Annotated in this window: 30 protein-coding genes; 10 read left to right on the forward strand and 20 right to left on the reverse strand. The window is 62.7% G+C overall.

The genetic code is table 11. The annotated features are described in order from the left end of the window. The 4 genes from G3N97_RS10110 to G3N97_RS10125 form a co-directional block, all read right to left on the reverse strand. The coding region (locus G3N97_RS10110; RefSeq protein ID WP_205993086.1) for a molecular chaperone at positions 1 to 685 on the reverse strand (685 nt) is incomplete at its 3' end. 146 nt (positions 686 to 831) lie between these two features. Further along, on the reverse strand, positions 832 to 1,371 hold the full coding sequence (locus tag G3N97_RS10115) for a fimbrial protein (protein ID WP_205993087.1): 540 nt from the start codon (positions 1,369 to 1,371) through the stop codon (positions 832 to 834). A 201-nt stretch (positions 1,372 to 1,572) separates the two neighbouring features. After that, positions 1,573 to 3,666, reverse strand: a complete 2,094-nt coding sequence (locus G3N97_RS10120) for an ATP-binding protein (RefSeq protein WP_205993088.1) — start codon at positions 3,664 to 3,666, stop codon at positions 1,573 to 1,575. Further along, complete coding sequence (locus G3N97_RS10125; protein WP_241030505.1) at positions 3,663 to 4,367, reverse strand: response regulator; 705 nt, start codon at positions 4,365 to 4,367, stop codon at positions 3,663 to 3,665. Before G3N97_RS10125 ends, G3N97_RS10120 begins: the two co-directional genes overlap by 4 nt. A 735-nt stretch (positions 4,368 to 5,102) precedes the next feature. Between G3N97_RS10125 and G3N97_RS10130 the strand changes: the two genes are divergently transcribed. Then, positions 5,103 to 5,651, forward strand: coding sequence for a sigma-70 family RNA polymerase sigma factor (locus G3N97_RS10130; RefSeq protein ID WP_241030506.1), 549 nt, complete (start codon positions 5,103 to 5,105; stop codon positions 5,649 to 5,651). Positions 5,652 to 5,700: 49 nt separating this feature from the next. On the opposite strand, the gene tldD is transcribed toward G3N97_RS10130, so the two are convergent. The 15 genes from tldD to G3N97_RS10205 all read right to left on the reverse strand — a co-directional run bounded on the left by tldD (position 5,701) and on the right by G3N97_RS10205 (position 36,803). Then, positions 5,701 to 7,179 (reverse strand): metalloprotease TldD, encoded by a 1,479-nt coding sequence (tldD, locus tag G3N97_RS10135; RefSeq protein WP_205993090.1) that lies wholly within the window; start codon positions 7,177 to 7,179, stop codon positions 5,701 to 5,703. A gap of 76 nt (positions 7,180 to 7,255) precedes the next feature. Next, entirely contained in the window at positions 7,256 to 8,629 is a 1,374-nt protein-coding gene (locus G3N97_RS10140) for a metallopeptidase TldD-related protein (RefSeq protein WP_205993091.1), read from the reverse strand. Further along, positions 8,626 to 9,855, reverse strand: coding sequence for a thioredoxin (trxA, locus tag G3N97_RS10145; RefSeq protein ID WP_241030507.1), 1,230 nt, complete (start codon positions 9,853 to 9,855; stop codon positions 8,626 to 8,628). Before trxA ends, G3N97_RS10140 begins: the two co-directional genes overlap by 4 nt. 58 nt (positions 9,856 to 9,913) lie before the next feature. Further along, positions 9,914 to 11,689, reverse strand: coding sequence for an ABC transporter ATP-binding protein/permease (locus tag G3N97_RS10150; protein ID WP_205993093.1), 1,776 nt, complete (start codon positions 11,687 to 11,689; stop codon positions 9,914 to 9,916). Next, positions 11,686 to 12,105 carry a biopolymer transporter ExbD gene (locus tag G3N97_RS10155; protein ID WP_205993094.1) on the reverse strand — a complete coding sequence of 140 codons (420 nt, stop codon included), beginning with the start codon at positions 12,103 to 12,105 and terminating at the stop codon, positions 11,686 to 11,688. Before G3N97_RS10155 ends, G3N97_RS10150 begins: the two co-directional genes overlap by 4 nt. 10 nt (positions 12,106 to 12,115) lie before the next feature. Continuing rightward, positions 12,116 to 12,856, reverse strand: coding sequence for a MotA/TolQ/ExbB proton channel family protein (locus G3N97_RS10160; RefSeq protein ID WP_205993095.1), 741 nt, complete (start codon positions 12,854 to 12,856; stop codon positions 12,116 to 12,118). Between the two features lie 23 nt (positions 12,857 to 12,879). Further along, entirely contained in the window at positions 12,880 to 13,707 is an 828-nt protein-coding gene (locus G3N97_RS10165; RefSeq protein WP_205993096.1) for an energy transducer TonB, read from the reverse strand. After that, positions 13,697 to 16,033 carry a TonB-dependent receptor gene (locus G3N97_RS10170; RefSeq protein ID WP_241030508.1) on the reverse strand — a complete coding sequence of 779 codons (2,337 nt, stop codon included), beginning with the start codon at positions 16,031 to 16,033 and terminating at the stop codon, positions 13,697 to 13,699. The genes G3N97_RS10165 and G3N97_RS10170 overlap by 11 nt, the downstream gene beginning before the upstream one ends. Positions 16,034 to 16,387: 354 nt before the next feature. Then, positions 16,388 to 16,849 carry an Lrp/AsnC family transcriptional regulator gene (locus G3N97_RS10175; protein ID WP_205993111.1) on the reverse strand — a complete coding sequence of 154 codons (462 nt, stop codon included), beginning with the start codon at positions 16,847 to 16,849 and terminating at the stop codon, positions 16,388 to 16,390. Between the two features lie 138 nt (positions 16,850 to 16,987). Then, complete coding sequence (locus tag G3N97_RS10180) at positions 16,988 to 18,013, reverse strand: DUF4880 domain-containing protein (RefSeq protein ID WP_241030509.1); 1,026 nt, start codon at positions 18,011 to 18,013, stop codon at positions 16,988 to 16,990. 129 nt (positions 18,014 to 18,142) lie between these two features. Continuing rightward, on the reverse strand, positions 18,143 to 22,126 hold the full coding sequence (locus G3N97_RS10185) for a type I polyketide synthase (protein ID WP_205993099.1): 3,984 nt from the start codon (positions 22,124 to 22,126) through the stop codon (positions 18,143 to 18,145). Between the two features lie 5 nt (positions 22,127 to 22,131). Then, positions 22,132 to 27,768: a type I polyketide synthase gene (locus G3N97_RS10190; RefSeq protein ID WP_205993101.1), complete on the reverse strand. Its 5,637-nt coding sequence runs from the start codon at positions 27,766 to 27,768 to the stop codon at positions 22,132 to 22,134. After that, the gene (locus tag G3N97_RS10195) at positions 27,755 to 35,146 is read right to left on the reverse strand and encodes a type I polyketide synthase (RefSeq protein ID WP_205993102.1); all 7,392 of its coding nucleotides are present in this window, start codon (positions 35,144 to 35,146) and stop codon (positions 27,755 to 27,757) included. The genes G3N97_RS10190 and G3N97_RS10195 overlap by 14 nt, the downstream gene beginning before the upstream one ends. Positions 35,147 to 35,190: 44 nt before the next feature. After that, positions 35,191 to 35,619, reverse strand: coding sequence for a lipocalin-like domain-containing protein (locus G3N97_RS10200; protein ID WP_205993103.1), 429 nt, complete (start codon positions 35,617 to 35,619; stop codon positions 35,191 to 35,193). A 278-nt stretch (positions 35,620 to 35,897) separates the two neighbouring features. After that, positions 35,898 to 36,803 (reverse strand): LysR family transcriptional regulator, encoded by a 906-nt coding sequence (locus G3N97_RS10205; RefSeq protein WP_205993104.1) that lies wholly within the window; start codon positions 36,801 to 36,803, stop codon positions 35,898 to 35,900. A gap of 134 nt (positions 36,804 to 36,937) precedes the next feature. Between G3N97_RS10205 and G3N97_RS10210 the strand changes: the two genes are divergently transcribed. The 4 genes from G3N97_RS10210 (at position 36,938) to G3N97_RS10225 (ending at position 41,393) form a co-directional block, all read left to right on the forward strand. After that, positions 36,938 to 37,888 carry a hydroxymethylglutaryl-CoA lyase gene (locus G3N97_RS10210; protein ID WP_205993105.1) on the forward strand — a complete coding sequence of 317 codons (951 nt, stop codon included), beginning with the start codon at positions 36,938 to 36,940 and terminating at the stop codon, positions 37,886 to 37,888. Between the two features lie 10 nt (positions 37,889 to 37,898). Continuing rightward, positions 37,899 to 39,050, forward strand: coding sequence for a CaiB/BaiF CoA-transferase family protein (locus tag G3N97_RS10215; RefSeq protein WP_205993106.1), 1,152 nt, complete (start codon positions 37,899 to 37,901; stop codon positions 39,048 to 39,050). 123 nt (positions 39,051 to 39,173) lie between these two features. Further along, a complete protein-coding gene (locus G3N97_RS10220; protein WP_205993107.1) occupies positions 39,174 to 40,613 on the forward strand; it encodes an MFS transporter in 1,440 nt (479 codons plus the stop codon). 414 nt (positions 40,614 to 41,027) lie between these two features. Then, positions 41,028 to 41,393: a hypothetical protein gene (locus G3N97_RS10225; protein ID WP_065062465.1), complete on the forward strand. Its 366-nt coding sequence runs from the start codon at positions 41,028 to 41,030 to the stop codon at positions 41,391 to 41,393. A gap of 18 nt (positions 41,394 to 41,411) precedes the next feature. Here the strand turns inward: G3N97_RS10225 and G3N97_RS10230 are convergent, their stop codons facing one another. Beyond that, positions 41,412 to 42,332, reverse strand: a complete 921-nt coding sequence (locus tag G3N97_RS10230) for a LysR substrate-binding domain-containing protein (protein WP_065062467.1) — start codon at positions 42,330 to 42,332, stop codon at positions 41,412 to 41,414. 157 nt (positions 42,333 to 42,489) lie between these two features. Here G3N97_RS10230 and G3N97_RS10235 point away from each other — a divergent pair, with 157 nt between their 5' ends. From G3N97_RS10235 to G3N97_RS10255, 5 genes are all read left to right on the forward strand, one after another. Then, entirely contained in the window at positions 42,490 to 43,560 is a 1,071-nt protein-coding gene (locus G3N97_RS10235; protein ID WP_205993108.1) for an ABC transporter substrate-binding protein, read from the forward strand. Between the two features lie 45 nt (positions 43,561 to 43,605). Continuing rightward, positions 43,606 to 44,685, forward strand: a complete 1,080-nt coding sequence (locus tag G3N97_RS10240) for an ABC transporter ATP-binding protein (protein ID WP_110327457.1) — start codon at positions 43,606 to 43,608, stop codon at positions 44,683 to 44,685. Further along, positions 44,672 to 45,544 (forward strand): ABC transporter permease, encoded by an 873-nt coding sequence (locus G3N97_RS10245; RefSeq protein WP_065062471.1) that lies wholly within the window; start codon positions 44,672 to 44,674, stop codon positions 45,542 to 45,544. The genes G3N97_RS10240 and G3N97_RS10245 overlap by 14 nt, the downstream gene beginning before the upstream one ends. A gap of 10 nt (positions 45,545 to 45,554) precedes the next feature. Next, positions 45,555 to 46,352, forward strand: a complete 798-nt coding sequence (locus G3N97_RS10250) for an ABC transporter permease (RefSeq protein WP_074983509.1) — start codon at positions 45,555 to 45,557, stop codon at positions 46,350 to 46,352. Next, positions 46,349 to 47,413, forward strand: a 1,065-nt coding sequence (locus G3N97_RS10255) for an FAD-dependent oxidoreductase (RefSeq protein ID WP_205993109.1), incomplete at its 3' end; no start/stop codon positions are given. The genes G3N97_RS10250 and G3N97_RS10255, both read left to right, overlap by 4 nt.

The raw sequence follows: 47,413 nt of genomic DNA on the forward strand, positions 1-47,413 counted from the left end.
TGCCGCTGCGGGCCGCGCCCGCGGCGGGCAGCGCCCAGTCGACCGCCGATTTCGGCGCGATCACCGCCGCGCGCGCGAGCACCGTTTGCTGCGTGCCGTCGAGCAACACCGCCTCGCGCACGACCGCGTACCAGGGCGTGGGATTGTCGACGTGAAGCATCGGCTTGCCATTGGCCTCGCCGCGCGCGAACGTCATCTTGCCCGGCAACTCCGCCGGCGACCCGCTCAACCCTTTCGGTCGGTAAAAAAGCTTCAGACGGCTGCCGAACATCAGCACGAGCTTGTTGCTGCCCTGCGACGATGCGCGCGTGGCCGGAATCTGGCTGAAATTGAGGAAGAACATCGTTTCGCGATCCGACGGCAGATCGCTGCCCGTGAACACGATGCGCACCATCTGCCCGGTGTGGGCATTCATGCGGAAAATTTGCGGCGTGACCGCGAAGGGCGCGTCGGCGGTCTCGATCGTCGATTTATCGTTGCCCGTGTCGAGCCAGACCTGCACGAGATTCGCGTGGGCGTCGCGGTTGTTGAACTGCACCGTGACCTCGCGCGCGTCGCCGGGATAAATCACCCGCGTGCCGACCATCGTCACGCTCGCCACGGCGAGTCCGCTCGCGAGCATGCCCGCCAACATGCAGGCAACGAGGCGCAGCCAACCAGCGGATCTGACAGGTACCTTAGGCATGATGAGTCTTCCTCAAGAATGCACAGCACGTTCTGCCACAATGCGACGCAGGCAGGCCGACACCTGCGTGCCGGCCTGCCTGTCTATCCGTCGATCGTCGGGGACGATGCCCCGGCCGATCTGCCTGCTAGCTGCTCACCCGACTATCAGAGATATTCGAGCGTGTAGTTCGCGACCGCGTTCACCGCGCCCGCCCCTGCCGCGCCGTCCTCGGCCACGTAGCGCGCCCCGTAGGTTGCGCTGGTGCTGGTCGAGCCCACCGGCAGCGTGAGACCCGGCGTGCCGGTTGCGCCCGACATGTCGGCGACGGCCGTGCCCGCATCGTCCGTGGTGATCTGGACCGCGACGTTGGCGGCGTCGGACGTGTTGCCGAGGTTGCCCGCCGTCGTCAGGTTCTGCGCGTTGAACACCACGTTGATCAACTGGTCGCCCGCGGCCGAAGACGGCGCCGTACAGTCGGCCAGGTCGATCGTGAAGGGCGTCAGCCCCGCCGTCGCGCCCGCCGCGTTGAGATCGGTCGTCGCCACCGTGGGCAGCGTGATGGTGGCATCCGATGAACCGTTGATCGTCGCCGTGCAGGTTTCGGCCACCACCTTGCCGGTGAAGGTCACGCTGGTGGTCTGCGCGAACGCCGCCATGGGGATCGCCATCACCGCTACCGCAAGCACTTTCTTGATCGCATTCATCGAAATCACCTCTCCGTGTTCAGGGTTAGTTGAGTCCGCCCCGGGTTATGTTCGTTCGTCCCCTCGGCTTACGCTCTATTTAAAACCTGCCCTGCAACACGGTGATGCCGGGATTGTGTCGGTTTATGTCAGTGTGTGTCCGCGCCGACATGATCGCGCCGCGCGGTCTCGATACGTCCTCGATACCGCAGCGATACCGCTTTATCCGGCCTGCTCGCGCGCACGCCGGATCACGCGCCGCAACGCCTCGCCCAGCCGCTCCCGCCGATACGGCTTGCGTAGCAGCTCGAACGAATTCGGCGCGAGGCGCGCGGCGTCGAATTCATAGCCCGACGTCAGCAGGACCGCCAGCCCCTTGCGTCGCGCCTGCATGCGCGTCGCCAGTTCGAGGCCCGACGGCCCGACGCCGAGCACCACGTCCGTGAACAGCACATCGATGCGCGGATGCGCCTTCAGTTGCGCGAGCGCGCCGTCCGCGTCGCTGGCGCTCAACGTGCGATAACCAAGCGTATGCAGGAAAGCCAGCGCGAGCTGAAGCACCTCGGGCTCGTCTTCCACCACCAGCACGGTTTCCTTTGCGCTGCGCGACGCCGCGCCGGTTTCGTCAGCCTGAGCGCGTCCGGTTTGCGCCGATGCGGCGGTGTCAGCGGGATCGGCGGCACGCAGCCAGAGCTGCACGATGGTGCCTTCGCCAGGCTGACTTTCGATCTCGACATGACCGCCCGACTGACGCACGAAACCGTGCACCATGCTCAGGCCCATGCCGCTGCCCTTGCCTTTCGGCTTGGTGCTGAAGAACGGCTCGAAGACATGTTCGAGCACCTCGGGCGTCATGCCGGTGCCGGTGTCGGCCACCGAGAAAATCACATAGCGACCCTCGGGCATGGGCGCGCGCTGCGCGGGCCCGATCACGCGCTCGCGCGCCGAGATCGTCAGGCTGCCGCCGTTGGGCATGGCATCGCGTGCGTTGAGCGCGAGATTGACGAGCGCGGCTTCGAGTTCGCCCGGGTCGGCGAAGACCGCCGCGATGTCGCGCGGACAGTCGACGCGCAGCGAGATCTGCGCCCCGAGCGTACGACGCAGCATCGTTTCCAGATCGCCGAGCAATTGCGCGGGCCAGATCGTGCGCGGCAGCAACTGCCTGCGGCGCGAAAAGGCGAGCAGACGCTCGGTCAACGCCGCGCCGCGTTCGACCGCTCGCGCGGCGCTGGCGAGCAGCGGCGCGGAGTCGTCGTCCACCGCGCCTTCGAGCAGTTGCAGATTGCCGGAAATCACCGTGAGCAGATTGTTGAAGTCGTGCGCGATGCCGCCGGTCAGCTGGCCGAGCGCATCGAGGCGCTGCGCCTGTGCAAGTTGCGCTTCGCTGCGTCCGCGCTGCACCGCCGCCGCGAGCATATTCCCGATCGATTGCAGAACGTGGCGGCGATCGTGATCGAAATACGCGCGTTGACGCGAGAGCACGAGCATGAAGCCCAGCGATTCGTTGCGATCGCTGAGCGCGACGATCAGCGCATCGGCGTAACCGGCCTCGCCCAGCGACGGAAACGCCGCGCGCAGTCGGCCGAACACGCCGCCGGTGGCATCGGGGCGCACGTCGCTGGAAAGCGCTGCATCGCCTGACGCCGCCTCCTGCGGCTCGACGACCGCGAGCGACACGATCCGCTCCGCCTTCGCGACGATTCCGTCGAGCAGACCGCGGCTGAGATCCGCCGAGACATGCAGCTTCGCGCGCGGACGGCTCGCATCGCCGATCAGCACGACCGCAGACGGCGCATCGAGCGTACGCGCGGTCAGCGCGAGCACATCGTCGATGGCCGCCGCGTAGTCGGCGCTGTCGAGAATCGTGCGGCTCGCCTGCACCTCCAGCGCGTCGTAGCGCGCGCGCCGCAAAGCCTGGCGCTCGATGCGCGTGCCGCTGAGATCGCGAATCGACGCGTTATAGAACATGCCCGCCGACGTCCGCAGCGGCCCGAGCGCCACCTCGGCGGGAAACGACAGGCCGTCGGCACGCAAACCTTGCACCTCGAAATGCACGCCCATCGGACGCACGCTCGGCTCGTCCATATAACGGGCGCGCAGTTTGCGGTGTTCATCGCGCCATTCCAGCGGGATCAGCGACTCGATCGGCGTGCCGCGCATGTCGCCGTCATAGCCGAAGATCCGCGCCGCCTCGGCGTTCGCATAGACGATACGACCGGTGCCGTCGATCGTGATCAGCGCGTCGGGCACCGCCTCGAGCAGCAAGGAGTAGAAGTCCGCGGGCGACGGTGGCGGCAACGGCTGGGCCGCGCTCATGACGCCGTCACCTTCGGCACGAAGAGATAACCCACGCCGCGAACCGCGCGAATGATGTCCGGTTGCCCGTGCGCCAGAATCTTGCGGCGTAGACGGCCGACCTGCACGTCCACCGAGCGGTCGAAGGCGCCCACGTCGTTGCCGCGCGTATGCATCATGAGCTGGCTGCGCGAGAGCACCTGGTTCGGATGCTCGGCGAAAGCCTGCAGCAGATTGAATTCGGACGTGGTGAGCGGCACGTCCACGCCGCCGCCGCGGGTCAGCGTGCGCGAAGTCAGGTCGAGCGTGAAGTCCTCGAAAACAAGCCGTGTGCTTTGCGCGCCCTGCGCAACCTGACGATCCGAGCGACGCATCACGCTGCGCACGCGCGCGAGCAGTTCGCGCAGATCGAAGGGCTTGGTGACGTAGTCGTCGGCGCCGAGTTCCAGGCCAACGATGCGATCGACGGTATCGCTGCGGCCCGTTAGCATGATGAAAGGTCCGCTCCAGTTCTCGCGCAACCAGCCCGCCAGCACGAGCCCGTCCTCGTCGGGGAGGCCGAGATCGAGTATCACGAAATCGACCGGCTCGGCGCGCAGGATTTTGCGCATTTGCGCGCCGTTGCTGGCCGAACTCACATGAAATCCATTTGTGGAGAAATAGCGGCGCAGCAATTCAACAATGTCGACATCGTCGTCCACTACCAGCAGATGCGTGAGCATAGGCAGGCCCGGTCAACAACGTGAAGATCGAGTTTGCGTTTTCAGACAAACCGGATTAATGCATTCTGGATTGTTTCGGCGGGCGTGAACTGCGCTGCCGTCGCATGCTAACTCTCTAGCTGGTTAATCGTATCTCATCGATGGAAGACGTGAGTTATAGGTGGTGCGAGTTGGGTTGGCGAAAAATGAATTGGGGATGTTAGTGAACTTGTGGCGGGCATTGCGCAATCAGTGCCTCGACGAGGCTCATTGAGTCGTCGCAAAGCGATCACGTTCAAAACGGCTTTCGGCTGGCAACTTTTTGAGCGGTCGAATTACGCCTTAAAGATATAGCGATTCACAGCGCTGTGATCGGCGTGTTTTTGCTTTGCGCTGCAAACACCCCGGGATTGCGTCGCCGGTCAGCGGCAGACACTATCGACGGCCACTCGCCGCTGGCTGAGGCAACCGCGACCTTCCCTCCACGAGAAGAACCCGGCTTTCAATGCAGCCCGGAACGGGCATTTGCTATGCGCGAATGATCATTTAGCGTGACTGCCCGGCACTGCGATAATTCATCCTCACTCCCGGTGCCAGAAGCCGCGGCTTGTCGCGCAAGCCACGCTTTTCCCCATTACATTTGTTTTTTGGAATGGCAAACTCAAACCTGAACGTTGCGCGAAAATCGCGTTCACGCAACGCGAATCCGTGCGCGTCCCGTGCGCCTGGTCGCCACTCAAAAAATGGTGTTAGATGATGTCCCGCCCGTCGGCCACCCGGCCACCGCTCGACCTTGTTCAGGACACGCCGCGTGCCGCCTCGCACGGCACATGGCTCGCGACCGAGTTCCGCGCCAGCTACGCCTGGTTGAAATCGAAGATTCAGCGCCGGGTCGGGTCGCCTGCGGACGCTGAGGATCTGGCGTCGTCGTCGTTCGTGGAATTGGCGGGCGTCGACGATCCGCGCACGGTTCGCGAACCGCGCGCCCTGCTGACCGTCATTGCCCAACGGCTCACCTTCGAGATGTGGCGGCGCCGCGATCTCGAACGCGCGTATCTCGACCACCTGGCCGTGCGCGAAGAAAACTATGCGCCCTCCGCGGAGTCGATCGCCGAAGTAAGCCAGGCGCTGATGCTCGTCGATCAGGCGCTGGACGGCCTCTCCGCGAACGCCAAAAGCGCCTTCATCCTGAGCCAGATCGACGGGCTCACGCAGACCGAAATCGCCGAACGGCTCGGCGTCTCGCCCAGCATGGTCCGCAAATATCTCGCGAGCGCACTCGCGAAATGTTACCTGGCGGCGTGAGTTTCACCTGAGTTCCGTGAGCGCCGGGAGCGCGCCGCGGACTCGCTCGTCAGGCCGTGCCGCCCACGGTCATGCCATCCACGCGCACGGTCGGCTGACCGACGCTCACCGGCACCGACTGCCCCGCCTTCCCGCACACCGCTCGCCCCGCATCGAGCGCGAGATCGTTGCCGACCAGGCTGATCTGGCGCAGCGTCTGCGGGCCATTGCCGGTGATCGTCGCGCCTTTGACCGGCGCGGTGATGCGGCCGTTTTCGATCAGAAACGCCTCGGATGCCTCGAACACGAACTGACCGCTCGCGATGTCCACCTGTCCGCCTTCGAGACCAGCCACGTAGAGCCCATGCTTCACCGACGCGACGATTTCGTCGCGCTCCAGCGTGCCGTTGAGCATGAAGGTGTTCGTCATGCGCGGCATGGGCATCACCGCGTAACTTTCGCGGCGGCCGTTGCCCGTCGGCTTCGCGCCCATCAACCGCGCGTTCAGTGAGTCCTGCATGTAGCCGCACAACACGCCGTCTTCGATCAGCACGGTGCGTTGCGTGGCGTTGCCTTCATCGTCGATGTTGAGCGAGCCGCGCCTTCCGCGCAGCGTGCCGTCGTCGACGATCGTGACATCGCGCGCGGCCACGCGCTCGCCCAGACGGCCCGCGAATGTCGACGTGTTGCGGCGGATGCCATCCGCTTCGAGACCGTGTCCCACGGCCTCGTGCAGCAACACGCCATTCCAGCCCGGCCCCACGACCACGCTCATCTTGCCGGCCGGCGCCGCGCGCGCGTCGAGCTTGATCAGCGCCGCATCGACGCGCTCGTGCACGAGCGCCTTGAGTTCGTCGTCGGTCCAGTCGTGCAGGCCGTAGCGCCCGCCGATGCCGCCGCTCGCGCGCTCCCTGCGCGCGCCGGACTGCACCTGCACGCTGATCGCGAGATTCAGCATGGGACGCACGTCGCCGGCGTTGAGCCCGTCGCAGCGCGCGAGCCAGACGGTCTCGTGCGTCGCCGCCAGCGTGGCGTTGACCTCGACGACGCGCGGATCGCGGGCGCGCGCCCATTCGTCGACGCGTTTGAGCAACGCGAGCTTCTGCGCGGCATTGACCGCATCGAACGGCGCTTGCGGCACATAGAGCGCATGTGTGGGCGCGCGATGCATCGCCGACGGCATGGCGCGCGGCGCAGGGTCCTCGCCCGCGCGCCGGATCGCGCGCGGAATCGCGCGTAGTGCATCGGCGTCGATCTTCTGCGAACTGGCGAAGGTCGCCTCTTCGCCGCGCAGCACGCGCAGACCGAAGCCCGCGTCGTAGCGATACGCCCCGCCGCGCACCTGGCCGCCTTCGAGCGACCACGATTCCGCAGTCGTCTCCTTGAGATACAGGTCGGCGAATTCGCCACTGTGGCCCAGCGCCAGTGAGAGCGCGCCGAGCAGATGCGATTCGTCGATGCCGTTGCGTTCGAGCAGCGTGGCGCGCGCGCGTGTCCGCACGTCACCGGCAGGGAGTTGCGGCGAGGCCGCTTGGGGTCTTGTGTTCATGTCGAGCATGTCGTGTGAAGGCGGCGCACTGCTGCGAGCCAGCGCGCGCCGGAAAATGACGAGCGGACCGAGTGGCTCACGTGCCGCCGATCTGCATGGCGTCGATCAGCCAGGAGCCGGTGCGCATGCCGCCAAACGTGCGCGCATCGTTACCGACGGCCTGTAGCCCCGCGAACATCGCATCGAGATTCGATGCGACCGTGACACCCGTGACAGGGAACTGGATCTCGCCGTTTTCCACCCAGAAGCCCTTGGCCGCGCGCGAAAAGTCGCCGGTCAGACGGTTGACGCCGCCGCCCGCCATCTCGGTGACGAGCAGGCCGCGATCGAGTTTCGCGAGCATCGTGGCGAAGTCGTCGCCCGGCATCGTGCGCGTGCTGCGCACGTCGAGATTGTGCGGACCGAAACCGTTTCCTGTTGGCGTCATGCCGAGCCTGCGCGCAGCGTAAAGGCCGAGAAAGAAGCCGCGCAGCACGCCGTCTTCGACCACCAGCCGTCTCGAACCGCCCACGCCATCCGCGTCGTAATAACGACTTGCCATTCCACGCGCGACAAACGGGTCTTCGCCGATGCGGATATGGCCACCGAACAACGGCGTATCGAGCCGTTTGCCGAGAAAGGACGCCGAGCGATACAGCGCCTCGCCGGACGCAGCCGCAACGAACTCGCCGAGCAGCGACACCGCAGCCGCCGGCTCGAACAGGATCGCGCTGCGTTGAGTCGGAATCTGCCGTCCTCCGAGCCGTCCGCAGGCACGCGCGGCAGCACGCTCGCCGACCGATTCGGGCGCTTCGAGGTTGTCCGCTGCGCGCGCCACTTCGCCCCAGTAGCCGAGTTGCTTCTCGCCGTCGGTGGCCGCCACGGGCGCGCACGTGATCGAATGCGTCGACCACGGTGCCGCGCGGCAAAATCCGTTGCTGGTCGCGAGCAGCGTGACGCCCGACATCGTGGCGTAACTCGCACCGTTCGACGTTGCGACGCGTGGATCCGACGCAAACGCCGCATCTTCGGCGCGCTGCGCCCAGGCCATCATGTCGTCAGGATGCAGATCGAGCGGGTGATACAGATCGAGGTCGACGCCCGGGTCCTGCGCCCATTGCGCCTCGCTCGCGAGACCGCCGGCAGCGTCCGCCGCGGTGACGACTGCAAAATCCAATGCCGCGTCAATCGCATTTTTCAGCGCTGCCGACGACAGGTCGGTCAGGCTCGTCGCCGCCCGCCGCCCTTCGCTGTACACGGTGATCGAGATGTCCGAGCCCGCGCGCACGCTCTTTTCGCTCGGAACGCGATCGCGCACCATCGCGAGACTCGACTGCGCACGCGTGATCTCGATGCGCGCTGCGTCCGCGCCGGCGCGACGCGCGAGATCCAGCGCGCGAGCGGCGGCATCTTCAAGCGCTGCCACCGTTTCGACAAGCGACAGTCCGCGCGCGTCGGCCTCGACGCTCATGCCGCCTCCCGCGTCAGGCGAATCAGCCATGCGCCGATTGCGCTTCCCACCGCGCCCGAGTAACGCGTGCCTTCGTCGTAATGCGCGTGAAACCGCCGGATCAGTTCCGGATCGTGCCGCGCCGCCCGCGCCGCGAGTTCGCCGTTGCCGAGCGGGGTCTCGCCACGCTCTTGCGCCTGTTTCCACAACGTTTCCATGAGCGCAACGTGGCGACGGTCATCCTCAGCGGTCCAGCCAACCGTCTCGCGCAGCTCACGCCATTTCTCGCGCGTGACAGCAGCGATCAGATCGGTCGTCAATGCGACGTCGTTGAGCCGTTGCGCCAGCGTTTTCAACAGCGCGACGCGCGCCGCGTAACGCGGATCGCTTTCTTTCGCTTCGACACGCGACAACGCAGCGTCGACCTGCGCGAGTTGTGCGGTGAACGCATCCGTGCGCGCGTCGGTCTGCGCCGGGTCGTGAAGTACGGCCAGCGCATCGCGAACGGCCGACAACGCGGTATCGTCGCCGAGCAGTGCATCGAATTCCGCGCTGTGCAAGATCGCCACCAGCAAGCGGCGATGCAGCACCGAAAGATCCGCACCGGGCCGGACGCTTTCGAGCCACTGCTCGATGAACGCGGCAGCGCCCAGATGCGTGCCGTGATAACTCGACAGCGACTCCGCCACGCCCAGCACATCGGCGGAAATCCCGAGCTTGCTCGCCGCTTCATCGATATCGGTGGATTGCGCCACGAACTGGAGCGCGCCGCTTTCTTCGCCGTCCCACATCGGCTCGCCCGGCGCGGCGCGCTTGCGTTCGATATGCTCATGCAGCGCATCCAGGCGCGCCTGCTTGAATGCGGCCTCGCCGCCGAACGCGTTGGACGCGATGGACAGCGCCGCGGGCAGCGCCGTCGTCGTGCCCAGACAACCGTCGATAAAACCGGCAAGTTGCGAGGCCGAACGGTTGCCCACCACACGCCCCAGCTCCGCTTCGCCTTGCAGCAGGATCAGCGTCGGAATGCCGCGCACGCCGAAGCGATCGCGCACGGGGGCATGCTCGTCGACGTTCACCTTGACGAAGTCGACCTCACCCGCATACTGCTCGCTCAATTTACGGAGCGTCGGCGCGAGCGCCTTGCACGGGCCGCACCACGGCGCCCAGAAATCGATCAGCACGGGGCGGCCGTGCGCGATGACATCGGCCTCGAATGTCTCCTGCGTGACTTCCTTTAATTCACTCATCATTGATCCTTGCGTTATCGCCATGTTCGCCGTTCGACATTTCCGCCGAACGGGGCATTCAAATACGTTCACCCTCTGCGCGATAGGCCAGCCGGACGGACGGGCTGCCCGCAACGGGCGCGCGCTCCGGAAAATCGAGCACGTGGTCGTGAAACTCGAGCAGTTCCTTGCGATGCGCCACGCTGATGATCGTCGCGTAAGGCATGCGTTCGAGCAGCAGCCGATACAGCGCGCGTTCGCTGTTCGTATCGAGCGCGGACGTGCATTCGTCGAGCACGATCGTCGACGGCCGCGCGAGCAGCACGCGCGCGAACGCCACACGTTGTTGTTCGCCACCGGAAAGTCGCGAGCCCCAGCGATCTTCCTCGTGCAGCGACTGCGCGTAGGGTTCGAGTCCGCAATCGCGCAGCACCGCTTCACATTCGCTGTCGAGGTAGCCCGACGGGTCATTCGGGTACGTCATGGCGGCCTTTAGCGAACCTGGCGGAAGATAGCTGCGTTGCGGCACAAAAAACGCTGGCCACGCAGGCCGCGTCACACTGCCTTCGCCATACGGCCAGAGTCCCGCGAGCACGCGCAGCAAAGTGCTTTTTCCGCAGCCTGAGGGACCGCGCACGATCCAGCGCTGCCCGGCCTCGATGGTGAAATCGGGCACGCGCGCCAGTGGTTTGCCTTGTGCGTCCTGCAGGCGCAAGCCGCGCACGGCGATTTCGCCGCGCTCGTTCGCGCGCACCGTGATGCCGCTTTCGATCTGCAGTTCGTCGACGTAGAGATATTCACGAAGACGGTTGGCTTCCGCGCGCCACGATGTAAAGGTCGGATACACCTGCGGAAAGAACGCCAGTGACCCCGTCACCGAAGAAAACGCGCCGTTCGATTTCATCAAGCCGCCAAGCGTGAGCGACCCGGACATCAGTTGCGGCAGCACCAGCAGCGTCGGAATCACCGAACTCACCTGGCCGACCACATTCGTGAACATCATCAAACGCGTGTTCACCCAGAGCGTTTCATAAAGATTCGCCACCACGAATCGAAACGCGTTGCCCAGCCGGTGACGTTCCGGTTGCCGCCCGTCGAAAAACGCGATCTGCTCGGCGAACTCGCGCACGCGCACCATCATCACGCGAAAATCGCCCTCTACGCGATGCTGCTTCGCCGTCAGCGTAATCAGGCGGCGTCCCAGATAATGGGTCGCCGTGAAAATAATCGCCGTATAGGCGAAGGCAGCGAACACGAGGTAACCCTGCATCATGTAAGCCGAACCATTGAACGTGAAATGCAGTGCGCCGCCCAGACGCCACAACACGACGCTGAACGACACCACGCTCACCGGCACGGACAGAAAGCCCATGACGAGTGACAGCGTGTCGTTGACAAATAGTTTGGCATCCTCTGCAATACGCTGATCGACGTTTTCGAGCGCGCGATCACGCTCGATACGGTAATAGCAATGGCGTTCTAGCCATCGCTCGACGAGCCAGGTCGTCAGCCAACGGCGCCAGCGTATCTGCACGATCTCGTGCAGCACGACGCCTGAGATCTGGATCACGGCGCTGATCATCGCCACGACGAGAAACTGTCCCAGCAACGGCGGCAGCAACTGAAAATGAGACCCGCCGATCGCGTCGTAGAACGTGCCGGTCCAGTTGTTGCTCCAGAGCATCACGTAAGTGTGCGTCCAGCTCGACGCGATGACCACCGCAAGCATCAGCAAGGAAATCATCCCGTCGCGCGTGCGCCAATACGGCGTCAGCAGCGCCCAGACCGCCGGAAAGCGGCGGCGCGCGTGCGCGTCTTCGGCGCGATCCTTGGGAAAAGCCCGATTCGCGCTCATGGCGTGGGCCCAGGCGATTGCATGACGAAATTGATCTGGTTGAGACCGCCGCCTTGCAGGTCGGCGAGCACGACCGCTACCTTGCCGTACTCGACGTGCTGGTCCGCGTTCACGTTCACGGCGGGCGGCTCGGCTTGCGCGGCGGCGGCGGCCACGCGCGCTTTCAGCGTGGCGTCGTCCACGGGCTCCTTGTTCCAGAGCACCGTCTTGTCCGGCAGAATCGACAGATCGATGTCCTGCGTTCGCGCGGCCTCCGGTTGCGCCATTGCACGCGGCAGATCGACTTTGACCGCCTTGTTGATGACCGGCAGCGTGACGATGAAAATAATCAGCAGAACGAGCATGACGTCGATGAGCGGCGTCATGTTGATATCGCTGACCACGCCTTCTTCGCTGCCATCGGTAATGATCGACATGGCGGCTCCTTCAGGCGGCGAGATGCGCGGCGGCAGGCTTGTTCGCCGCGGCTTCGCTGACCGCGCGCGTGCCTTCGCTGCGTGCCTTCGCGCCAGTCACGAGGTACACGTGCAGTTCGTGCGCGAATCGGTTCAGGCGATGACTGACGCGCTTGTTGCCGCGATTGACGTAATTGAAACCGAGCACGGCGGGGATCGCGACGAACAGGCCAACGGCGGTCATGATGAGCGATTCGCCGACGGGCCCCGCGACGTGATCGAGACTCGCCTGCCCCGAGGCGCCGATCGCCATGAGCGCGTGATAGATGCCCCACACCGTGCCGAACAGACCGACGAAGGGCGCGGTGCTGCCGATTGAACCCAACACCGCGAGACCGTTCTGCAGGCGCGCGACTTCGTCGTCGAAGGCATTGCGCAGGCCGCGCGCGATCCACTCGCTCGCGCTCAGGCTGCCCTGCATCGATGGTTCGTTGCCGGCGTGCTGCGCGTTCGCCTCGCGTCCGGCCAGTGCGATCGCACGATACGGATTTTCCGCGCGTTCGCCGAGCACGGCGATGCCCTCGTCGATCGACGGCATCGACCAGAAACGCAGTTGTGCGCGCTTACCGAGCGCTTGGAGCCGGCGATTCGCAAACCCCTTGGTGAGAATGACGAACCAGGAAACGATCGACATTCCGAGCAGGAAAACGAAGATGAAGCGGGTGACGAAATCACCCTGATGCCAGACGTTGGCGATGCCGTACTGTTCCATGTTGGAGTCCAATCGTTACGAGTTCAGTTGTTCAGCGAGAACGCGACCGGCTGGGTCGCTTCCACCACGCGCGCAATTCCGGCGGTTTCGAACGGATGGCAACGCCCGGCACGAATTGCAGCCAGCGCCGCCGCATCGAGCAACGCCGATCCGCTGCTGTGTGCGACGCGCGCCGCCGTCACGGCGCCATCGGTGCCGATCACGAGATTCACCATCACGGTGCCTTCCTGTTCGAGCCGTTTCGCTTTCGCCGGATAGTCGGGGCGCGGCATCTGGCAACCGAGTTGCTGGAGTTCGCCCGCGCTGATCGGTTGCGGCCCGGCCAGCAGATTCGGCGCTGCCGCGTGCTGCGTCGCGCCGCTGTCCTGCGCAGACTGCGTCTGCGGTTGAGATTGCTGTTGAGACTGTTGTTCCGAATGCTCCTGCGTCTGCGCCGTTTGTGGACTGGCCGGCGCAGTGCTCGGCGTGGCACGAGGCGGCGTGTCTGCCTCGCGCACCGCCTGAACGGTGCGCGAACTGGGCGCCGTCGACGACAACACCGGATGCGCGCTCTTCCGGGCCGTGGGCGCGATCGGCATTTTCGGCAGCGGCGGCGCCGGTTGCGTATCAGCGGGTCTCGGCGCGGGCGCGGCAACCAGCCGGACATGCACCGACGGTCCCGTTGCCGCGCCACCCTGCAGCGCGAGCGTCACGCGGCTCGAGTGACAGGCCACGTACAAGCCCCCAGCGTGCGCGAGCACGACCAGCGCGGCGATGCCACGACGACGCCAGAGCGCAGAGCTCACGCCCTGCGCGGACGCATCGTCGGCCACGGCATCCGGGACGCCGTTCGCGAGCGCATCAGAAGTCATAGGTACCGGTCAGCACGATGGTGCGTCTCGGCCCCATCGGCACGAAGGTCGACGACGTGGTGCTGCCATACAGATTGCGGTTGAAGATGTTCTTCACCGAAAGATTCAGGCCATAACCTTTGCGCTGATAGAACACGCCGACGTCGGTCTCCACCTGGCTCGGCAAGCGATAGTCGCTCCCGGTGCCCACGTACTGGCTGCCGCTATAGAAGAGACCGATGCCTGCGCCCAACCCGTGCAGTGCGGGCATCTGGAAGTTGTAGGTCGCCCAGAGGCTCGCGGTGTTCTTCGGCAGGTTCACGACCGTCGTCACGCTCGACGGCTGCTTGAAGTTGTTATACGTATAGCTCGCGACGATGTTGACGCCCGGATACACCTGCCCCGTCGCCTCCAGCTCGAAACCCCGGCTCACCGCGCCGCCGGCGGACAGGTAATAGCCCGGATGCTGCGGATCGGAGATGTTGTAGTTGCTATACGAAATACGATAGGCCGCGGCGGTTACGCTCAGCTTGTCGTCGAAAAAATTGAATTTCGTTCCCACCTCGGCCTGCTGGCTGATTTGCGGTGGCAGGAGACCGCCGCCATATTTCGTAGCCGTTGCGGGCGCATAACCGCGGTTGTAATTTGCGTACGCCGCGATATCGGCGGTCAGCCGGTACAGAATGCCGATGCTCGGGCTATAAGCCGCCTGCGTGTTGCCGGGCTTGCCGGTTTCGATAAAGGTATCGCGGCGAATCGAGGCGAGAATATTCAGATTCTCGTACGCCATCTGCTCCTGCAGATAATACGAATTCTGCTTCCAGCCGAGACCGTAGGAAGGCAGCATCTTCGCATCGCTCAGATCCGGAAACGGCGACGGGTCGAATACGCTCGTCTGAATCATCTGGCCGCTATTCGAGCCATCGGCCTGGTTATAGTGCGTCGCTGTGTAATCCCAGCCGACGATCACCGTATTCTTCACCTTGCCGATGTCGAATTTCGCGCGCAGATAGTTGGACAGATTCCACGAGTAGTAATACTGCAATGCGTTCTGCGCCATGAACAGCGACGTGCCGTTGGCCGAAATCGGCGTCAGCGGGCCCCAGCCCTGCAGCACCTGGCGCGACTTGTTGAACGACTCCTTGCTCACGAAAGTCAGCTGATCGCCGAGTTTCTGTTCGAGATTGAAAAAGACGTTATCGGACTGAAGCGAAAAATGATCGCTCGCATTGCCCAAGGGATGATCGAAGTAATGCCGATAGAGATCGCCCGCGGCATACCCCATGGTGAACTGGGGAAACGGCGCGCGTGCAACCGTGCGCTCGTAACCGACCGTCACGTCCGTGCTGCGGTCTTTCCATTCGACGGTCGGCGCGACATAGAGATCGCGTTTGCCGTCGTAGCCCATCGAACTCTCGCCCGCGCGATCGCCCGAGACAATGAAGCGATAGCGCAGCTTCTTGTCGTCCGTAATTGCGCCAGTGGTATCGAACGCGAGTTGCATGTCGCCATACGAACCGTAACTCACCTGGACTTCGTGAAAGGGATCGGCCTGCGGTTTCTTCTTCACGAGGTTGACGACGCCGCCAGGCGGATTGTCGCCGTTGACGATCGCGGACGGCCCCTTGAGCACTTCGACGCTGGCGAGCGCAATCGTCGGCGTGAGACTGGCGAACGACGAGTGCGCGGCCGTGCCGTCCGTCGTGATCCCCGTGGACGTAAACCCGCTGTTCTGGAAACCACGCACGACATAGGTCGGCGTGCCGAACAAACCTTGCTGGACCACGACGCCCGAAACGTTGCGCAGGACGTCGGTGAGACTCTGCACGTTCTGGCTCTGCATCACGGCCGCATTGACGACCGACACCGACTTCGGCGTGTCCGACAAAGGCACGTCGGAGCGCGTGAGTGTGTTCGACGACTCGGCAACGAAGCCTGTGCCGCCCGAATCGCGGTCCGCCGCGACACTGATGATCGGCAATGTCGCGTCAGCCACCGGCGTGGATACCGTAGCGCCCGACGCACCGGCCGCCGCGGCAGACTCGGCTTTGGGCGCCGCGCGCTGGATCGTGAGCGCGCCGCCCGGCGTCGCGACCGGCTCGAGGCCCGTTCCCTTGAGCGCCTGCCGGATAGCGTCTTCCGCCGAATACGTGCCGTCGACCGGCGCGGACTTGAGCGATTGAACCAGCGCTGCGTCGTAGCTCAGGCGAACGTTGGCGGTCTTCGCGATTTCCACGAGTGTGCGATCGAGCGGACCGCCCGCGAGATGGTAACTATGCTGCGCCGCCGTCTGTGCGTAAGCGGCCACGCTCAGAAAAACCTGCGAAACCGATGCGGCGATCGCCATGCTGGAGAGTCTTATCGCCAACGTACGACGCGGTTGTTTTTTGATCTTCAAAGGAACCCCTTCTTCTCGTTTTCGTCTGGACTTTATTAGATTCGTTCTACTATTCATTCGAATTCGCTGTCCGCCTCTCCCGCCTGGCGTATCGATCGGCTTCGCGGCGCGGCAAATCGTGCATCTTCGAACGCCCTGCGCTCTCGCCTGCTTCGTCAAACGAGCGATGCGCAACGACGCGTTACAGATAAAAGTCTATCGCTTGCGGCTGGAAAAAATTTTTAAAAGAATTCGCTGTTTTCTTGTGCTGTAGAATTTGATTCCATCGATCCGGAACTGACCGGATTCGCGTTCCTTCACCCATCACGTCACGTAGTCGAGCGGCAGAACCGTCGTCGACTTGATGGTCTCCATCGAAAAGCTCGAACTGACGTCGAAAATATCGATTTCGCTGATCAGTCTGCGGTACACCGAGTCGTAGGCCTCGATATCGGGCACGACGACTTTGAGCATGTAGTCGATATGACCGCTCATTCTGTACACCTCGATCACTTCGGGAATGGTGGCGACCACGTCGCAGAAGCGTTTGAGCCACGCAGCCGTGTGCTGGGCAGTCTTGATTTCGACAAGCACCGTCACGCCAACATTGATCTTGTTCGCGTCGAGCAAGACCGCACGGCGCGCGATCACGCCGTCCTGTTCGAGTTTCTGGATGCGCCGCCAGCAGGGCGTATTCGAAAGATTCACGCGTTCCGCGATTTCGGAAACCGCGAGCGTGCCGTCCTGTTGCAGGACGGCCAGAATGGCCTTGTCGATGTGGTCCAGCACGCTTTCCTCCTCTCGGAAGCCCGGTCAATAGATCGCGTTTTTCAACGCTCTACCTTACCTGTGCATCTCGGGAGGAAAATCCGCACCCGTCGGCGCGAAATTATTTTGCGCGCGCCGTCTGAGGCGAAACGAAGGTCAGGCCTCTGTTGCGACGGCCAGAACTCTGCCATAGCAGCGCAGCGAAAACCCAAGGCTTTCAGCGAGTTGGCTCAGCGCGGCCTCGATGTCGCCGAGCGAAAACACACCGCTCACGCGCCGGCGGTAGGCCGATTCGGGAAACCGGATATAGCCGCTGTAATAGCGCTGGAGTGTTTCGACGACGTCGGAGAACGGCCGGTCGAGCACCACCAGGGCGCCCTGCGTCCACGAAAAGATGTCGGCGGACGTCTCGGGCAAGCGGGCGATTTTCCCGGCAGACACCGACCAGGCCGAGCCGTCGGGAATCAGCACGCGCTTGCCCGCGTGCACGGAAAGCAACGCGTCGCCGCCCTCCACGGCCACGACGGTATGCAGGCGCAGTACATCGACGCTCACGCGCGCCCCTTCGGTGCTGATAGCCGCGTCGCGCGTCGTGACCACGATCGGCTGCCAGTGCGTGCGGGACTGGTCCGTAGCGAGTTGCCCCGCAGCGAGGTAGACGTGCCCCTGCCCCTGGTCCGCCGTATAGAGACGCGTGCTCGCGCCGACGGTGAGGGGCGTCTCGTCGCTCAGCGAGATACGCTGTTGCGCCGCCCGGCCGTTGCGATAGTCGGCGTCCAGCGCGAAAGCCTTTACCATCTCGCGCGTGCCCACGGCGGCTAGCACGGCCGTGGCGACGCCAACGCCTGCCTTGAGCGCACGCCGCCGCCCGCGTGACGGGACATCCAGCGCACGACGCACCGCGTCGCTCGACGAGCCCTGCAGCGCACCGAAGCGCCCGAGACGCTCCTGCAAGCGCGCCCAGGCGTCCTCGTGCGCCTGATCGGTGCGTAGCCACGCGTCGAACGCTTCGCGTTCGGCCGCAGTGATACGATCGTCACGCAAGCGGATTTCCCAGTCGATGGCTTCCTGTGCCGCCCGGTCGAGCGCATCGGCAGCTGAACCTGATGTCAATTTTGTGGAAGGCATGATCCGGGCATCGCGGTGAGTCGACCGCCGAAAGTGGCGACGAGATGGGCGCATTGTAGGCCATCTCACGACGGTAGCATTTGTTTGCCCCGGCGGTCGATAGATAACGGCGCTGCGCGAACCCCGTATTCTAGTCGCCGTGATGCGTGCGTGGATTTTGAAAAGAAATCTTCACCCGAGGCGTCACCCGCATCCAGACGCTGACGACATAACGAGCCATGCGTGCATTGATTCCGCCACGCTCTCGACATGCTCTTTCATCATCGAAAAATGATCGCCCTGCACCTGAGCGTGTCCTTGCAGGGCATCCCAGTGCGCCAGTAAATCGACCGTGTTCGCGGTCCGGCAAAACGGATCGGCGCAATGAACCAGAAATACAGGCGTTGCCAGTTTTTCCGGAACCCAGTTTCCGAAAAGGCGCTGATACCATGCCATGGCCGTCAGTTGATTGTCGTTCGGAGGCAAGCCTCGCCAACGCTCACCCAACGCATCCAGCAGCGCCGTCTTCATATCAGGTGTCGCGAGATCGAATCGGTACGAGTCCAACATGATCAGCGCTTCAGGCTGTTTGCCCAGAGATTCCAGGCGCGCCGCCGTTGCATGTGCAATCAGGCCGCCACTGCTATGACCTGCGATTACAACCGATTCGCTCCCACAAGCGTCCAATATCGTCTGCGCGTGAAAGTCCGCCAATTCTCCGATGCTCCGCGGTAACGCAGTGTCGTGTGTGAACCCTGGGTTCGGGCAGACGATAATCTCCCGGTCATCTGAACGCTTATTCAGTGCCTCGCCCAGATGCGAATAATGGAAATCGGCCATTGGCGTCGCCGATGCGATGAAAAACAGTTTGTCTGCGCCTCCTGTCGCAATTCTGATCGTAGATTGAACACGCGGTGATGGAATGGATCCGACTCCGGCTTTCACTTCGACTGCGCGGCGAGCATCGCATGCACTATCGAGCAATTGCTGCGCCTTTACATAGTCTTTCTCGACCAGCGATTGAATGACTGCGCTCGACAAGTTCCGCGCCGACTCGACAAATTTTTCACGCGCTTCATTCTCGTCGGATTGACTCGTCGCTTCATCGCGATCGATCGCGCTTTCCAGCCATGCCGTCAATTCATGCACGCTCGGAGCGTCGAATAGCAATGTGGCGGGCAATGGCAGTTCCAGCGCATCGGTCAGCCGGTCCCGGATCGTAATTGCTGTCAATGAATCGAGTCCCCACTCCTGAAGCGGATCGCTTGGGTCAATCTCTCCAGAGATGCCCATAACGGCAGTAATCGTCGAATGAACGAGCTTCGCGAGTACGCGTTTCCGCTCCGGTTGCTGGAGAGACTTCAGATGCGCGCTTGGATGCAGCGAAGACTGGGCTGCGTCAGCTGTTTCAATCGTGCTTTCAAAGGCCGCAACCTTATCGTTGGGTCCTTGAAGCCAATACGACTGGCGCTGAAACGGGTACGTTGGCAAGTCGATATAGCTCACTCCATGAGGCTCGAAGAAAGCTTTCCAGTCGAGCGTATGCCCCTGCACATGCAGGGCCGCCAGCGCCTTCTGCAAGACTTCCACACCCGGACGATCACGTCCCGACGTCGACAGGAACGTACACGCGCGTCTTCGCTCTTCGTCCACGCAGGTCTGCGCTAGAGCGCTTAACGTCGCCTGCGGACCGATCTCCAGATACACCTTCGCGCCTTGCTCCGATAAAGTGCGCACGCCATCCGCGAAACGCACTCCGGCACGCACCTGCCTGACCCAGTAATCCGGATTGCACATTTCCGACTCAACGGCAATCCTGCCGCCGATGTTCGTGACCACCGCGATTTGCGGCGCATTGAAAGTCAGTGTGGATAGTTCCGCGCGGAACGCGTCGAGCATTCCGTCCATGTGGTGCGAGTGAAACGCGTGGCTGACACTCAGACGCGTATGCCGTCGTCCTTGCGCAGCAAAATGCGCCGCTATTTCCAGCACCGGTGCCTCGTCGCCGGAGATCACTGTCGAATGCGGGCCGTTGATTCCTGCAATCGATACTCGCTGACCAAGCTCTTGCAGTTGCGCGTCGACCTCTTCTTCACTCGCCTGTAGCGACACCATCGCGCCGCCCTGCCTTTGCGCCTGCATCAATCTCGCTCGCGTCGCGACCAGCGTGCAGGCGTCAGCCAACGGCAGTACGCCCGCGACATGTGCTGCCGATATCTCGCCGAGTGAATGGCCGAGTAGCAGATCCGGTTTCAGCCCCCACGACTCCAGCAGCCGAAAGAGCGCGACTTCCATGGCGAATAGCGCGGGCTGCGTATAAGCCGTCTGATCCAGCAGCGCTGCGTCGGCGCTTCCGGCATCGGCGAATATCACTTCGCGCAGAGGCCGCGACAGCACGGGGGCGAACTGCTCGCACAGCGCATCGAAGCTCTTTTGGTAAGTCGAAAACGCGTCATACAAATCGCGGCCCATGCCGCAGAACTGGCTGCCCTGTCCAGTGAACAGCACCGCGACCCGTCCACCTTTTGCGTTGTCACACGTCTGCATCACGGTTGCGGACTCGCCTCGCGCCAGTCTTTCCAGCGCATCCATTAGCGTCAGCCGATCACCCGTCACGATAGCCGCTCGACACGCGAAATGACTACGACTTGTCGCCAGCGAATACGCAAAATCGAGCAGATCGATTTCAGTCTGATCGGCAAGCATTGCATGCAATTGCCTTGCTTGCGCCCGAAGCGCGGCCATCGACTTGCCCGACAGCACGAACGGCACAAACGAAGCGGCAGGCAGCGCTGCACGTTCGCTTCGCGGCCGCGTAGCAGACGGCGCTTCTTCAAGAACAACGTGGGCATTCGTGCCGCTCAATCCAAACGCAGAGACCGCCCCCCGGCGTATGCGTTGCCCCACAGGCCAGCGCACTGGCTCGTTCAGGAGCTGCACCGAACCGCTCGACCAATCGACATGTCGACTAGGTCTACGTGCATGTAATGTCTTAGGCAGCAATTCGCGTTGGAACGCCAGCGCAATCTTGATCACGCCCGCCATACCCGCGGCAGCCTGCGTGTGTCCGAGATTCGATTTGATCGACCCAAGATAAAGCGGCAAATCCGCCGAATGTGCCTTGCCATAGGTATCGAAAAGCGCTTCCGCCTCAATCGGATCGCCGAGTTTTGTGCCTGTACCATGGGCCTCGACGACATCGATATCTTTCGCTCCCAGGCGCGCATTGCTCAATGTCTGGCGAATCACGCGCCGTTGGGCCGCACCACTTGGCGCAGTCAAACCCTGGCTGCGCCCATCCTGATTGGCTGCCGATCCACGGATCACCGCCCATATCCGTCGCCCGTTTCTTTGCGCGTCACTCAGACGTTCGAGCATGAGCATGCCCACACCTTCAGCCCAGCCGACGCCATTGGCATCCTCGGAAAAAGGCTTGCAGCGACCGTCTGGCGCGAGTCCACGCAAACGACTGAACTCGATGAACGGCCAGGGCGTCGCCATCACACTGACACCGCCGGCCAGGGCCAGCGTGCTCTCGCCAAGACGCAGCGATTGACACGCCAGATGCAGTGCGACGAGCGAGGAACTGCACGCAGTGTCGACCGTCAATGCCGGCCCTTCGAGACCCAGTGCGTAGGCGATTCGCCCCGACGCGATGCTCGGCGCGCTGCCCACCTGCATGTAGCCCTCCAGATCGCTCGGCACACCGATCATGCGCGCGCCGTAATCGCTATACATGCAGCCGATGAAAACGCCCATCTGACTGCCGTGCAACGAATTCGGCGCGATGCGGGCGCGCTCGACTGTTTCCACCGACGTCTCGAGCAGCAAACGTTGCTGCGGATCCATACTCAACGCTTCGCGCGCCGCGATACCGAAATAGTCCGCATCGAACTGGTCGGCATCCTGCAGAAATCCGCCCGAGCGCGTGTAGCACTTGCCGATCGCGCCGGGATTCGAGTCATATAGTTCGTCGACTTTCCACCCACGCCACTGCGGAAAGGGCGAAATGGTATCGCCCTCGTTAATCAACAGATTCCAGAGTTGATCCGGTGTGGAAATTCCACCTGGAAAACGACATCCCATTCCGATAATCGCAATGGGCTCCTCCGTGACTTTGCGCGCCTCCTGCAATTCGACGAAGGCTTGTTCCAGATATTGGCGAAGTTTCGCTTCGGTGCCGGACATGGCGCTCATCCGATTCGATGGGGGTTTCCAAAGTGCTGATCCAGCAAACCAAATAGCTCCTCATTCGAGACCTTTTGCAACTCCGTCGTAGCCGTAGTTGATTCGCTTCGCGCTGCCACCATGGCCTGAAGCCGCCGGGCAATCGCCGACAATTCAGCACTATCGATAGCGTGTTCGATCGACGCCGATTCCAGTCTGGCGACCTCCGCCGCGAGCGCATCGAGCGACACCGTTGTCTCGAAGCGCTGCGGCGCGCTCACTGACTCCACAGGTGTCGACGCAATACGGATGCGGTCGCGCAAAGCTACGCAGGTTGGACATTCGAACAGCAGGGTCGCGGGCAACGACAGTTCACAAGCGCGGTTCAGGCGATTCCTGATCTCAAGCGCCATCAGCGAGTCGAGTCCCAACTCGCGTAGCGCCCGTTCCGGATCGACTGCTTCCGGTCCTTCCAGACCCAGCACGTCCGCAATCACCGAGCGAATGAAATCGAGTTGCGCATGCTCGCGTTGAGCGGCTGGCAAATTCGCGAGTTGAACACGCAGTGGCGCGGGTGTATTCATTCGGGCCGCTGAAGACGGACCGTTCGCGTCATGCACAGAATCGAGCGACGAATTTGCAGCATCCGAGTGACGCACGCCGGATGCACGCATTCGGGCAGCGACCAGCAAAGCATCGTCACGTCCAAGCGCCGCATCGAATGCCGCGAGGCCCTCGGCAGGCGTAAGAAGCGCGATGCCGCGACGGCGCAACCGCGCCTGATCGGCCACGTTGAGTTTCGCGGCCATGCCACTCTGCGCCCACGGCCCCCACGCGAGTGAGAGTGCCCGCATGCCCTGAACGCGTCGATGCTGTGACAGCGCATCCAGAAAACTATTCGCTGCCGCGTAATTCGCCTGCCCCGCCGTCCCGATGACGCCCGCCAGCGACGAATACATCACGAAAAATGCGAGATCGAGATGACGAGTCAATTCATGCAGATGCCACGCGCCGTCGAGTTTAGGCTTGAGAACGCGATCGAGACGCGCGGCATTCAATGCATCCACGGGACAGTCATCCACCACGCCGGCGAGATGAATCACGCCGATCAACGGATGATCGTCGGCGATAAGCGAAAGCGCCTCGACCAGACTCTCCCGGCGTTCGACTTCGCAAGCGGCGATAGTGATCGTTGCGCCTGCTCGCTCGAGCTCACGTCGCCAATACTCCGCGCCCTCTGCACGCTGCCCCTGACGCGACAGCAACAGCAGGTGCCGGCATTGATGCTTTCGCACCAGATGCTCCGCGAGCAACATGCCTAATGCACCCGTGCCGCCGGTTAGCACCACGGTGCCGTTTGGGTCCAGAGAAGGTCGACTGGAAAGCTGTGCGGCGGGCGCACTCATTAGCGACGGTTCAAACAACGTGCCGCGACGCAATGCGATCTGCGCTTTTCCGCAATCGAGCACATCGACGAAACGGGAATGCGAACTCGCATCCTTATCCACGTCCAGGAGCGAAATGCGTCGATCAGGATGCTCGGCCTGCACCGAGCGCAGCATCCCCCAGAGCGGCGCGTGTTCGAGGTCGGCGACGTCTTCTGCTGTATCGGTGGATATCGCGTGGCGGGTCATCACAACGAGGCGACTTGCGCTTGCGTCTACGTCTGCGCTGGCGAGCCAGCCCTGCACGATCGACAGCATGTGTCCGCAGGCGTTATGTGCGCGGGTCACGAGATTGGCGTCGTTCACTTCGTCGTCGGTTGCTGCGGTTTGCGTCGCCACGCAACAGGCCAGAACGATGTCGGGAAACTCGCTATTCAGCGCCGAGCGCGTATTCAACTCCGCCCAGTTTTCGTAATGGTCCATGTTTGCCGACGCGGCGATCTTTTCCCGCATACTTGCAGGCAGTTCGCCAATCACCGCAACCGATGGACGAACGCTGCGCTTCGTCGTCCCGATTGCGACGTCACTCCACTTCATCGCATATAAATCGCGGCAGGCCTGGTCGGGCAAGAACCGCGCGACCGGCGCGCGTCGCGTCGTCACGCCTTCGATGCTCGCCACCCAGCCGTTTTCCGCGTCGTGCAACGTGAGGTCCGCCACCGTGTATTCCCGACGTGCATCGGGCTCGTCGCGCATGCTGTGGCGCACCCACGCGGGCGGCACCTTGCGTCCGGACCAGATGACCCGCTCGATCGTGAACGGCAATTGCGGTGTGTCGTCGGAAGGCCTATCGATCAGCGCGAATGCGAACGTGTTGTCGATCAGACCGCCCGGCAGCGGAGCATCGTCATCCGGCACATCCGGCGGCGCGCCCAAGCGACCAATATGGCGTCGCTCGTCGATACGAGCACTGCCACGCAGCCACCACCAGCGCGCGCCCCAATCGACCTCGACCGCTCGCAGTTTGTCGACAATGTGCGTGCTTTCTCGCAGCGCCTCTTGTGGCGGCGCGAACGGCTCGTGCAACGCCAACGTAGCGCTGACGTGCGGCTGTATAACGGCCGTCGCGTGCACGATCCAGTCCTCGCCTTGCCGCGTGGAAAGCGTGACGGCGTATCCCGCTTGTGCATTTCCGATTTCGCGCAACTGCACGAATAAGGTCGCTTCGTCGTGGCTGTCGTCGAATGACAAGACGCGCAGGAATTGCACATCGTGTATATCGATCGCTTGCCCTGGCCAATGCGATTCCGAAATGGCAAGCAGAATGGCCAGATAAAAAGCGCCCGGAACCACAATCCGCCCATACACTCGATGGTCAGCGAGATAAGCCTGACGTGCCGGGCCAATTGCCAATTGATGCACTATGACCTTGTCGGGAAGATCGAGGCGCTCTCCGGCGAGCGCATATTGCCCGGCTGGCGCGTTTTTCTGCGTCGCCTCATGATTAACCGCGTCGATCCAGTAACGTTGCCGCTGGAAGGGATAATGCGGCAAGTCGATCCGTTGCACGGCGTAAGGCGCGAAAAACGCTTTCCAATCCACCGGATAATCGCGAAGATGCAAACCCGCCAGCGCTGTCATCAGCGTCGCGTCGGCCGGGCGATCTTTTTTCAGCGTCGCGATGAACGTGCTGTTCGGCAACCGACTGTCGCCGAGCGATTGCTGCGCCAATGCGCATAGCACCGCTTGTGGACCGACTTCCAAAAACGTAGTGACTCCGCTCTTTGCGAGCGCGGTCACGCCATCGGAAAATCGCACGGTGCCGCGCACATGTTTCACCCAATAATCCGGCGTACTCAGTTCGCGTTTCGTGGCGAGTTTCCCACTCACGTTGGAAATGATGTCTATCTGCGGCTCTTCGAAATGCAATGTCGACAAGACATCGCGAAACGCCGCGAGCATGTCGTCCATATGCGCCGAATGAAAAGCATGGCTGACGGCAAGCCGCGTCGTTCGACGACCAATTGACGTAAAGTGTCCGGCAACTGCAAGCACGGCGGCTTCATCACCGGAAATCACGGTCGAACGCGGGCCATTGAGTGCAGCAATCGCAACCTCTCGATGAACATTTTCCAGTTGCGCCAGCACTTCATGCTCACTCGCCTCCAGCGACACCATTGCGCCCCGAACCGGCAGCGCCTGCATCAGCCGCGCACGCGCAGCCACCAGCTTGCAGGCGTCGTCGATCGACAAAATCCCCGCAACGTGCGCGGCGGAGATTTCCCCCAGTGAGTGCCCCATTAAAAAGTCGGGTTTGAGTCCCCACGATTCCAGTAAACGAAAAAGCGCAACTTCGAGCGCAAATAGCGCGGGCTGCGTATAGCCGGTCTGGTCGAGAAGCACGGCATCGCTATCGCCGGCTTCGGCCATCACCACCGCGCCTAACGGACGGTTCAAAGTGTCGTCGAAGCGCGAGCATAGCGAATCGAATACCGCGCGATAGAGCGGAAACTCCCGATACAACGCCTTGCCCATTCCCGCAAACTGACTCCCTTGCCCCGAGAAGAGCACGACGAGCGCGCCACGATGTGCGTTCGAATCGGCAATCTGCAAACACTGCGACGTCGAACCCTGTGACAGTTTCGTCAGCGCGCTCTGCAATTCGATCCGCTCACTGGCGATAATGGCCGCGCGCTGTTCAAAGGCGCTACGGCTCGTTGCCAGCGAAAAGGCGAGATCGGCGATCGAAATATCGGGTTGCGAGTCGAGCCTGCCCAGTAATTGCCGCGCGTGGTCCTGCAAAGCAGGCAATGTTCTCGCCGACAGCACAAACGGCCAGTGTTTCGCTGACGCTTCCGTTGCGGTCGTCTCGCGCGCATTTTGTCCGCGCGGCGGCTCTTCAAGAATTGCGTGCGCATTCGTGCCGCTCAGTCCAAATGCCGAAACACCCGCACGTCGAGGATGCGCGTTGCCTTCCCACCGCATCAACCGGTCAACGACGCGAACGGGCAACGTGTCCCAGTCGATCTGCGGGTTGCGCGGCGCGCAATGCAAACTCGGGGGCAACGCGCCATAACGCATTGCTGCGATGATCTTCGCGACACCCGCGAGACCTGACGCCGACTCGAGATGACCGACATTGCTTTTCAATGCGCCGAGCAAGAGCGGATCGTCCGCACGCCGCCCCTGCCCGTAGACGGCAGCAAGCGCCTGCACCTCAATCGGATCTCCCAGCGAAGTACCCGTGCCGTGGCATTCGACCATGTCGACGTCCGCCGGCGTCAGTTGCGCATCGTCCAGCGCCGCACGCAGGACCGCCTGTTGCGAAATGCCGTTGGGCGCAGTGATGCTGCTGCTCGCGCCATCGTGATTAACCGCACTCCCGCGAACGACGGCCAGAATGTTGCGTCCTCGCGCGCGCGCATCGCTCAGGCGTTCGAGCACCAGCACCACGACGCCCTCGCCGCGACCGTAGCCGCTGGCGTTTGCCGAAAATGTTCGCGATCGCCCATCCGCTGCAAGCGCTCGCGTCCGAGAAAGCAACACGAACAACTGCGGCGCGGCTATCACCTGCACGCCGGCCGCGAGCGCCAGCGCGCACTCGCCTCGCCGCAATGACTGGCAAGCCAGATGCAGCGCGACGAGCGAAGAAGAACACGCTGTATCGACCGATAGCGCCGGTCCTTGCAAGCCGAACGTGAAAGCCAGGCGCCCGGCCGCAAACGCGCTGTGCGTGCCGAGGACTTTATAAGCGTCGGCATCGATGTTCGACTGCTGCATCGCTTCATAATCGCTAGGGCCGATGCCAACAAATATGCCCGTTTTCGATTGCTTCAACGCATGAGGAACGATGCCCGCATCTTCGAACGCCTCCCACGCAGCCTCCAGCAACAGGCGATGTTGAGGATCGATATGCCGCGCCTCGCGCGGACTGATGCCAAAGAACGCCGGATCGAAAAGATCGATATCGCTGACGAATCCGCCTTCACGAACATAACTTTTACCGCGCGCATCCGGATCGGGGTCGTACGTGCGATCGGCGTTCCAACGGCTGGCCGGGATCGGTCCCACAACATCGAGCCCATTTTCCAGCACGTGCCACAGACTCGCGAGATCGACGATGCCGCCAGGCAAGCGCAACCCCATGCCGACGATCGCAATGGGCTCGCGATCCGTGCCTTGCCCTTGCGCCAACCGTTCACGCAAACGTTCGATTTCCCGCAACGAAAGCGCGAGCGTTTCCCTGAGTTTTATCGCGCTCGAATCAGTTCCGGCCATCAGCGATCTCCCCAAGCAGCGTATGCGCGACGCTCAGCAATGCTTCGTCGTCGAGCAAGGCCATATCGTTGATTGACGACTCGACGACCTTGGGCCGCTCCGATGAAACGTCGCCGGCAAGCGCAAGCAACGTCGGCAACAATCCGCGCTCGCGCAATGCCCGAATGGGAATGCGCGCGATCATCTCGCGCAGTTCGACGTCGCTCATATCGCCCGTGCTGACGAGATCGGAATTTTCGCTGGGCGTGTCGGTTGCATCGTTGAAGCGCTTTGCGAGCAGATCGGCGACGTCCTGAATCGACGGATAGTCGAACACCAGCGTTGCAGGCAACGACTGCCCGCTGAGCGTCTGCAAGCGTCGCCGGAATTCGAGCGCCATCAGCGAATCCATGCCGAGATCGAAGAAGCCTTGATTCGCGGCCAGACTCGCGGCGTCCGCGACGCCGAGCACAGCAGCGGCTTCCACTTTGACCCGCGATATCCATAGACGCAGACGCTGCTGAGGCTGCAATGCGTTCAACTCGCGAACGAAGGCATTGTCTCGATCCGGGCTTCCGGATTCCGCCTCCGGCTTGTCGATATCCGATCTTGCTTCCGGCAATTCGTCGAGTACGGCACGCAACCGCGCCATCGAGAAAAACTGCACGAAATCGGTCCAGTTGACGTCCGCGATAATCGACTGCGTGTCGCCATGATCCAGTGCCTGCTGCAAGCCTTCCAGAGCGAGTTCACACTCAAGCGGCATCAGGCCGTAGCGGCGCAAGCGTTCGCGCACCGCATCGTCCTGCGCCATACCGCCCGCTGCCCAAGGTCCCCAGGCGATCGCGGTCGCAGGCAGACCTTGCGCTCGCCGATACGCTGCGAGCGCATCGAGGAACGCATTGGCGGCGCAATATGCACTTTGATGTCCGCTTCCCCATACACCCGATATCGATGAAAACAGCACGAATGCATCGAGCTTCCGGTCGAGCAAAAGTTCGTGCAGGTGGAGCGCGCCGGCAACCTTGCCAGCGATGACATTGGCTTGCTCTTCAAGCGTGCTGTCGAGCATCGCGCTGTAGTGCATCGAACCCGCCGCGTGAAAGACCGCGCGTAGCGGTGGACCTTCGGCATCGATTTTTTGTATCAACGCCGCGAGCGATTCCCGGCTGGCGACATCGCAGGCGGCGAGCGTCACTTTCACACCAGGTATCGCCGATAGATCCGATATCCAGCGTTCGTCTGATGTTGACGCGCCACGTCGGCTGACGAGCACGATGTGCTCTGCGCCTGACTTGGCGAGCCATGTCGCGATTCTTTGGCCGAGCGCGCCCGTTCCGCCAGTAACGAGTACGGTGCCAGCAGGTTTCCATGAACGCGGCGCGTGCGATGTTGACAGCAGTTCGCGAACGAGGCGCGCAACGAATAGACCCGCGCGGCGGACCGCGAATTGATCCTCGCGCACGGTGGTATCCGTTGTGCGATTGACAAGCAGACGGGCTAATTCGCCGAGTATCGCGGGCCGTGCATCGGCGGCCAGATCGATCAAGCCGCCCCACGAAGTGGGCCGCTCCAAACTGATGCCACGCCCGAGTCCCCAATTAAGCGCCTGCACGGGATGCAGCAACGCGTCCAGTGAACTCGTCGATATTGCACCCGACGTCAGCAACCAGATCGAAGCTTCGGGCGCGAGTTCAGCCAATGTCTTCATCAGCCAGAGATTGAGCGCGTAGCCATTGGGCAATCCGTTTTGCGCCGTGTGTGGCGTTTCATCGAGCGACAGCAGCGAGAGCACACCGACAACAGGTGTTTCTTCGACACTGGCGTCGAGAAGCGCTGTAGCGAGCGCGGAGTGATCACGTTCATCGCCGCTCAATTCAATCATTACGACTTTCGCGCCTGCGGTGCTCCACGCTTCACCGAGTTCTTCTAACGACTTTTCGTCCGCGTACTTTGAGCTGCGTATTACGAGCCACGTTTTCGCGCGACGAGAGTCGTCCACCGACTTTGTATTAGGAATGAAGGGACGCCACATCATGCGGTAACGCAGCGAATCCAGCCGTGTCTGAATCTGTCGCTTGTGATGCCAGCGAGACAGGCTCGGGAGCAAACTTTCCAGCGCCGCGTGCTGCTCCATGCCAATCAGTTCAAGAGTCTCGCCGAGCTGCTTCATTGCACCGTGTTCGACATCGCGCCAAAACGTGACTTCTGCGTCGGTTTTAGCGGCTTCGGAACGTTGTGCGTTCTTGCCTTCAGTAAGCGGCAGCCAATAGTGCTGACGTTGAAACGGATAAAGTGGAAGATCGATTCGGCTCACGCCATAGGGCGCAAAAAAAGCCTTCCAGTCGAGCGTATGACCCTGCACGTGCAGGCCCGCCAGCGCCTTCTGCAAGACTTCCACGCCCGGACGATCGCGTCCCGATGTCGACAGGAATGTACACGCGTGTCTTCGCTCTTCGTCCACGCAGGTCTGCGCCAGCGCACTCAAGGTCGCCTGCGGACCGATCTCCAGATACGTCGTTGCGCCTTGCTCTAACAACGTACGCACGCCATCCGCGAAACGCACCGCAGCACGCACCTGTTTGACCCAGTAATCCGGATTGCACAGATCCAACTCACTGGCAATCCTTCCACTGATGTTCGTGACCACCGCAATTTGCGGGGAGTTGAAAGTCAGCGTGGAGAGTTCCGCGCGGAACGCGTCGAGCATTCCGTCCATGTGTTGCGAGTGAAACGCATGGCTGACACTCAGACGCGTATGTCGCCGTCCTTGCGCCGCGAAATGCGCCGCTATTTCCAGCGCCGGTGCCTCGTCGCCAGAGATCACTGTCGAATGCGGGCCGTTGATTCCTGCAATCGATACTCGCTGACCAAACTCTTGCAGTTGTGCGTCGACCTCATCTTCGCTTGCCTGCAACGACACCATCGCGCCGCCCTGCCTTTGCGCCTGCATCAATCTCGCTCGCGTCGCGACAAGCGTGCAGGCGTCGGCCAGCGACAGCACGCCCGCAACATGTGCTGCCGATATCTCGCCGAGTGAATGACCCAGCAGCAGATCTGGTTTCAGCCCCCACGACTCCAGCAACCGAAAGAGCGCGACTTCCATGGCGAATAGCGCGGGTTGCGTATAAGCCGTCTGATTCAGCAACGCGGCGTCGGCGCTTCCGGCATCGGCGAACACCACTTCGCGCAAAGGCCGCTGAAGCACTCGATCGAACTGCTCGCACAAGGAATCGAAGCTCTTTTGGTAAGTCGGAAACGCGTCGTACAGATCTCGGCCCATCCCACTAAACTGACTTCCCTGGCCAGTGAACAGCACCGCGAGCCGTCCACCTCTTGCGTTATCACACGTCAGCATTGTCGGTGCGGAATCGCCTCGCGCCAGTCGCTCCAACGCATCCATTAGCGTCGCGTGATCGCCCGTCACGATAGCCGCTCGACACGCAAAATGACTGCGACTGGTCGCCAGCGAATACGCGAAATCGAGCAAATCGATTTCAGGCTGAGCGGCAAGCATCGCGTGTAATTGCCCTGCTTGCGCCTGAAGCGCGGCCATCGTCTTGCCGGACAACACGAACGGCGCGACCGATGGCGCCGCGCATTCGCTTCGCGGCTGCGTAATCGGCGGCGCCTCTTCGAGAATGATGTGAGCATTCGTGCCGCTATAACCGAACGAACTGACGCCCGCCCGGCAAACCGGTATCGCTTTCGCGAGATCAAGACCCGTCGTCGCAATTGCGGCCGGTATTCTAGCCAGATGCGGCTCGACCAACGGGTTAATCGATTCACAATGAGGATGCGGCGGCACATGTCTGTGCTGCAGAACCAGCATGGCCTTGATGACCCCCGCCAGTCCCGCCACGGCCTCCGTGTGGCCAAGATTCGCCTTCACCGATCCTACGATTAGCGGCTGCTCGCGCGCCGCATCGGCATCGCCATAAACATTCGCCAGCGCCTCGATCTCGACCGGGTCGCCCAACGGCGTGCCGGTCCCATGCGCCTCGACGTAATGCACGGCGTTACCGTTCAGTCCCGCAGACGAGAGCGCCGCGCGCACGACCGCTTCCTGCGCGAGCCCATTCGGCGCCGTGATGCCATTGCTCGCGCCGTCCTGATTCATGGCGCCACCTTTGATAATCGCGAGTATGCGGTCGCCATCCTTAACCGCGTCCGCATAGCGCTTGAGCACGGTCACCGCACATCCCTCACCCCTGACGTAGCCATTCGCGGCGGCATCGAAAGTCTTGCAGTGCCCGTCCGGCGAGAGCATCTGCGCCCGGCCAAAAATCAAACTCAATTCCGGCGACAACAATAGATTGACGGCACCGGCAATCGCCAGATCGCATTCGCCTCGCTGCAAACTATGGACGGCGAGAAGCATGCCGACCAGTGCCGAAGAACATGCCGTATTGACCGTCAATGCCGGGCCGTGGAAATCGTGCACATAGGCGAGACGTCCCGCCAGAATCGACATCGAACTTCCCGTCGATGAATACAACTGGTAGTCGTCGTAGTCGTTCGATTTGGTGCCTATCGTTTCGTAATCGTGTCCGAAGCTGCCGACAAACACGCCGGTACAACTCCCCCTCAAGGCAAGCGGGTCCAGTCCGGCGTCCTCGAACGCGTGCCATGTCGTCTCGAGCAAAATGCGCTGCTGCGGATCCATATGCGCGGCTTCGCGCGGGGAGATCCCGAAGAACGCGGTATCGAACTGCGCAACATCCGCGAGAAAACCTCCCCACGAGGCGCCCGGCACACGCGCGGTAATGCTTTCCGGCCAGCGATCGGGCGGGACAGCGCCGATAAGTTCCACACCGTCGAGCAGGCACTGCCATAGCGATTCTCTGCTATCGATCCCGCCCGGGAAACGGCAACCCGTGCCGATAATGGCGATATCGTCCGCGGACGGTGTTCGATGAACATCGCGAGACGGGGTCACGCGCGCCGACGGCCTTCGGAGCGGCGCACTCGCACGATCCGTATCGTCCGATCGCGCGGACTTCTGCGCGAGAATATGCCCGGCAAGACTGCGAGAATCACCATGCCTGAAAAAGATCGCCGAATCGAGCGAAAGCTGAAACGTCCTGTTAATCAGCACGCGCAATTCAGTTAAATCCAGCGAGTCCAGTCCTCGATCCCTGAAAGAGCGATCTATCGCATCTTCGCCGGGTTTCTCATCGAGTTTCAGCCTGCGAACGAGCCGCTCCAGAACAGCGAGCACATCCGAAACCGATTGAATCGGCGCCGCAAGTTCATCGGCGGTATCAACGGCCACCGGTTCCTCCTGCGATTCACGCAGCGCGTATTCAACCAGCACACCGTGACCGAGATTCTCGGCATCCAACGGTCGATAGCCTGGAATCACATCGCGGATAGACGCGCCATGCGACAAATGAAAACGCAAGATCGGATCGATCTGGCGTGAATCCGCATCCGTCTGCAGTGCATAGGCCGCGTAATTGGAAGCGCCACTCTCAAGATAATTCCGGCACCGGCTCACGCCCACCACTTTCTCAATCCCGTCCTGCAAGGACGCGAGACGCAGCAGATACGACAGCATGGCATCGCCCAGACCAAACTGCTGAGTGGCCGGGTGAACGTTGATGGCCAGCAGTTGCTGGATCGGGCCATCGGGTTCGTGCAACGCGTCGACGGTGTCACTGGTCGTTCGATAGAGATCCCGCTCGTCGGCGATACGCTGCGTATAGCCGACGCCCGCAATCGCTCCTTCGAATTCGAGAACGAAATTCCCCTCAGGACGGCTGGCGATGCGGCGCGCGATCTCATCTGCGTCGATTCGCAGCGGTTGCGGCCAACACGCCTCCTCCAGTTCGAGCAAACGCGAAACATCGCTCGCCACGGCATGCCGAATTGAATAAGGCTTCTTTTTCAGCCAATTCAGCGTAACACGCGTATAAGGCAGCGAACGTGGGAAACGGCTGAACGTATCCGCATCGGGAAATAAGCCAGCTTCAGCGAGAACACGGAAAAATGTGGCGGCGTCGAGAAGATTCTGGCGCGAGAAAGCATGGATCGCGTCGAAGTGAAAACTTTCGGTCTGGGCGAGCGCCCGTTTGACCAGTCTGGCCGGCAAGGTATGCACTTCCAGAATGAGAATCCCGAAGCGGGAAATCACGTTGGCCCAACGTGAAAAGTGCTCGACGTAACGCTGAACGATATGCGCAGGCGAGATTAGCTTGCCCTCGTTCGACACCGACACAATCAGCGCATTTTCCGTGACGCGCGCAGCCGCGCTTTGCTCATCTTCGACGCCGCAATACGGTACTTCGTGGTCGAGAAACGAACGGACATGCAGAATATTTTCGTGGTCGACGATGCCCTCTCGCGCAAGACTCTGCAAGAGTTCGACTGGCTGACTGACATTACCATTAATCGTCAGATGCGGCAGGTCGCGTAGCGTAAGTTCGGCTTTTTCTAGCGCCTTGTCGTTCAGATCGATCCCGATCAGCAGCAACGGATGTTCTGCGAAATGCTTTCCTCGCAAGGTCGACGTGGAAATGAATCGATAGATTCTCAGCAGAAATGCACCGTCACCGCAGCCCATATCGGCGATATATTTCGGCTGACTCGCAAAGTCATCGTGATCGAATAGCTGGCGCAGACAACGGTCCACACTCGAAAAGAATTTCTCGTGCTGAAAGCCGCTGGCGATCACGTTCAAAGTGCGATCGATGTGCGTTTCGTGTCCTTGCGCATCGCTGGCAAAGACCGTATTGGCCTGTCCGAATAGCAACGCTGGCATCTTGCGCAGCATGGGCCAATAAGATGCCGCCATGCCCAGATTCAGCGCCCGCTCGAGCAGAAAGCGCCCCTCTTCGTTCAGCTCTGCGCCAACCATCCAGCCCTTTGCCGAAAAAATCCGGATCACCTGATCCGCGCAAGCGCGAGGCAAACACCGCCAGATGCTGGCCGCGGTCGCAGGTTGACTGCCGAGCGCCGTTCGCAAACCCACGAGCAAGGTCGTGACAATCGGGCCGTCGAGCAATCCGCAATCGATATGCGTTCCAAAGCACGCCTGATGGCGCTCAAGAATGCCGACCCAGTTCGCCAGCAACGCAGGCGGCAGTTCATTGAACGCACCCCGCACTACGTTCGAACCATAGGCGTCGATCAGTTCATCATCGACCGCCTCGACAAATGCGTGACCCGCAGTGCGCCGAATTTGTCCGCCTGGCTCGATTTCAATCCAGCCCATCGATTCCAGCATCCGGATTGCCGCACGGAGATTTCCGGAATTCGCGGAAAAACGTTGCTCAATTTCACAAATATCGGTGACAGGCTCGCGATCTAGATAATCGAACACGCCTGCATTTTTTAACGCATGCACCACGGGAACAAAAACGTACCCGTGCCCATAAACATTGATGAGTTCGAGCATATCGCGACCCTCAGGGCAATTCCTGCAACGCGTCACGCAATCAGTTATTCAATTTTTGTCCAGACCAGCGAGCCGGTCGCCGTTTTTCCCGAACCGCGCGGGTCCAGTGTCGGAACAGTGCGCAATGTCAGCGTGGCGCCGTCCAGCGTCCAGAAACGGACCTGATCGGTACCTATCCACGCCTCATCCCATCCGGCATCCACCCTGGTGGTGAGGGTGGTCGCGTCGAGCGTGTACGCGCCCGAATAGGCGATCATGGTGTCCCACAAGGCCGCCTTGGCTTCCTGCGTTTTCCCGGCCGATCGTCGCTCGGCGCTCAGGACGGCCATCATCCTTTGCGGGGTGATGATCAGAAAACCACGGGGCGCATCGCCATAAACAGATTGAAATTCTCCACCATCGAGGGAAAGTTCAAATGAACGCAGACGATATGTCCCGATTAGCTTTGAAGCATTGACGACCGGATTCGACATCGATTTTCCATCCCCATATTCGATCAATGAACCCCGATAACTATTTCATCGCTTTCGAACATTCCATCGCGCGCTCTCAAAAGACTAGGTTTAACAACACGACCCAGTCAATATTAAAATCCAATATCGTCTGATAATTTCGATATAAAGAACGCGCGACGCGATAGTTTTAAATTGGAGATCGCAATTTCCGGGAAATCGATGCGAATTTGCTTACGACACGCTTGATGCGAGCCGAATAGCGCAGCCGCGACACGTGCGCCGCCCATCGTGAACAATCACGCTTCATCCGCACGCCGCGCGAGATGATCGACGACTCGCTGCGCAGCGGGCTGCAACTGGTCGAAACTTCTGAAGCACACCACGAAGCGACGTTCCGCCCACGCATCGACGAGCGGAATCGTCTTTACGTTGAACACTCTGGTGTACGTCGTCGCCACTTCTTCCGGCACCACGCTGATGCCGAGTCCCGCCGCCACAACCCGGAATCCCGCATCGAAACTCGACACGATCACGCGATACGACAGCGCCGCGCCTTCGCTCGCCGCCGCGCGTTGAAGCATGGAATGCACGGCGGTGGTCGGCGGCAGCCCCACGTGTTCATACGCGAAGGTTTCCCGAAACGCGATCGAGCGTTTGGCCGCCAGCGGATGATCGGGATGCACGGCCAGCGCGAGACGATCGCGGCGGTAAGCGCGATGCTGCAATCCCTGCAGGTCGACGTTGTCCCAGCACACGCCGATGCTGGCGACGCCTTCGCGCAACTGGCGCACGAGTTCGTGCGACTGGCGCTCCTCCACGTCCACGCGGATATTCGCATTGGCCGGCTCGCGCATGAACGACGCGACATCGTCGAGCAGCGTTTCGGCGATTGCAGACGCCGACGCGCAAATGCTCACGCGGCCGCGCAAACCGCCGCCGAACGCCGCGATGTCGCTGCCAATCCGCTCGACGGTGAACAACACCGTGCGCGCGTGTTCGAGCAGTGCGAGGCCCGCGCCGGTCGGCGACACGCCGCGCCGCGAACGTTCGAGCAGCGGCACGCCGAGATCCGCTTCGAGTTGCGCGATCCGCTTGCTGATCGCCGATGGCTCGATATGCGCCTCTTCTGCGGCCCGCGCGATGTTGTGGTGATCGCAGACGGCCACGAAGAGCCGCAGGGTTTTCAGGTCGAGATCGCGCAAGGTTTTTGCCTCCTGAGACATTCCGGATCGGAAGCCTGGTGCTTCCGGAATGCCGCTTTACTAGTTTTCGGGAATGTCTAAAGTTAGCACGACGCTGGCGATCCGACGACCGGCGAGTTCCCGGAGACAGCTTCATGCCCCCACTTCCCACGCACGCCGTGATCCGCGAAGTCGGCCTTCGCGACGGCCTGCAAAGCCTGCCGCGCATCGTGGCGACCGAACAGAAGATCGAGTGGATCCGCGCCGCGTACGCAGCCGGTCAGCGCGAGATCGAAGTCGGTTCGTTCGTGCCCGCCCGGCTGTTGCCACAGCTTGCCGATACCGCCGCGCTCGTCGCCTTCGCGAAGACCTTGCCGGAGCTGTCGGTGTCGGTGCTCGTGCCGAATCTGAAAGGCGCCGAAAAAGCGTTCGAAACGCAGGCCGATCTGTTGCTCGTGCCGCTTTCGGCGAGCCTCGAACACAGCCTCGCGAATCTGCGCAAAACGCCCGATGAAGTGATCGCCGAAGTCGCCCGCATTCGCGCGGCGCGCGACGCCTCGGGCGCGAAAACGCTGATCGAAGGCGGCATCGGCACGGCGTTCGGCTGCACGCTTCAGGGCCACGTCGCGCCCGACGAAGTGCTGCGCTGCATGCAGGCGCTGCTCGATGCCGGCGCGGATCGCGTGAGCATCGCGGACACGGTCGGCTACGCCGGACCGCGCGCCGTGCACGACCTGTTCGCGAAGGCGCGCCGGATCGCAGGCGATCGTCTGTGGTGCGGCCACTTTCACGACACGCGCGGCCTCGCGCTCGCCAACGTCTACGCGGCGCTCGAAACCGGCGTGAACCGCTTCGACGCGACGCTCGCCGGCATCGGCGGCTGTCCGCATGCGCCCGGCGCGAGCGGCAACGCATCGACCGAAGACCTCGCGTTCATGCTCGCCGAAATGGGCATCGAAACGGGCCTCGATCTGCCCGCGTTGCTCGATCTGCGCGCGCAGGTCGCCCGCTGGCTCGACGGCGAAACCCTGCACGGCGCGCTGTGGCGCGCCGGTCTGCCCAACACTTTCGCGCGCGCGTCGAAGCGTGACGCGCTGACCGCCTGAGGAAACCGACATGGCCAACACGACACGATTGCCGCTCGACGGCGTCCGGGTGATCGAATTCACGCACATGGTGATGGGGCCGACGTGCGGCATGATCCTCGCCGATCTCGGCGCCGAAGTCATCAAGATCGAGCCGCCCGACGGCGATAAAACGCGCTCGCTGCCGGGCCTCGGCATCGGCTTTTTCCGCTCGTTCAACCGCAACAAGAAGAGCGTCGTGCTCGATCTCGCCACGCCGGAGGGTCGCGAAACGGCCGCCGAACTCGCCGATACTTGCGACGTGATGATCGAGAACTTCCGCCCCGGTCTGATGCAGAAAATGGGCCTCGACTACGCCACGCTCTCGGCGCGCAATCCGCGCCTGATCTACGTCTCGCACAAGGGTTTTCTGCCGGGGCCGTACGAGAAACGGCTCGCGCTCGACGAAGTCGTGCAGATGATGGGCGGCCTCTCGTACATGACCGGGCCCGCGGGCCGCCCGCTGCGCGCGGGCACGTCGGTCAACGACATCATGGGCGGCATGTTCGGCGCGATCGGCGTGCTCGCCGCGTTGCGCGAACGCGAGTCGACCGGGCTCGGGCAGGAGGTGCAAAGCGCGCTGTTCGAGAACTGCGTGTTTCTCTCGTCGCAACACATGCAGCAGTTCGCGATGACGAACGAAGCGCCGCCGCCCATGCCGTCGCGCGTCTCGGCGTGGAGCGTCTACGACGTGTTCACGCTCGCCGACGACGAGCAGCTTTTCATCGGCGCGGTGAGCGACAAACAGTTCGTCACGCTCTGCGATGTACTGCATTGCCCGCAACTCGCCGAAACGCCGCGCTTCGCCACCAACGCGCTGCGCGTCGCCGTGCGTGCGGAACTGCTGAGCTGTCTCGGCGAAATTCTCAAACATCGCCGCGTAGACGAACTCGCGCCGAAGCTCGAAGCGGCCGGCATCCCCTACGCGCCGATCGTGCGACCCGATCAGTTGATGAACGATCCGCATCTGAAAGCAAGCGGCGGCCTCGTGCCGATGCAGACCGACGACGGCGGCACCACCGACGTCGTGCTGCTGCCGATCACGATGGGCGGCCGCCGTCCGGGCGTGCGCCAGGCGCTCGCGCGCGTCGGCGAACACACGCAGGAGATTCTGTCGCGACTCAAGGCGCGGGTGAGCGCATGAACGCGTTAACGCATGAACGATCACGCGCGCAACGACAGGCGGCCGCCATGACGGACTAACGCCGCACGCCATCCATGAGCATTCGTCAGAAATGCCATTTCTTCGAAAAATCAGGAGACATTCATGCAGCAGACCGTCCCCGCGGGCGCCGTCCCGCTCGTCCCGCATGCCGTGCGCGTCGGCCTTCAACCCGGCGCGGAAATCGCCGCACGCATCGATCGCCTGCCCATGACGCGGCATCTCTGGATGCTCGTCCTGCTGATTTCGCTCGGCGGCTTCTTCGAAATCTACGATCTGATCTTCACGGGTTACATCGCACCCGGCATGGCGAAAAGCGGCGTGCTCGCCACGACGACGCACACGTTCTTCGGCTGGAACGGCATAGCGGGTTTCATCGCGGCAACGTTTGCGGGACTCTTCGTCGGGACCTTCTGCTTCGGCTGGCTGCCGGACCGCTTCGGACGGCGCAGCGTGTTCACAATTTCGCTGCTCTGGTATTCGATCGGCTCGGCGATCATGGCGTTCCAGACCTCGCCGGAAGCGCTGCTGTTCTGGCGCTTCGTCACCGGCATCGGCGTGGGCATCGAGATCATCACGATCGACAGTTACGTGACCGAACTCGTGCCGCAACACATGCGTGGACGCGCGATGGCTTTCAACCAGATGGTGATGTTCGCCGCCGCGCCGGTCTCCGCGATCCTCTCGTACTGGCTCGTGCCGACCGCGATGTTCGGCATCGACGGATGGCGCATCGTGGTGCTGGCCGGATCGGCGGGCGCGCTGCTCGTCTGGTTCGTGCGGCGCTCGGTGCCGGAGAGTCCGCGCTGGCTCGCTTCGCATGGAAAGCCGGAAGCGGCGGAGCATATCGTTTCGCGCATCGAAACGATCGTTGCCACGCAATCGCGTGCGCCCTTGCCGATGCCGCATCCGGTCGTCGTGCAGCCCGAGCATCGCCGCGCGTCGTTCGCCGAACTGCTTCAGCCGCCGTATCGATCGCGCTTCCTGATGCTCGTCGTGTTCAATCTATGCCAGGCGATCGGCTATTACGGCTTCGCGAACTGGGTGCCGACGCTGCTGATCGGGCAAGGCATCACGATCACAAAGAGTCTGCTTTACTCGTTCATCATCGCGTTCGCGCTGCCGGTCGGGCCGATGCTTTCCATGCTCTACGCCGATCGTTTGCAGCGCAAGTGGCTGATCGTCGGCGGCGCGCTGGTCGTGATCGTGTGCGGCCTCGCGTTCGCGCAAACGCGCAACGTGACGATGCTGATCGCGCTCGGCGTGCTGATCAGCTTCGCAGGACAAACGATCTCGGTGTGCTATCACGCTTATCAGGCCGAGCTGTTTCCAACCGCTATCCGCTGCCGCGCGAATGGTCTCGTCTATTCGGCGAGCCGCGTCGGTGCGATGTTTTCCGGCTTCTTCATCGCGGCGCTGTTGCGCGACTTCGGCGTGGCGGGCGCATTCACGGGCATCACGGCGTGCATGTTCGTGGTCGCCTTGTCGATTGGACTATTCGGCCCGCGCACCAACGGCATGCGGCTCGACGAACTGAATCACTGAGACATCGTCATGCAATGAACACCGCGCGTTAGCGCCTGAAGCATGCGCTCGCGCGCGCTGCATGCGTCGGCGACCGGCCACGTCGATCGATCTGCGACTTAAAAGCGGCGACTTAAAAGCTCCGACTTAACAGAATTGTCAGCGGAGCAACATCTTCGTGTCAGACGGCCTGGTATATGCTTGTGCACGACGTTGCCGATCACCCGCGAGCGCACGACATGCGGGTTCGCCGTCACGTTCTCGCGGTTTCACGCATAATCGCGGAGAAGCCGCTTCATCTTCGGATTCACACTCACTCTTCGTCGCACCACTTCCGTATTAATGTCACGTAGCAAAAACGTCCCCACCGCACCGATCCCCTCTGCTTCTCCCCAGTTTCTGCAGCGACCGCTGGACGAAAAAACGGCCACCGAAATGGCGCTCGCGCATCACCTCACATTCGCAGCCTGCAAGAGCTGGGCGGGCACGACGCGCCTCGTCAGCGAACTGGTGCGGATGGTCTATCTCACCTTCTACGTGCAATGCGAAGGTTACGGCGATACCGAGATCGCGCAGTTCGCGAACGCTGAAGCCGCACTGGAAACCTGCATTCTGCGCGCGGGCGACGACGAGACATGCCGCATTTCACCGGTCGAAAGCGCGCTGGTCGAGCCCATTCTTCAGCAGGCCGACACGCAGTTGTTTCTCGCGCCACGGCAGGCGTTGATCGAGGCTTATCAGCGACTCGATCGATTCCTGCGGAGTTCGAACGAATCGCCATTGCCGCAACTGTCGATGTAGACGCGCGACGCAAGCACACTAGCCGCGCGTGCGCGCCTTCTCCGACGGCTTGCTGACGAGCGCATCGTGCGTTTCCGCCAGCACCTCGACGAACGCCGAAGCGAGGCGCTCACGCGGCCGGTTCGGCGGAAACAGCAGATACATCGGGAACATGACGGCGGGCGCGAACGGCCGGATCGCGATATCGGGCCCGGCAAAATCGCGCGCGACGATCGGATGCGCCAGCGTCACGCCCATGCCGCTGCGCACCATCTCGCAGCAGATCGCCGTGTATTGCGCCTCGATCGCGAGCACGCGCTCCACGCCCGCACGCACGAACACTTCGTCCATCTGCGCACGCGTGCCGTCGCCGTGACACAGTGAAATAAACGACTCGCCTTCGAGATCCTCCGGGCGGATCGAGCGCTTCTTCGCGAGCCGGTGATGCGCGGGCATCACGCAAACAGCCGCCACCTTCGAGAGCAATTCGACCTCGCAGTTCGACGCCTCGCTCACATAGACCGCCACGCCCAGATCGCAGAACTGCGAAGCGGTCCAGTGATTGACCGTGCCCGACGTGTTCACGTGCAGCGAAACCGTCACGCCCGGATAGCGGTCCTGAAAGCGCTTGAGCGCGTGCGGCACGAGCGTGAGACCGGCCGACGGCATCGCCGCGATGCGCAACCGCCCGCTGCCCAGATTGCGGATCTGCGCCGCCGCGTTCGCGAGCCCCTGCAGACCCACATACGCGCGCTCCACTTCGCGAAAGAACGCCTCGCCCTCGCTCGTCGGAATGAGCCGCACGCCCACGCGCTGAAACAGCTTGAGGCCGGTATCGCGTTCGAGCTGCGCGATCAGACGGCTCACGTTGGGCTGCGAGGTGAACAGCGCCTTCGCGGCGGCCGTCATCGAGCCGGAGACCATCACCGCGCGGAACGCCTCGACGTGTTTCAGATTCATTGCCAACCCTCCTGGGCTTAACCCTGATCCATATCATCTGTGCATAGATGGCTATTTTATTCGTATTGGACGATATGAATAACGCGGGCGAGACTGCAACGCATCGGCGCACGAGTCCTACGCCGCCGGCCCCCACAATCGAATGGAGATCGTCGTCATGGATCACGCCTTGCGCCGCCGCTCGTATCGTCTCGCCCTGCCCCGCGCGGCCGCCCTTCTGGCCTTCAGCGCCGCCTGCGCCAGCACCCAGCTCGCCCACGCCGAAACCACGCTCTACGTCGCCAATGTGGGCGGCTCGAACGAGCAGCTTTATCGTCAGAAGGTGATTCCGCCGTTCGAGAAAGCGCACGACGTGAAAATCGTCTACGTCGCGGGCAATTCGAGCGACACGCTCGCCAAGCTGCAGGCGCAGAAGGGTCATCAGCAGATCAATGTGGCGGTGATGGACGACGGCCCCATGTATCAGGCGATGCAGCTCGGCCTGTGCGCCAAGGTCGACGACGCGCCCGTCATGAAAGACCTCTACCCGCTCGCGCGGCTCGGCCCGAACGCCGTCGGCGTGGGCATGGTGGCGACCGGCATCGGCTATAACGCGGATGCGTTCAAAAAGCTCGGCCTGCCCGCGCCCGATTCGTGGAAGGCGCTCGAAGACCCGCGCCTGAAAGGCAAGCTCGGTGTGCCGCCGATCACCAACACCTACGGCCTGCACACGCTCGTGATGCTCGCGCGCCTGAACGGCGGCGGCGAGAAGAACATCGACCCCGGCTTCACGGCGATGACGAAACAGGTCGCGCCGAACGTGCTCTCGTGGGCGCCCACGCCCGGCGAGATGGACGGCCTCATGCAAGGCGGCGACGTGATCGCCGCGCCCTACGGCAGCGGCCGCGCCGTGGCGCTGCAAAACACCGGCTTCCCGCTCAAGTTCATCTACCCGAAGGAAGGCGGCGTGGCGCTCCAGGTGGCCGCGTGCGCGCTCGCCGAAAACGCCCAGCCGCAACTCTCGCAGCAGTTCATCCAGTATCTGCTGAGCCCCGAAGTGCAGGCGATGCAGGCGCAGGCCATCGGTCTCGGCCCCGTCAACAAGACCGTCAAGCTCACGCCGGACGTCGCCGCGCGCGTGCCCTACGGCCCCGATCAGGTCGCGAAGCTCACCGCGATGGACTGGACCACCATCAACCAGCATCGCACCGAGTGGACCGAACGCTGGAACCGCTCGGTCGAGCGCTGAGCACGCAACGATTCGTCTGGCCACGGCTTTTCAAGGACTGCGCGCATGAGCTTTCTCACCCTGCAAGGCATCTCGAAGCGCTACGGCGACTTCACGGCGATCGAGCAACTCGACCTCTCGGTCGAACGCGGCGAGTTTCTTTCGCTGCTCGGCCCCTCGGGCTGCGGCAAGACCACGACGTTGCAGATGATCGCCGGCTTCGTCGCGCCGAGCACCGGCCGCGTGACGCTCGACGGCCGCGACATCACGCAATTGCGGCCCGAAAAGCGCGGCATCGGCGTGGTGTTTCAAAGCTACGCACTGTTTCCGCACATGACGGTGGCGGCCAACGTCGGCTTCGGGCTCGAAATGCGCAAAATGCCGCGCGCGCAACGTGCCGAACGCATTGCCGAAGCGCTCGCGCTCGTGCGCCTCTCGGGCCTCGACGCACGCTATCCGAAGGAGCTGTCGGGCGGTCAGCGCCAGCGCGTGGCGATTGCGCGCGCCATCGCCATGCAGCCGGAACTGCTGCTGCTCGACGAACCGATGTCGAATCTCGACGCCAAGCTGCGCGAGGAAATGCACATCGAACTGCGCGCGATCCAGAAGCGGCTCGGCATCACGACCATTCTCGTCACGCACGATCAGGTCGAAGCGATGACGATGAGCGACCGCATCGCCGTCATGCATCGCGGCACCATTGCGCAACTGAGCACGCCGTTCGACGCCTACGAGCGCCCCGCGACGCCGTTCGCCTCCACCTTCCTCGGCCGCACCAACTCGCTCGCGGGCGAAGTGCTGCGCCGCAATCCGCGTTGCGCCGAAGTGGCCGTCGCGAGCACGACGCTGCATGTGCCGCACGAAGGCCGCGAGGTCGCGGGATCGGTGCACGTCTATATCCGCCCCGAGAAAATGCGGCTCGCGAACGGCAACGCGGGCGACGCGCGCGTGCACGGCCGCATCGCCACGCGCGTGTTCGTCGGCAACCAGTGGCTGCTCGTCGTCGATACGGAGCTTGGGCGGCTGCACGTCGCGCAATCGAACACGGGCGCGCCGCCGCCGGAAGAAGGCCACGAAGTGGGCCTCGCCTGGACCGACGACGATCTGCGCGTCCTCACGCGGGAGAGCGCTCATGGCCACGCTTGACGATCCGCGCGGCGGCGCCGCGCCCTGGCTGCTCTCCGCGCCCGCGCTCGTGCTGTTCCTCACGCTGCTGCTCGCGCCGCTGCTGCTCACGCTGGTGTTGTCGTTTCATACCTTCAACGATCTCGCGGGCGTGCAGCGCGGCTGGACGATTTCCAACTATCTCGAAGTCGTCAGCGATCCTTACTATGGTGTGATCTTTCTGCGCACGGCGGGACTCGCCTTCGCGGTCACGCTGCTGTCGATCGTGCTCGGCGTGCCCGAAACCATCGTGCTCGCGCGCATGCGCAAACCGTGGCAATCGATCTGCCTGCTGATCGTGCTCGGTCCGCTGCTGATTTCGGTGGTCGTGCGCACGCTCGGCTGGCAGATTCTGCTCGGCAACAACGGCGTGCTGAACAATGCGCTGCAAGCGCTGCACATCACCGACGAGCCCGTGCGCCTCGTCTTCACGATGACCGGCACGATCATCGCGCTCACGCACGTGCTGGTGCCCTTCATGGTGATGTCGGTCTGGGCCACGCTGCAAAAGCTCGATCCGCAAGTCGAATGGGCAGGCCTCTCGCTCGGCGCGTCGCGCTGGCGCGTGTTCCGCCGCGTGGTGCTGCCGCAGATCCTGCCTGGCGTGCTTTCGGGTTCGATCATCGTGTTCGCGCTGTCGGCCTCGGCGTTCGCCACGCCCGCGCTGATCGGCGGACGCCGCCTCAAGGTCGTCGCCACCGCCGCCTACGACGAGTTCCTCGGCACGCTGAACTGGCCGCTGGGTGCGAGCATCGCGGTGCTGCTGCTGATCGCCAACGTCGCCATCGTGATGGGTTGCAGCCGTCTCGCCGAACGCCGCTTCAAGCACATCTTCGATTGAGGGAGACGCCATGCAACGCAACGGATTTCTCGGCCTCGCCTTCAACGCGCTGTTTCTGCTGTTCATCGTCGCGCCGCTCGCGGTGGTGATGCTGGTCGCGTTCACGGACAAGGGCTACATCTCGATGCCGTTCGACGGCGCCTCGCTGCGCTGGTTTCGCGCGATTCTCGACAACGCCGACATCGTCTCGGCGTTCTGGCTCTCGACGCGGCTCGCGTTCGCGGCGGCCACCATCGGCGTCGTGCTCGCGGTGCCCGCCGCGCTCGCCATCGCGCGCTATCGCTTTCCGGGCCGCGGCGCGCTCACGAGCTTCTTCCTCTCGCCGATGATGATTCCCGCCGTCGTGCTCGGCATCGCGTTTCTGCGTTTTCTTTCGCTGCTGCATCTGAGCGGTTCGTTCTGGGCGCTGGTCGCCGCGCATGTCGTGATCGTGCTGCCCTACGCGCTGCGCCTCGCGCTCTCGTCCGCGATCGGCCTCGACCGCGACGCCGAACGCGCGGCGCTCTCGTGCGGTGCGAGCCGCCTCACCGCGTTTCGCCGCGTCGTGCTGCCGATGATCCGCACGGGCGTCGCGGGCGGCTGGGTGCTCTCGTTCATCCAGAGTTTCGACGAGCTGACCATGACCATTTTCGTCGCGACGCCCGGCACGACCACGCTGCCCGTCGCCATGTACAACCAGATCGCGCAGACGATCGATCCGCTCGTCACCTCGGTGTCGGCGGTGCTGATCGTCGGCACGGTCGCGCTGATGCTGGTGCTCGACCGCATGGTCGGGCTGGACCGCATCCTGATCGGAGAAGCCCGATGACTCACACCCCCAGCGCAAGCCCAAGCCCCGATGTGCTCGTGATCGGCGGCGGCCTCGTGGGTTCCGCCGTCGCCTGGGGACTCGCGCGCGAGGGCGCGCGCGTGACCGTGCTCGACGAGGACGACGGCGGCTTTCGCGCCTCGCGCGGCAATTTCGGCCTCGTCTGGATTCAGGGCAAGGGCTACGGCCGCACGCCTTACGCGCGCTGGTCGCGCAGTTCGGCTGTGCGCTGGCCGCAGCTCGCCGCCAGCCTGCTCGAAGACAGCGGCGTCGATGTCGCGCTGCGCCAGCCGGGCGGCTTCCATATCTGCTTCTCGGACGCCGAACTGGCCGAGCGCCAGACGCGTCTCGCCGCGCTGCAAGCCGAAATCGGCGATTACCCGTTCGAGCTGCTCGATCATCGCGAACTGCGCGAGCGGCTGCCGGGCATCGGCCCCGCCGTCGTCGGCGCGAGTTATTCGCCGATGGACGGCCACGTCAATCCGCTCAAGCTGCTGCGCGCGCTGCATACGTCGATGCAGCGGCGCGGCGTGCGGCTCGTGTCCGGCGCGCGCGCGCAGCGCATCGTGCCGGAGCGCGGCGGCTTCGCGGTCGAGAGCGCGGCGGGCACCTTTCGCGCGGGCCGTATCGTGCTCGCGGCGGGACTCGGCAACCGCGCGCTCGCGCCGCAAGCGGGCCTGTTCGCGCCGGTTGCGCCCAATCGCGGCCAGGTGCTGGTGAGCGAGCGCGTCGCGCCGTTTCTGCGCTATCCGACCATCAACGTGCGGCAGACCGACGAAGGCACCGTGCAGTTCGGCGACTCGATGGAGGAAGCGGGCTTCGACGATCTCACGACCACGCCGATTCTCGCCGACATCGCGCGACGCGGCGTGCGCGCGTTTCCGATGCTGCAGCACGTGCGGCTCGTGCGCATGTGGGCGGCGCTGCGCGTCTACAGCCCCGATGGCTTTCCGATCTACGACGAATCGCCCGTGCATCCGGGCGCGTTCGTCGTGACCTGCCACAGCGGCGTGACGCTCGCCGCCGCGCACGCGCTGCGCATCGCGCCGTGGATCACGGGC

This window comes from Paraburkholderia sp. Ac-20347, assembly GCF_017104805.1.
Taxonomy (GTDB): Bacteria; Pseudomonadota; Gammaproteobacteria; order Burkholderiales; family Burkholderiaceae; genus Paraburkholderia; species Paraburkholderia tropica.

What these genes read in the sequence shown, in the direction of transcription:
- G3N97_RS10195 (WP_205993102.1), bottom strand. Translation starts at nt 35,146, where the DNA reads ATGCTCGAACTCATCAATGTTTATGGGCACGGGTACGTTTTTGTTCCC.
- tldD (WP_205993090.1), bottom strand. Translation starts at nt 7,179, where the DNA reads ATGAACACAAGACCCCAAGCGGCCTCGCCGCAACTCCCTGCCGGTGAC.
- G3N97_RS10210 (WP_205993105.1), top strand. Translation starts at nt 36,938, where the DNA reads ATGCCCCCACTTCCCACGCACGCCGTGATCCGCGAAGTCGGCCTTCGC.
- G3N97_RS10190 (WP_205993101.1), bottom strand. Translation starts at nt 27,768, where the DNA reads ATGGCCGGAACTGATTCGAGCGCGATAAAACTCAGGGAAACGCTCGCG.
- G3N97_RS10230 (WP_065062467.1), bottom strand. Translation starts at nt 42,332, where the DNA reads ATGAATCTGAAACACGTCGAGGCGTTCCGCGCGGTGATGGTCTCCGGC.
- G3N97_RS10240 (WP_110327457.1), top strand. Translation starts at nt 43,606, where the DNA reads ATGAGCTTTCTCACCCTGCAAGGCATCTCGAAGCGCTACGGCGACTTC.
- G3N97_RS10250 (WP_074983509.1), top strand. Translation starts at nt 45,555, where the DNA reads ATGCAACGCAACGGATTTCTCGGCCTCGCCTTCAACGCGCTGTTTCTG.
- G3N97_RS10150 (WP_205993093.1), bottom strand. Translation starts at nt 11,689, where the DNA reads ATGAGCGCGAATCGGGCTTTTCCCAAGGATCGCGCCGAAGACGCGCAC.
- G3N97_RS10160 (WP_205993095.1), bottom strand. Translation starts at nt 12,856, where the DNA reads ATGGAACAGTACGGCATCGCCAACGTCTGGCATCAGGGTGATTTCGTC.
- G3N97_RS10165 (WP_205993096.1), bottom strand. Translation starts at nt 13,707, where the DNA reads ATGACTTCTGATGCGCTCGCGAACGGCGTCCCGGATGCCGTGGCCGAC.
- G3N97_RS10130 (WP_241030506.1), top strand. Translation starts at nt 5,103, where the DNA reads ATGTCCCGCCCGTCGGCCACCCGGCCACCGCTCGACCTTGTTCAGGAC.
- G3N97_RS10120 (WP_205993088.1), bottom strand. Translation starts at nt 3,666, where the DNA reads ATGAGCGCGGCCCAGCCGTTGCCGCCACCGTCGCCCGCGGACTTCTAC.
- G3N97_RS10115 (WP_205993087.1), bottom strand. Translation starts at nt 1,371, where the DNA reads ATGAATGCGATCAAGAAAGTGCTTGCGGTAGCGGTGATGGCGATCCCC.
- G3N97_RS10170 (WP_241030508.1), bottom strand. Translation starts at nt 16,033, where the DNA reads ATGGCGATCGCCGCATCGGTTTCGCAGGTTTTTCTGAGCGTGGCCGCT.
- G3N97_RS10185 (WP_205993099.1), bottom strand. Translation starts at nt 22,126, where the DNA reads ATGTCCGGCACCGAAGCGAAACTTCGCCAATATCTGGAACAAGCCTTC.
- G3N97_RS10180 (WP_241030509.1), bottom strand. Translation starts at nt 18,013, where the DNA reads ATGCGCCCATCTCGTCGCCACTTTCGGCGGTCGACTCACCGCGATGCC.
- G3N97_RS10200 (WP_205993103.1), bottom strand. Translation starts at nt 35,619, where the DNA reads ATGTCGAATCCGGTCGTCAATGCTTCAAAGCTAATCGGGACATATCGT.
- G3N97_RS10140 (WP_205993091.1), bottom strand. Translation starts at nt 8,629, where the DNA reads ATGAGCGTCGAGGCCGACGCGCGCGGACTGTCGCTTGTCGAAACGGTG.
- G3N97_RS10215 (WP_205993106.1), top strand. Translation starts at nt 37,899, where the DNA reads ATGGCCAACACGACACGATTGCCGCTCGACGGCGTCCGGGTGATCGAA.
- G3N97_RS10245 (WP_065062471.1), top strand. Translation starts at nt 44,672, where the DNA reads ATGGCCACGCTTGACGATCCGCGCGGCGGCGCCGCGCCCTGGCTGCTC.
- G3N97_RS10225 (WP_065062465.1), top strand. Translation starts at nt 41,028, where the DNA reads ATGGCGCTCGCGCATCACCTCACATTCGCAGCCTGCAAGAGCTGGGCG.
- G3N97_RS10220 (WP_205993107.1), top strand. Translation starts at nt 39,174, where the DNA reads ATGCAGCAGACCGTCCCCGCGGGCGCCGTCCCGCTCGTCCCGCATGCC.
- trxA (WP_241030507.1), bottom strand. Translation starts at nt 9,855, where the DNA reads ATGAGTGAATTAAAGGAAGTCACGCAGGAGACATTCGAGGCCGATGTC.
- G3N97_RS10125 (WP_241030505.1), bottom strand. Translation starts at nt 4,367, where the DNA reads ATGCTCACGCATCTGCTGGTAGTGGACGACGATGTCGACATTGTTGAA.
- G3N97_RS10155 (WP_205993094.1), bottom strand. Translation starts at nt 12,105, where the DNA reads ATGTCGATCATTACCGATGGCAGCGAAGAAGGCGTGGTCAGCGATATC.
- G3N97_RS10235 (WP_205993108.1), top strand. Translation starts at nt 42,490, where the DNA reads ATGGATCACGCCTTGCGCCGCCGCTCGTATCGTCTCGCCCTGCCCCGC.